At 43.5% G+C, this 55,138-nt stretch carries 52 protein-coding genes, 1 other RNA gene and 4 pseudogenes; 42 read left to right on the top strand and 15 right to left on the bottom strand.

Going from position 1 to position 55,138, the window contains the following annotated elements:
* Nucleotides 1-439: phage tail fiber protein (locus FE392_RS17850; protein ID WP_500692698.1), on the top strand; the 439-nt coding region annotated here is incomplete at its 5' end.
* 66 nt (nucleotides 440-505) lie between these two features.
* Nucleotides 506-1,057, top strand: coding sequence for a hypothetical protein (locus FE392_RS17845; RefSeq protein WP_319931510.1), 552 nt, complete (start codon nucleotides 506-508; stop codon nucleotides 1,055-1,057).
* Nucleotides 1,058-1,669: 612 nt separating this feature from the next.
* Here the strand turns inward: FE392_RS17845 and ssrA are convergent.
* Together ssrA and smpB are read right to left on the bottom strand one after the other, a co-directional pair.
* Nucleotides 1,670-2,033: a transfer-messenger RNA gene (ssrA, locus tag FE392_RS17840) on the bottom strand.
* 49 nt (nucleotides 2,034-2,082) lie between these two features.
* Nucleotides 2,083-2,565, bottom strand: coding sequence for an SsrA-binding protein SmpB (gene smpB, locus FE392_RS17835; RefSeq protein ID WP_319931509.1), 483 nt, complete (start codon nucleotides 2,563-2,565; stop codon nucleotides 2,083-2,085).
* A 157-nt stretch (nucleotides 2,566-2,722) separates the two neighbouring features.
* On the opposite strand from smpB, the gene FE392_RS17830 reads away from it, so the two are divergent.
* Entirely contained in the window at nucleotides 2,723-3,157 is a 435-nt protein-coding gene (locus tag FE392_RS17830; protein WP_319931508.1) for a type II toxin-antitoxin system RatA family toxin, read from the top strand.
* Nucleotides 3,150-3,443 carry an RnfH family protein gene (locus tag FE392_RS17825; RefSeq protein WP_319931507.1) on the top strand — a complete coding sequence of 98 codons (294 nt, stop codon included), beginning with the start codon at nucleotides 3,150-3,152 and terminating at the stop codon, nucleotides 3,441-3,443. Before FE392_RS17830 ends, FE392_RS17825 begins: the two co-directional genes overlap by 8 nt.
* 51 nt (nucleotides 3,444-3,494) lie before the next feature.
* Here the strand turns inward: FE392_RS17825 and bamE are convergent, their stop codons facing one another.
* The 3 genes from bamE to nadK form a co-directional block, all read right to left on the bottom strand.
* Entirely contained in the window at nucleotides 3,495-3,839 is a 345-nt protein-coding gene (gene bamE / locus FE392_RS17820; RefSeq protein WP_319931506.1) for an outer membrane protein assembly factor BamE, read from the bottom strand.
* Nucleotides 3,840-4,145: 306 nt separating this feature from the next.
* Nucleotides 4,146-5,819, bottom strand: coding sequence for a DNA repair protein RecN (gene recN, locus FE392_RS17815; protein WP_319931505.1), 1,674 nt, complete (start codon nucleotides 5,817-5,819; stop codon nucleotides 4,146-4,148).
* 191 nt (nucleotides 5,820-6,010) lie between these two features.
* On the bottom strand, nucleotides 6,011-6,889 hold the full coding sequence (gene nadK / locus FE392_RS17810; RefSeq protein WP_319931504.1) for an NAD(+) kinase: 879 nt from the start codon (nucleotides 6,887-6,889) through the stop codon (nucleotides 6,011-6,013).
* A gap of 124 nt (nucleotides 6,890-7,013) precedes the next feature.
* Here nadK and grpE point away from each other — a divergent pair, with 124 nt between their 5' ends.
* Nucleotides 7,014-7,595 (top strand): nucleotide exchange factor GrpE, encoded by a 582-nt coding sequence (gene grpE, locus FE392_RS17805; protein WP_319931503.1) that lies wholly within the window; start codon nucleotides 7,014-7,016, stop codon nucleotides 7,593-7,595.
* Nucleotides 7,596-7,660: 65 nt separating this feature from the next.
* Here grpE and ung read toward each other — a convergent pair whose 3' ends face one another.
* Nucleotides 7,661-8,341 (bottom strand): uracil-DNA glycosylase, encoded by a 681-nt coding sequence (gene ung, locus FE392_RS17800; RefSeq protein ID WP_319931502.1) that lies wholly within the window; start codon nucleotides 8,339-8,341, stop codon nucleotides 7,661-7,663.
* A 634-nt stretch (nucleotides 8,342-8,975) separates the two neighbouring features.
* On the opposite strand from ung, the gene grcA reads away from it, so the two are divergent.
* Together grcA and FE392_RS17790 are read left to right on the top strand one after the other, a co-directional pair.
* On the top strand, nucleotides 8,976-9,359 hold the full coding sequence (gene grcA / locus FE392_RS17795; RefSeq protein ID WP_319931501.1) for an autonomous glycyl radical cofactor GrcA: 384 nt from the start codon (nucleotides 8,976-8,978) through the stop codon (nucleotides 9,357-9,359).
* A gap of 204 nt (nucleotides 9,360-9,563) precedes the next feature.
* A complete protein-coding gene (locus tag FE392_RS17790; protein WP_319931500.1) occupies nucleotides 9,564-10,733 on the top strand; it encodes a Tle-like phospholipase domain-containing protein in 1,170 nt (389 codons plus the stop codon).
* A 259-nt stretch (nucleotides 10,734-10,992) separates the two neighbouring features.
* On the opposite strand, the gene srmB is transcribed toward FE392_RS17790, so the two are convergent.
* Nucleotides 10,993-12,333 (bottom strand): ATP-dependent RNA helicase SrmB, encoded by a 1,341-nt coding sequence (gene srmB, locus FE392_RS17785; RefSeq protein WP_319931514.1) that lies wholly within the window; start codon nucleotides 12,331-12,333, stop codon nucleotides 10,993-10,995.
* Nucleotides 12,334-12,474: 141 nt separating this feature from the next.
* On the opposite strand from srmB, the gene trmN reads away from it, so the two are divergent.
* From trmN to acpS, 12 genes are all read left to right on the top strand, one after another.
* Nucleotides 12,475-13,260, top strand: coding sequence for a tRNA(1)(Val) (adenine(37)-N(6))-methyltransferase TrmN (trmN, locus tag FE392_RS17780; protein WP_319931499.1), 786 nt, complete (start codon nucleotides 12,475-12,477; stop codon nucleotides 13,258-13,260).
* 506 nt (nucleotides 13,261-13,766) lie between these two features.
* On the top strand, nucleotides 13,767-14,342 hold the full coding sequence (gene rpoE / locus FE392_RS17775; RefSeq protein ID WP_319931498.1) for an RNA polymerase sigma factor RpoE: 576 nt from the start codon (nucleotides 13,767-13,769) through the stop codon (nucleotides 14,340-14,342).
* A 32-nt stretch (nucleotides 14,343-14,374) separates the two neighbouring features.
* Nucleotides 14,375-15,010 (top strand): anti-sigma-E factor RseA, encoded by a 636-nt coding sequence (gene rseA / locus FE392_RS17770; protein WP_319931497.1) that lies wholly within the window; start codon nucleotides 14,375-14,377, stop codon nucleotides 15,008-15,010.
* The gene (gene rseB / locus FE392_RS17765) at nucleotides 15,010-15,969 is read left to right on the top strand and encodes a sigma-E factor regulatory protein RseB (protein WP_319931496.1); all 960 of its coding nucleotides are present in this window, start codon (nucleotides 15,010-15,012) and stop codon (nucleotides 15,967-15,969) included. The genes rseA and rseB overlap by 1 nt, the downstream gene beginning before the upstream one ends.
* Nucleotides 15,969-16,433: a SoxR-reducing system protein RseC gene (rseC, locus tag FE392_RS17760; RefSeq protein ID WP_319931495.1), complete on the top strand. Its 465-nt coding sequence runs from the start codon at nucleotides 15,969-15,971 to the stop codon at nucleotides 16,431-16,433. Before rseB ends, rseC begins: the two co-directional genes overlap by 1 nt.
* 210 nt (nucleotides 16,434-16,643) lie before the next feature.
* Nucleotides 16,644-18,440, top strand: a complete 1,797-nt coding sequence (gene lepA, locus FE392_RS17755) for a translation elongation factor 4 (RefSeq protein ID WP_319931494.1) — start codon at nucleotides 16,644-16,646, stop codon at nucleotides 18,438-18,440.
* A 20-nt stretch (nucleotides 18,441-18,460) separates the two neighbouring features.
* The gene (gene lepB, locus FE392_RS17750) at nucleotides 18,461-19,432 is read left to right on the top strand and encodes a signal peptidase I (protein WP_319931493.1); all 972 of its coding nucleotides are present in this window, start codon (nucleotides 18,461-18,463) and stop codon (nucleotides 19,430-19,432) included.
* Between the two features lie 209 nt (nucleotides 19,433-19,641).
* Nucleotides 19,642-20,322, top strand: a complete 681-nt coding sequence (gene rnc / locus FE392_RS17745; RefSeq protein ID WP_319931492.1) for a ribonuclease III — start codon at nucleotides 19,642-19,644, stop codon at nucleotides 20,320-20,322.
* Nucleotides 20,319-21,224 (top strand): GTPase Era, encoded by a 906-nt coding sequence (era, locus tag FE392_RS17740; RefSeq protein WP_319931491.1) that lies wholly within the window; start codon nucleotides 20,319-20,321, stop codon nucleotides 21,222-21,224. Before rnc ends, era begins: the two co-directional genes overlap by 4 nt.
* A 9-nt stretch (nucleotides 21,225-21,233) precedes the next feature.
* Complete coding sequence (gene recO, locus FE392_RS17735) at nucleotides 21,234-21,971, top strand: DNA repair protein RecO (protein ID WP_319931490.1); 738 nt, start codon at nucleotides 21,234-21,236, stop codon at nucleotides 21,969-21,971.
* 68 nt (nucleotides 21,972-22,039) lie between these two features.
* Nucleotides 22,040-22,771, top strand: coding sequence for a pyridoxine 5'-phosphate synthase (gene pdxJ / locus FE392_RS17730; protein ID WP_092507803.1), 732 nt, complete (start codon nucleotides 22,040-22,042; stop codon nucleotides 22,769-22,771).
* A complete protein-coding gene (gene acpS / locus FE392_RS17725) occupies nucleotides 22,771-23,151 on the top strand; it encodes a holo-ACP synthase (protein WP_319931489.1) in 381 nt (126 codons plus the stop codon). Before pdxJ ends, acpS begins: the two co-directional genes overlap by 1 nt.
* A 2-nt stretch (nucleotides 23,152-23,153) precedes the next feature.
* Here the strand turns inward: acpS and FE392_RS17720 are convergent, their stop codons facing one another.
* On the bottom strand, nucleotides 23,154-23,414 hold the full coding sequence (locus FE392_RS17720) for a YfhL family 4Fe-4S dicluster ferredoxin (protein ID WP_319931488.1): 261 nt from the start codon (nucleotides 23,412-23,414) through the stop codon (nucleotides 23,154-23,156).
* A 395-nt stretch (nucleotides 23,415-23,809) separates the two neighbouring features.
* On the opposite strand from FE392_RS17720, the gene FE392_RS17715 reads away from it, so the two are divergent.
* The 3 genes from FE392_RS17715 to FE392_RS17705 all read left to right on the top strand — a co-directional run bounded on the left by FE392_RS17715 (nucleotide 23,810) and on the right by FE392_RS17705 (nucleotide 26,355).
* On the top strand, nucleotides 23,810-24,640 hold the full coding sequence (locus FE392_RS17715) for a sulfurtransferase (protein ID WP_319931487.1): 831 nt from the start codon (nucleotides 23,810-23,812) through the stop codon (nucleotides 24,638-24,640).
* Nucleotides 24,641-24,729: 89 nt separating this feature from the next.
* Nucleotides 24,730-25,377 (top strand): hypothetical protein, encoded by a 648-nt coding sequence (locus FE392_RS17710; RefSeq protein WP_319931486.1) that lies wholly within the window; start codon nucleotides 24,730-24,732, stop codon nucleotides 25,375-25,377.
* A 75-nt stretch (nucleotides 25,378-25,452) separates the two neighbouring features.
* On the top strand, nucleotides 25,453-26,355 hold the full coding sequence (locus FE392_RS17705; protein WP_319931485.1) for a DNA-3-methyladenine glycosylase 2: 903 nt from the start codon (nucleotides 25,453-25,455) through the stop codon (nucleotides 26,353-26,355).
* On the opposite strand, the gene fos is transcribed toward FE392_RS17705, so the two are convergent.
* Nucleotides 26,352-26,750 (bottom strand): fosfomycin resistance glutathione transferase, encoded by a 399-nt coding sequence (fos, locus tag FE392_RS17700; protein ID WP_319931484.1) that lies wholly within the window; start codon nucleotides 26,748-26,750, stop codon nucleotides 26,352-26,354. The two genes, FE392_RS17705 and fos, sit on opposite strands and share 4 nt — an antisense overlap.
* A gap of 64 nt (nucleotides 26,751-26,814) precedes the next feature.
* Here fos and FE392_RS17695 point away from each other — a divergent pair, with 64 nt between their 5' ends.
* Both FE392_RS17695 and tadA read left to right on the top strand, forming a co-directional pair.
* Complete coding sequence (locus tag FE392_RS17695) at nucleotides 26,815-27,474, top strand: HD domain-containing protein (protein WP_319931483.1); 660 nt, start codon at nucleotides 26,815-26,817, stop codon at nucleotides 27,472-27,474.
* 138 nt (nucleotides 27,475-27,612) lie between these two features.
* Complete coding sequence (gene tadA, locus FE392_RS17690; protein WP_319931482.1) at nucleotides 27,613-28,140, top strand: tRNA adenosine(34) deaminase TadA; 528 nt, start codon at nucleotides 27,613-27,615, stop codon at nucleotides 28,138-28,140.
* A gap of 121 nt (nucleotides 28,141-28,261) precedes the next feature.
* Here the strand turns inward: tadA and mltF are convergent, their stop codons facing one another.
* Nucleotides 28,262-29,731, bottom strand: coding sequence for a membrane-bound lytic murein transglycosylase MltF (mltF, locus tag FE392_RS17685; RefSeq protein ID WP_319931481.1), 1,470 nt, complete (start codon nucleotides 29,729-29,731; stop codon nucleotides 28,262-28,264).
* A 266-nt stretch (nucleotides 29,732-29,997) separates the two neighbouring features.
* Here mltF and purL point away from each other — a divergent pair, with 266 nt between their 5' ends.
* Nucleotides 29,998-33,885 (top strand): phosphoribosylformylglycinamidine synthase, encoded by a 3,888-nt coding sequence (gene purL, locus FE392_RS17680; protein WP_319931480.1) that lies wholly within the window; start codon nucleotides 29,998-30,000, stop codon nucleotides 33,883-33,885.
* A 177-nt stretch (nucleotides 33,886-34,062) separates the two neighbouring features.
* Nucleotides 34,063-34,224 carry a hypothetical protein gene (locus tag FE392_RS17675; RefSeq protein WP_319931479.1) on the top strand — a complete coding sequence of 54 codons (162 nt, stop codon included), beginning with the start codon at nucleotides 34,063-34,065 and terminating at the stop codon, nucleotides 34,222-34,224.
* A 1,073-nt stretch (nucleotides 34,225-35,297) separates the two neighbouring features.
* On the opposite strand, the pseudogene FE392_RS17670 reads toward FE392_RS17675, so the two are convergent.
* Together FE392_RS17670 and FE392_RS17665 are read right to left on the bottom strand one after the other, a co-directional pair.
* Nucleotides 35,298-35,894: pseudogene (locus tag FE392_RS17670) on the bottom strand (pesticin C-terminus-like muramidase); the annotation flags it as partial.
* Nucleotides 35,895-36,068: 174 nt separating this feature from the next.
* Nucleotides 36,069-36,698 (bottom strand): annotated as a pseudogene (locus tag FE392_RS17665) (phage baseplate assembly protein V); the annotation flags it as partial.
* Nucleotides 36,699-37,073: 375 nt separating this feature from the next.
* Between FE392_RS17665 and FE392_RS22170 the strand changes: the two are divergent.
* The 8 genes and pseudogenes from FE392_RS22170 to glnB form a co-directional block, all read left to right on the top strand.
* Nucleotides 37,074-37,166, top strand: a pseudogene (locus FE392_RS22170) (IS1 family transposase); the annotation flags it as partial.
* Nucleotides 37,135-37,283: pseudogene (gene nadS, locus FE392_RS17660) on the top strand (NadS family protein); the annotation flags it as partial. The pseudogenes FE392_RS22170 and nadS, both read left to right, overlap by 32 nt.
* A 301-nt stretch (nucleotides 37,284-37,584) precedes the next feature.
* Nucleotides 37,585-38,358 (top strand): aminoglycoside adenylyltransferase family protein, encoded by a 774-nt coding sequence (locus FE392_RS17655; protein ID WP_319931478.1) that lies wholly within the window; start codon nucleotides 37,585-37,587, stop codon nucleotides 38,356-38,358.
* 784 nt (nucleotides 38,359-39,142) lie between these two features.
* The gene (locus FE392_RS17650) at nucleotides 39,143-40,582 is read left to right on the top strand and encodes a sensor histidine kinase (RefSeq protein ID WP_319931477.1); all 1,440 of its coding nucleotides are present in this window, start codon (nucleotides 39,143-39,145) and stop codon (nucleotides 40,580-40,582) included.
* A gap of 32 nt (nucleotides 40,583-40,614) precedes the next feature.
* On the top strand, nucleotides 40,615-41,460 hold the full coding sequence (gene qseG, locus FE392_RS17645; protein ID WP_319931476.1) for a two-component system QseEF-associated lipoprotein QseG: 846 nt from the start codon (nucleotides 40,615-40,617) through the stop codon (nucleotides 41,458-41,460).
* Entirely contained in the window at nucleotides 41,460-42,797 is a 1,338-nt protein-coding gene (glrR, locus tag FE392_RS17640; protein ID WP_319931475.1) for a two-component system response regulator GlrR, read from the top strand. The genes qseG and glrR overlap by 1 nt, the downstream gene beginning before the upstream one ends.
* 177 nt (nucleotides 42,798-42,974) lie before the next feature.
* Nucleotides 42,975-44,597 (top strand): NAD+ synthase, encoded by a 1,623-nt coding sequence (locus FE392_RS17635; RefSeq protein ID WP_319931474.1) that lies wholly within the window; start codon nucleotides 42,975-42,977, stop codon nucleotides 44,595-44,597.
* Between the two features lie 15 nt (nucleotides 44,598-44,612).
* The gene (glnB, locus tag FE392_RS17630; protein ID WP_086113167.1) at nucleotides 44,613-44,951 is read left to right on the top strand and encodes a nitrogen regulatory protein P-II; all 339 of its coding nucleotides are present in this window, start codon (nucleotides 44,613-44,615) and stop codon (nucleotides 44,949-44,951) included.
* On the opposite strand, the gene FE392_RS17625 is transcribed toward glnB, so the two are convergent.
* Both FE392_RS17625 and hmpA read right to left on the bottom strand, forming a co-directional pair.
* Nucleotides 44,948-45,091: a hypothetical protein gene (locus FE392_RS17625; protein ID WP_319931473.1), complete on the bottom strand. Its 144-nt coding sequence runs from the start codon at nucleotides 45,089-45,091 to the stop codon at nucleotides 44,948-44,950. The genes glnB and FE392_RS17625 overlap by 4 nt on opposite strands.
* Nucleotides 45,092-45,103: 12 nt before the next feature.
* Nucleotides 45,104-46,294 carry an NO-inducible flavohemoprotein gene (hmpA, locus tag FE392_RS17620; RefSeq protein WP_319931472.1) on the bottom strand — a complete coding sequence of 397 codons (1,191 nt, stop codon included), beginning with the start codon at nucleotides 46,292-46,294 and terminating at the stop codon, nucleotides 45,104-45,106.
* A 359-nt stretch (nucleotides 46,295-46,653) separates the two neighbouring features.
* On the opposite strand from hmpA, the gene glyA reads away from it, so the two are divergent.
* On the top strand, nucleotides 46,654-47,907 hold the full coding sequence (gene glyA / locus FE392_RS17615) for a serine hydroxymethyltransferase (RefSeq protein ID WP_319931471.1): 1,254 nt from the start codon (nucleotides 46,654-46,656) through the stop codon (nucleotides 47,905-47,907).
* Between the two features lie 106 nt (nucleotides 47,908-48,013).
* Nucleotides 48,014-49,249, top strand: coding sequence for a 3-phenylpropionate MFS transporter (locus tag FE392_RS17610; protein WP_319931470.1), 1,236 nt, complete (start codon nucleotides 48,014-48,016; stop codon nucleotides 49,247-49,249).
* Between the two features lie 492 nt (nucleotides 49,250-49,741).
* On the opposite strand, the gene suhB is transcribed toward FE392_RS17610, so the two are convergent.
* Nucleotides 49,742-50,545, bottom strand: a complete 804-nt coding sequence (gene suhB / locus FE392_RS17605; RefSeq protein WP_319931512.1) for an inositol-1-monophosphatase — start codon at nucleotides 50,543-50,545, stop codon at nucleotides 49,742-49,744.
* Between the two features lie 378 nt (nucleotides 50,546-50,923).
* On the opposite strand from suhB, the gene trmJ reads away from it, so the two are divergent.
* The 6 genes from trmJ to hscB all read left to right on the top strand — a co-directional run bounded on the left by trmJ (nucleotide 50,924) and on the right by hscB (nucleotide 55,110).
* Entirely contained in the window at nucleotides 50,924-51,679 is a 756-nt protein-coding gene (gene trmJ, locus FE392_RS17600) for a tRNA (cytosine(32)/uridine(32)-2'-O)-methyltransferase TrmJ (RefSeq protein ID WP_319931511.1), read from the top strand.
* A gap of 215 nt (nucleotides 51,680-51,894) precedes the next feature.
* On the top strand, nucleotides 51,895-52,389 hold the full coding sequence (gene iscR / locus FE392_RS17595) for a Fe-S cluster assembly transcriptional regulator IscR (RefSeq protein WP_092507764.1): 495 nt from the start codon (nucleotides 51,895-51,897) through the stop codon (nucleotides 52,387-52,389).
* A gap of 79 nt (nucleotides 52,390-52,468) precedes the next feature.
* Nucleotides 52,469-53,683: an IscS subfamily cysteine desulfurase gene (locus tag FE392_RS17590; RefSeq protein WP_319931469.1), complete on the top strand. Its 1,215-nt coding sequence runs from the start codon at nucleotides 52,469-52,471 to the stop codon at nucleotides 53,681-53,683.
* A gap of 24 nt (nucleotides 53,684-53,707) precedes the next feature.
* On the top strand, nucleotides 53,708-54,094 hold the full coding sequence (iscU, locus tag FE392_RS17585) for a Fe-S cluster assembly scaffold IscU (RefSeq protein ID WP_319931468.1): 387 nt from the start codon (nucleotides 53,708-53,710) through the stop codon (nucleotides 54,092-54,094).
* Nucleotides 54,095-54,221: 127 nt separating this feature from the next.
* Nucleotides 54,222-54,545: an iron-sulfur cluster assembly protein IscA gene (iscA, locus tag FE392_RS17580; protein WP_319931467.1), complete on the top strand. Its 324-nt coding sequence runs from the start codon at nucleotides 54,222-54,224 to the stop codon at nucleotides 54,543-54,545.
* Nucleotides 54,546-54,588: 43 nt separating this feature from the next.
* Entirely contained in the window at nucleotides 54,589-55,110 is a 522-nt protein-coding gene (hscB, locus tag FE392_RS17575; protein ID WP_319931466.1) for a co-chaperone HscB, read from the top strand.
* Nucleotides 55,111-55,138 lie beyond the last annotated feature (28 nt).

The following is a 55,138-nucleotide window of genomic DNA, read 5'->3' as shown; positions in this document are numbered from 1 at the left end:
AAAATCCTCCCCCATCATTCAAATCTTCCCTGATGGCACCTTTACCACCAACGACGAGTCGGAAGGGGCTACAGTCACTAAACTCGGCACAGGTCATTATCAGATAGGCGGTATTCTTGGCTACAACGCCGACGGTGCATGGGGTGTACACGGCGGTATCTCCTCCCCGAAGAACAACAACGGACTTGAACTTATCTACATTGATGACCGGGTGGAAAAGGACGGCAGCATCACGATTGAGACATGCCACTATCAGCACAGTCATTTGCCTCAACGGTTTCAAAACAAACGGATAAAAGCCATCGTGGACGGTGAAAAGGTCTACTACGCTGATGGTGAACCCTGTGATATTCCCGAAGGGTGTCGCCTGGATGTTCGTGTGCAGATGCCAGAGAATTCGGTGTGGAATTTGAAAGAGAAAGCGCAAGATTCGGGTTAGTTTCAAGTTTACATAGTCACGCAAGGGGAGTAGGTTGATTGTATACCTAAAAGGGAGGATAACGATATGACACTTGAACTAATAGTCGCATATCCAGATGCCTATGCATTTGTAGAGCCAGACCCAAAAGAACAAAATAAAAAACGATTAACTATCTCGGGTCATGGCGATAAAAAGGGTGTAATGATAGGTGGAATTCATTATGAAGAACCAGAGATTGCTCGATTTATTCGCACTTGGACTGTAGGAATCGCTAATTTGCATAGTGTCCGGATTGTTTGCTGTAACTCCGCAGATCCTGATATGAAGGTAAGCTCATTAGCCATGCAATTATCTAAACGTTTTCCAACTATTTTAATTGAGGGGTATGTGCATAAAGTTACTGCAAGTTGTGGTTTTTCAGATGTGTATAATATTTTTCGTACACATGGAAGTCGCGCTGCTGAATATGGGTTGAATCGCTACTTTTCCATATTCAAGGACGATCCTTTGTATCATTTTCACAGCGTCGTCTTTTTAAACGGGGCTCAGGTAGATCAAGCTCAAACTATAAACGGGTATGATTTCGTAACCTTGGGATATGATGGTAAGACTCAGCCTTGTAACGTGTTTAAATAAAGTGAGATCCAATCTCTTAACCTCCTACATTTCCGATAGAGAATCCTGTTCAGTGACAGAAATAAGTAAAATCAATAAATTACGTTAAATAGGAGGATTATCCTCTTTAGCCCATTAATAATCTCGCCATCCTCTAATGGAGGACGGGTTATAACTGCATAGGTAGATATGGGGGTTATCCCGGATGTAAAAGGGCAAATTTCTGCCAAAATTACACTTAATCGCCAAATTCCATCAAAAAATTTGAATATTCAAAACTACTGTTTATATGAACAGAAAGAGAATGGTTAGGAGATGAATTTTAGCTGCGGAATTTTTAGGCTTTATTATGATGAACGTTCTTCAGTATGAGTTATAAAAAAAGATAATTTAAAAGAGTTATAGACTCAAAACGGGTAAAAAGAATGCGCATTTTGTTACACTTTTTTACAAATGGAAATGTATTCGTTATAAATAAAAACACCTCAGAGGGGGATCTGAGGTGTTTTAAGGAAAAGAGCCGCGTATCTTTTGCGTATCTTTTTAAGTCCTTTTACTGTCATGACAGTGTCCAATCAACTTTGCTAACTTCATGTTTTTCAAGTTGTTGTCCTGATACTGTCCAACCAAATTTGGTGGAGCTGGCGGGAGTTGAACCCGCGTCCGAAATTCCTACATCCTCGGTACTACATGCTTAGTCTAGTCTTTACATTCGCTTGCCAGCTGCGGACAGACACGCCACTAACAAACTAGCCTGATTGGATTTAACGCTTCAACCCCAGGCAAGGCATCCACGCGATCTCTTTTGGGTTTGACCTCTCTTGATCCCCGTCCTAAGAGCGGAGGCTAGGGAGAGAGGGCTCTGCGCAGGTTATTAAGCTGCCAGTGCGTAGTTTTCGTCGTTTGCGACTATTTTTTTGCGGCTTTTAACGAGGCCAACCGCCCCTCGGCATGCACCTTGGGTTTCGCGAATCCCGTCGAATCCAGAATCAGCCCCAAGTATGTAAACGCAAGTATATCAGAATATTGAGAGATAATGCCAGTGATTAACGCCCAGAATTCTTCATAATTCGCGCTTTGTCTAATTTCCATTCACGTTCTTTGATATCTGAACGTTTATCGTGCTCTTTTTTACCTTTCGCTACGCCAATTTTGAGTTTGCTCCAGGCATTTTTCCAATACATGGAAAGTGCAACTATGGTATAGCCTTCGCGATTAATTCGACCATACAGTGAATCCAATTCACGTTTGTTAAGAAGTAATTTGCGTGACCGCATCGGATCGCAAACTACATGTGAGGAAGCGACATTCAATGGCGTGATTGTGGCGCCAAAAAGATAAGCATCACCATTTTTGAGCAAAACGTAACTCTCACTGATGTTAGCCTTGCCAGCGCGCAGTGATTTGACTTCCCAACCTTGGAGGGATAAACCTGCCTCAAATTCTTCTTCGATGAAGTATTCGTGGCGGGCTCGTTTATTCATGGCAATTGTTGCCGAACCGGGTTTGTGTGCTTTTTTCTTTGTCATAATGCGTTGTATTATACTGTATGCGTTAGTGAAAGAAATCTCTTCTGAGTGATATTTAGCGACAAGTGCACATTTTTTGCTCTAAATGTCATCAGGTTTTTATTTAACCACTTTTAAGTGATACTATTCGGCGCTGTTACGTTTTACAGGAAATGATATGCCACAGATTAGTCGCTCTGCGCTAGTACCTTACAGCGTGGAACAAATGTATAAATTGGTCAATGATGTAATGTCTTATCCGGATTTTTTACCGGGGTGCGTCGGTAGCCGCGTAATAAGCAGCAGTGATAATGAAATGACGGCTTCTGTTGAGGTTTCAAAAGCTGGGATAAGTAAGACGTTTGTAACGCGAAATACATTATTTGATAATAAAAGAATAAATATGCAGCTTGTTGATGGCCCTTTCCGTAAGTTAATGGGCGGCTGGCATTTTACGCCGCTCAGTGAAGATGCCTGCAAGGTTGAGTTGCATCTCGATTTTGAATTTACCAATAAGTTGATCGAATTGGCTTTCGGTAAGGTTTTTAAAGAATTAGCCGGTAATATGGTTCAGGCGTTTACTCAACGCGCCCGCGAGGTCTACAGTGTCTGAAATCAATATCGAAGTCGTTTATGCACTGCCAGAACGGCAATATCTGTTTAATGTAAAATTATCGCAGGGGGCAACTGTCGAGCAGGCGATTATTGCATCCGGCCTTTTAGCATTACGTAATGATATCGATTTGACGAAGAATAAAATTGGGATTTATAGCCGGCCAGCCAAACTGAGCGATATTCTGGAAGAGGGGGATCGAGTGGAGATTTATCGTCCCCTGATTGCAGATCCAAAAGAATTACGCCGTAAGCGAGCTGAACGCGCTAAAAATAATACGCAATGATATATATTTATTCGCCAGAATGTTTACTGGCGAATAAATAGAATTCATAGCTTACTTACTTTCTGACAGTGATTTCTCATTCTTGATATCAGTCAAAATACCATTGCTATCGAAGGAAAGCGTCAGCGTTTCCTGCGTGGCTTTTTCATGCCCTGGCTGTTGGCGGAATACGTAATACCAGGTTTGGCTTCCAAATGGATCGGTCAGCATAGGTGTTCCCAAAGTGTAAGCAACTTGCTGTTGGGTCATGCCCTTCTGGATTTTTGATACCGCAGCCGGTGTCAGGTAATTCCCTTGATTAATATCAGGACGATAAACAATTCGCTCAAACATGGAGCAACCCGCAGTCAGCATAACAAGTGATACAGTAGCGGCAGTCAACAATTTACAGCGCATAGTAATTACATTCCTTTAGGAGTCAGGCCGTCGATAATAATAAACATTGAAGAGATTGAAAACCTCTACGCATTTATATCCGTCGTCTTTCAAGTTGCCTCTTTGTTGGCTGCACTCATTCACCCCGGTCACATAGTTATCTATGCTCCCGAGGATGACCGAAAGGCTCCTGCCTTTTACCAGAGGCCAGTCTTTGGCTGGGCAAATTCGTTCCCGACGAATTTGTCATTCCCTTGCCGCCGCGATGCACCTTGAAATCCAATGGGTATACCTATGACTTCAATTATACAAAAAAGTTGTATTATTTTATGCCGCTAACAGCTCTTTTGCATTGGCAAGGGTATTTTTTGTCACTTCATTACCTGCCAGAAGTCTTGCCAGTTCTTGGAGACGTGCTTTTTTGTCCAATAGTTGCATGCGGGTTTCTGTCTCTTCACCGTCAGTTTGTTTACTGACATAAAAATGTTGATGACCGCACCCTGCAACTTGCGGTAAATGTGTGACGCACATAACTTGTGTCGATTCGCCCAATTCACGCAGTAAACGACCAACAATTGCTGCTGTCGGGCCACTGATACCGACATCCACTTCATCAAAAATGAGCGCAGGTGTTTCCATTTTTTTTGCGGTAATAACTTGAATTGCCAAAGCAATACGGGAAAGCTCACCGCCTGACGCAACTTTCGCGAGTGGCTGGTGGGGCTGGCCGGGGTTGGTCGTCACATTGAATTCAACTTTGCTGGCACCATCAATGTTCAAATGTTCGGGTTCAAAGGTAATATCAATGGTAAAACGGCCGTGCGGCATAGAAAGTTGATGCATGCTGGCTGTGATTAACTGGCTTAACTCCGCAGCATATTTCTGGCGAACATGGTGAAGTTTTTCTGCGACAGTCAGGGCTTGTTGATAATGTTGGCTGACAAGCTCACTAAGATGGGCACAATCATCTTCCTGCTGAGATAACTGATGTTGTTCTTCCAGCAATTGCTGATGTAAGGCTGGTAACTCTTCCGGTGTGACGTGATGCTTGCGCGCCATACTGATTTGCTGGGAAATTTTTTGTTCCAGTTCAAACAAGCGGTTAGGGTCTAATTCCAACTGATCGCTGTAATGACGCAATTCATCACTGACTTCGTTAATTTGGATGGTAGCTTCTTCCAGCATATTAAGCAGGCCATTGAGCTTATGATCCATGCTGGCAAGTTCTGTCAGTTCATTTCGTGCGTAGCTAAGCAGGCTGACAATATTTTGTTCATCGTTGTCACTGAGAGTTTGAAGAATATTCTGGCTGCCGGACAAGAACTGCCCACAGTTTGCCAGCCGTTTATATTCACTGTCTTGCTCTTGATAATCACCAAGTTGTGGCGACAATTCGTTCAGTTCTTTCAGATGATATTCCAGTAATTGCTGGCGTGAACGACGTTCAAGGGCTTGTTGCTGGAATTGTGAAAGAGCCTGGCAGCTTTGGCGCCATTGTTGATAAGCCTGTTTCATCTCATTTTGGAGATCATAATCGCCGGTGTAAATATCCAGTAAACGCCTTTGGTGGCGACTTTCTAGCAGTAATTGATGGGCATGTTGCCCATGAATTTGAATCAGGTGTGAGCCTAGTTCACGTAGCTGAGAAAGGGGGACTGCCGTGCCGTTGATAAAGCCGCGTGATCGCCCGTCGGCAGCAATTGTTCTACGCAGTAAGCATTCATTATCGTCATCAAAGTTGCCATCAAGCTGGTGATCTTCAAGCCATTTGCGGGCAGAAGGGGCATCAGCCAAAGAAAAGCGAGCACAAAGATCAGTGCGGGGAGCACCAGCGCGAACCACATTGGCTTCGCCACGATTACCAAGACATAAACCCAATGCATCTATGGCGATGGATTTACCGGCTCCGGTTTCCCCAGTTATTGCCGTCATTCCTGAGCGGAAATCGATTTCAAGTTCACGAACGATAGCAAAATTACTAATGATCAACTGAGTTAGCATCGTGCTCCTCCTGCTTTTCAATGTTATAAAAACACGTTGCTTTTATAAAAAACGTTACTGGTATAAAAAAACGTCGCTTATATGGAAACATGTCGCTTGCATAAACACACGAGACTGTGTATAAAAACATGTCTGTGCTTTCATACAGTATAAACTGGTTTTTTATACAGTAAAGTAGGTAACCCCCGTTTTTAGAACATTTTTTTTGACCAACCTAATTTTGTGCTCAATGTATTGAAGTAATTATAATCTTTCGGATGAATCAAATGCAGGTTGTATTCACTGCGCTTAATGATGACTTCTTCACCATCTTGGATCGGCAGAACGATTTGGCTGTCACAACTGACTTCGTAATCGCTGCTGTTTTGCGAAAATTTCAATCGAATGCTACTTTCACTGCTGATCACCAACGGGCGTGCTGAGAGTGTATGTGGGAACATGGGCACCAGCACGATGGCGTTCAGATTGGGTGTCAATATTGGCCCCCCTGCTGAGAGAGAATAAGCCGTTGATCCCGTAGGCGTGGCGATTATCAGGCCATCAGAGCGCTGAGAAAAAGCGAAGCGTTCATCAATATAAACTTCGAACTCGATCATATGGGCAACTTTGCCCGGATGGAGCACCACTTCGTTCAGCGCGGTGCTGCGCCGAGGCTTGTGCCCTTTTTTAGTGACCTGAGCTTCGAGCAGAAAGCGTTTCTCGCTCCGGTATTCCCCGGCCAATACTTCGGACAGTTGTTGCAGGGCGTTATCGGGATCTAAATCAGTCAGAAAACCTAAATTGCCTCGGTTGATACCAATGACTTTGATGTCATAGCGCGATAATACTCTGGCAGCTCCAAGCATATTGCCATCACCACCGACGACAATAATAAGATCGGCCATTTTACCGATTTCTGTCAGCCCTCCGGTTTGGGCGTCTTTTAAGTTAATATCTTTCGCAACTTGTCTGTCCACAATGACGCAATAGCCCTTAGAGACCAGCCAATGGTAAAGCATTTCATGGGTAGCTAAAGCTTCGGGATGACGTGGACGACCGACAATACCGATGCATTTGAATTCATTATTCATTGCTGTTATTTCCTTCAGCATATGGTTTTGCCCTCACAATATGATGTGTTCCCTTGAATCCCGCGTTTTCATCCCCATAATAAGCGAGAATGGCGAAGATAATACAAAATACGCGGAGATATTCATGAGTAGTAAAGACCAAAAAGTACCTGACGAGCAAGTCTCAGAAAATACAGAAAATGTATTAGACCAACAAATGAATACAGAACAAGCAGATACACCAGAGGCTGAAAACATTGTTGACCCGCGTGTTGCTGAGCTGGAAGAACAGCTGAAACAGGCTCAGGTTAACGAGCGTGATGCAATGTTACGTGCCCGTGCCGAGGTGGAAAATATCCGTCGTCGCACTGAACAGGATGTGGAAAAAGCCCATAAGTTTGCATTGGAAAAATTTGCCAATGAACTTCTGCCGGTTATCGACAATCTGGAACGTGCATTGGATGCTGCTGATCGCACTAATGAAACATTGCTGCCAATGGTTGAAGGTATTGAACTGACTCTGAAGTCTTTTATTGATGCTGTAGGTAAATTCGGCATTGAAGTTGTGGGTGATATCAATGTGCCTTTCAATCCTGAAGTGCATCAGGCAATGACCATGATGGATTCTGATCAACATGAACCAAACCATGTCATGTTGGTAATGCAGAAAGGCTATATTTTAAATGGTCGTTTATTGCGTCCTGCGATGGTAGCTGTTTCTAAATAAAGTTACGGTATCCGTGATTGTAATGCCGCCCTTTAGATGGCGGCATTTTTGTAGATAAAATTTGGTTATTGAGGTAACTGAGGTGCCCAATCTATTGGAGCCAGACCTTGGTTCTCCAACAATGCATTGGCTTGTGAAAAATGTTTGCAGCCTAAGAAACCACGATGGGCTGAGAGCGGAGAAGGGTGCGGTGCTTTCAAGACATGATGGCGTTGAGTATCAATAAAACGGCCTTTTTTCTGGGCATGGGATCCCCAAAGCAAGAAAATCACTCCGCTGCGATGTTCATTGATGGCTTCTATCACTTTATCGGTGAAGGTTTCCCAACCTAAATTGGCATGGGAATGTGCGTTTCCGCGCTCAACGGTCAGCACGGTATTGAGCAACAATACCCCTTGTTTTGCCCAACTGACCAAATAGCCGTGGTTGGGGCGGGTGAATCCTGCAATATCTGATTCCAGCTCTTTGTACATATTGACGAGAGAAGGAGGCGCAGGGATCCCGGGTTGTACCGAAAAAGCCAACCCGTGAGCTTGATTCGGGCCGTGGTAAGGGTCTTGTCCCAGGATCACCACTTTTACATCAGCCAACTCGGTATAGCGGAATGCGTTGAAAACATCCTGCTGTGGCGGATAAATGGTTTTGCCGGCTTGACGTTCGTTGGCAACATAAGCCAATGTATCAACGAAATAAGGCTCTTTTTTTTCATTGCCGATGACATCGTGCCATGTAATAGGTGCGGACATAGCCTAACCTTTTCTAGATGATTATCAGATGGGTTTAAGCTTACCGATTTCTTGTCCACAGGGAAACTATTTAATTGCCTGTGTTTTTATTTCTGTGCCACTACTTTGCACCTGATGTTTTATATATTTCATCTTAAATGAAGTTTTATTTTTTTAATAAATTGAGGCTGAATGTAATTAATAAGCCATTTTTTATAAAAATAACTGAAAAAATAAAAATGATTTAAGAGGGTTCATTGTTGAGAAAATAAAGTTTTACAGTCAATCTATCAAATAATTATTTCGGGGATTTCTGATAAAACCCTGAATGGATAATTCAAAGAAAGAGATGTTTGATTTTAATCTGGAAACACTATGTTTATCATATTAATTAACAAGTTGCGCTGATGGATTTCAGAGTGGTGAAATAGAAAAACATCATGATTTCTATGTAATAACAATTTGTTATGTAATATAGTTATTGCAGCATTGTTATCGTAAATTAAATTGTTATTTATTATAATAACAACGGGTAATTAATTGACTTCAATCAAAGAATCTTCTCATTTGCGCTGGTATACAAGGAATCAAGAACGGTGTTTTGATTAAATAATGATTTGGCTAACTAACCAAGATGATGAAGCTGGAGGTATAAATGATTACTGGGATTCAAATTACCCAATCTGACAATGCAGCACTGATGAACTCTTTCTGGCTGTTGGATGATGAAAATAATGAAGCACGTTGCATCTGCGCTAAAGCAGAGTATGCGGAAGGCCAGATTGTTGCTAAAGATGAGCTGGGGCAGTTTGAATATCGCGAAATTCCGCTGGAAGTCAAACCTGCTGTGCGTGTGGAAGGCGGTCAACATCTGAACGTGAATGTCCTGCGCCGTGAAACTTTGGAAGATGCGGTAAAACATCCTGAAAAATATCCTCAGTTGACTATTCGTGTCTCTGGTTATGCGGTGCGCTTTAATTCCTTAACACCAGAACAACAACGTGATGTTATCGCTCGTACATTTACAGAAAGTCTATAATTTCCACATAGTTAAAAGCGTTGAAAGGGGGGGAGACTCCCTTTTTTATTTGGGTTATCGTGGGATTTTCAATTCCGTATATAATTTATGGAATTGAAAATTGTTAACTAAAAACCAAAATTGTTGTAATGATGTTAAAAATTCTGCCGATAGAGAATTTAGGTTTCCGTTATACCTAACCTGAATAATCTGTAGGAGAATTTTATGTCTATATCATTAAATGCCAGTTTTTTCAGCGAATTAGGATTGTCTTCTTTAAAAGGAAATTTTCTGCAGCCGGAATCTGACTCTCCAGTTGTGGCATCATCAGATAAAATTGAACAAGTCTCTTCTTCAAACATTTCATTTTCGGAAAATACCAGACAAGCGAATGCGTTTTACCAATCTCTGATTAATAATCTCAATGCCAGCACGATGGCATTACCACAATTGACTCCCAATGATATTGCAGGAAAACAGTCTCAACGAATCGACTATGATCTCACCTTGATAACGCGTGATGTTTATCGAGGGCAAAGTTTAGGGCTCCCCGGTTTTGAACGCTTATCAGATGAAGAATTGGCAAAAGTCGGTATCGATCCCGATGGATTGAATGATTATTCAACCGGATTTCAAGCCGGAGTATATAAACATAATGGGTTATATATTGTTTCTTTCACTGGTTCGAATGAATTGAAAGATTTTATGGCAAGTATTCGTCAGGGGCTTGGTTACAACGAAGAACAATATAATCAAGCCGTGGAATTGGCCAATAAAGCATTAAAGGCATTTGGCGAGAATATTATGTTCACTGGTCACTCATTGGGGGGCGGGTTAGCGAGTGTTGCTTCGTTGGCAACGGGGAAACCTGCGGTTATCTATAATTCGGCGGGAGTTTCAGACTCTACCCTGAAAAAAATGGGATTATCGCCTGAAGTTGCCCGAGAATTGGCGGCAAGTGGCTTGATTCGGCATTATTCTGTTCAGCACGATTGGTTAGGCGGCTTACAAAAAACGTTGCCTCTTCCTCAAGTCATGGGAAATACGATAGAACTTAAATATGAGTATGAATGGGGCAGTATTCTGGATGCTTTGCCTCATCGATATGGATTGCATGCATTTAAGGCGCATTTCTTGGAGGCTGTTTTGGAGTTAATGACAGAGCAGAAACCTTGGTTGAATAGAGGCGGTACGATGTTAGCGTCATTATCTTCTATGGAAAGTGCTAATGATGATTTTATGGAAAGCACGATTGATGGCGCAAGCGCAGATGCCCACGTTTTGTCTATGCAAGCCTTGTCCATGATTGCAGATAAACCCGAAATGAGCAGTCAATTTGAGGAAATTTATCAGCAAATCCTATCGCAGCGAAGCGAGGAACATTACTCGGTGTAGTATCTTAACTAGGTATCGTATTTTTATTCAGATTCGTATTTGAGCGATGTGAGTCAAGGGCTAAGTTACTAATAACTTCGCCCTTGAATTTCGGTTGTGGGGAAATATTGAACACAGTCTGGCTGCATTAAACTAAATGCTGGAGTTTTTGCGTAGTTATGATGGTTAAAGAAAGGATCTGAACCCGTTTTAATCTGGCAGTTACCTGTATGAAAAAGCGGTAGCTGCCAGATTGGATCTGACCTAAAACATCTGACAATTAATCATTGTTGGTTTCAGCCAGCTCTGGTTTCCCTTTACCAGAAGGAGTGCGTCGCTTACCGATATTTTTACTATCGCGATGACGAACTTTAGTCCGCTTTTTCTTTTCGCTTTCGGTTTTTTTCTTCTCTTTACGCTTTTCCAATACTTTCTTGGAAGGCTTGTAGCTCGTTTTCTCGCTTGGCGCTTTGGTTTGCGGGCGCAGTTCATCGATGACCCGCATTTTCAAAGGCTCGTTGAGATAACGGCTGATTTTTCCCAACAGAGGATGGTCATGTGCTTCAATCAGCGCGATGGCAATTCCTTTGCGGCCTGCGCGAGCTGTTCGGCCTATCCGATGCAGATAAACGTCCGCAGTGCGGGGCAGATCGAAGTTAAAGACATGGCTGACATTTTCAATATCCAATCCACGGGAAGCAACGTCGGTTGCGACCAATACTTTAACTCTGCCGTCATTCAGGCGCTTCACGGCATCTGTACGTTTGGCCTGTACCATTTCTCCTTCAAGGAAACTGGCTTGAATGCCGGCTTGACTTAACCATTCAACCAATTCACGCACACGTTCGCGTTTACGCACGAAAACAATGGATTTTGTTACATCAGGTTGCTGAAGCAAGTTGCACAGTAAGGCGGTTTTATGCTCCAGTGTATCGGCGCGGTAGTAAAACTGTTGGATTTTCTTGCGTTCACGGCGAGAAGGCTCTGCATCTATCTCAACAGGATCGGTCAGCAGTCGTTCGGCAAAATCACGAATCGCTTCACCTTCCATCGTAGCTGAAAATAACATCGTCTGTTTGCGCCAGCGAGTTTCTCCCGCAATGGTTTCGACGTCGTTGGCAAATCCCATGTCCAGCATGCGATCGGCTTCATCAAGAATTAATGTTTCCACCGCGCGGCAGTCGAAGTTTTCTTCTTTAATGTATTGCAGCAAACGCCCGGTCGTTGCGACAACAATATCTTGATTCTCACTGAATACTTCAGCGTGATTCATATAGGCGACACCACCTGTGATGGTGGCAACATCCAGATGTGTGTGAGCGGCAAATTCTTTTGCTTGCTCCGCGACTTGCATTGCCAATTCGCGGGTTGGCGTCAAAATCAGGATACGTGGCGGCCCCGATTTTTTGCGGGGAAAGTCCAATAAATGCTGTATTACCGGCAGCAAATAGGCAGCAGTTTTACCTGTACCTGTTGGCGCGGAGCCGAGGACATCACGTCCATCCATAGCAGCAGGAATAGCAGCCTCTTGAATTGCGGTCGGGCGTTCGTAGCCTTTGTCGTTCAACGCTTCAAGCAGGGATTCATCAAGTTCGAATTCGGAAAAGTTTGTCGCAGTCATCATATACCTCTGTTTGGGGCGCCGATTATAAACAGGTTGGGCACATTCTTCATCCTATAAAACACCAATGTGCAGGTTGCTTTTATCTGTGGGCCATAAGACTTATGCTATGGCAAATTGTAATTTCAGCAGATATGACTCATGGCATCGATACATAAACCCGTTTTTCGCCGCGGTGGCTTTACATTTAAACAGTTCTTTGTTGGGCATGATAAATGCGCAATGAAAGTCGGGACGGATGGTGTGTTATTGGGAGCCTGGGCACCAGTATATAACAGGAAAAGATGTCTGGATATTGGGTGCGGCAGTGGTTTGATTTCATTGATGATAGCTCAACGGACAAAAGAAAATACGGTTATTGATGCCGTGGAACTGGATGAACTGGCAGCAATGCAGGCTGTTGATAATGTCAAACAATCGCCGTGGCCTTCCCGCATCAAGGTTTATCAGCAGGATATCCATGACTTTACACAACAGATTGGGCAACCGCATGTGAATCGGGAGGACGCGCAGGAAAAAAATCATGCCCGCTATGATTTAATTGTCAGTAATCCCCCTTATTTTGCGCCTGCGGTTGCATGCCGGGATGAAGCTCGTAATCAGGCCCGCTATACGGAATCATTGACCCATCAAGGATTATTGGAATGTGTTCAAAAGTTAATTACACCATCCGGGTTATTTTGTGTCGTATTGCCCTATGACATCGGGGAATTCTTTGAAAAAATGGCATTGAACCTGGGATGGTTTACCCATTATCGAGTGAATATTCGTGACAGAAAGGATAAGCCATTGCACCGGCTGTTATTGGGGTTATCTCGGCAAGATCAGCAGGACCCCCAGATACATGAGCTGGCACTCCGCGCAGTGGATGGCTCATATTCAGATGAATTTCGTCAGTTAGTGACAGATTTTTACTTTCATTATTGATAATGTTGGGGTCACTCGGTTAACGGGAATTACGCGTAACGGAGATCGTACGGATGAAATGGGTTTTGTTTTGCAATGACTATTTTGCAATTAATGAAATCCGCAATTAATGAAGCAAAACTTCCGTTTTCTCGGATTAAAATCGAGTGTCCCGTGAAATAGAAGCTATGATTTGTACTAGGCTCATGCAGTGAATTTCACACAATGAATTTTTAAATTGTGGTGCGACGATTAAGAGAATACCTCTCCGAAGGCATGAATGGTTAAAGTCTTAACATGGTGTTCGGGGAAATGAGCAGCACTGGTCAAGCAATTTAAAAGACAAATGTATAGTCATCAAAGATGTGTGATACAAAAAAACAGGCGGCAGTAATATAAAATTACAGTCAAAGTTGAACTTCACAGTAAATTGATGCTCAAAGTCATGCTTGCTCAGAAAAGCAGGGTTTCATATTAGGATCAGTAAGCATGAATGTGGAGTTTTACCTCAGGAGAGTGAACCTCGGATGAGCGAGCAGTTAACGGATCAAATGCTGATCGAAAAGGTCCAACAAGGCGACCAAAAAGCATTTAATTTGCTGGTAACAAGATACCAGCATAAAGTAGCGAGCTTGCTTGCTCGCTATGTGCCTCAAAGTGATGTCCCGGATGTTGCTCAAGAGGTTTTTATTAAGACTTATCGTGCGCTTTCATCTTTCCGTGGAGATAGCGCTTTTTATACATGGTTATATCGTATCGCTGTTAATACTGCGAAGAACTATTTGGTTGCTCAGGGGCGGCGTCCACCATCCAATGATCTGGATGCCAATGATGCAGAAACTTACGATACGTCAAGTTCTTTAAAAGAAATTTCGAACCCTGAGAACTTAATGTTGTCTGAAGAGTTAAAGGAAGTAGTTTTCCGTACGATTGAATCGCTTCCGGAAGATTTACGGGTAGCGATTACACTGAGGGAATTGGATGGGTTGAGCTATGAAGAAATAGCTGACATCATGGAATGTCCTGTCGGTACAGTACGGTCACGAATTTTCCGGGCAAGGGAAGCCATTGATAATAAAGTTCAGCCGCTAATCCAGCAGTAGTGGGACAAAACAATATTTAAGGGTACTTTGGCATGCAAAGAGAAAAACTTTCCGCATTGATGGATGGAGAAGCTCTTGATAATGAAGTCATTCATTCGGTCTCTGAAAATGCAGATATGCAAAAGCAGTGGGAAAGATACCACCTTGTTCGTGATGTAATGCGCGGTGATGTAGGGAAAGTGTTGCATCTTGATATTGCGAGTCAAGTAGCATTGGCACTGGAAAAAGAGCCTATTCACATCAATCCAGCGGCCGTTTTAGAGTCCCAACCAAAGCCTGAAACGTGGGCCAAGCTACCTTTTTGGTCGAAAATCCGCCCTTGGGCAAGCCAGATTTCACAAGTCGGCATGGCTGCATGTGTATCTTTGGCAGTGATCATTGGTGTCCAGCAGTACAATAGTGGTGATAATGGTACTGAAACGGATACTCAATTTGATACCCCTGTTTTCAATACATTGCCAGTGATAGGAGCTGCTTCTCCTGTAGGCTTGACCGCCCCGGATGATGATGCTTTCGGCGGTGATTTAAATATGCGGGTCAGGGAAAGTAATAAGCGCATCGATGCAATGTTACAGCAGTATGAACTTGACCGACGCATTCACGCTGAAAATAATCAGAAAGCGGCACAAGTTGCTCAGCCATCTGGAGTGCAGGCACAACAACAGTAATGAAACGTGTTTGGTTTTTCATTCTATTATTGGCGGGTAGCCTATTTAATCCCCTCAAAGCTTCGGCACAGGAAAACAATGCCGAAGCTTTGTTGCAGGAAATGAACCGTTCTGTACAAACATTGAACTATGAATTGGGGTTCATTAACTTATCGCAGCAATTTCTCATTCCTTTGCGTTATCGCCACGCCATTATCGGCGGCCAACCCATTGCTCAAATCATACAGATGGATGGTTCACGTCGCGAAATTGTCCAGCGCGGCAACCAAATCAGCTATTATGAACCGGGGCTGGATTCATTCAGCTTACAGGGCAATCATATTGTTGATTATTTCCCGCCGATCATTTTTGCCAATGTTGCACAATTGCAGAAATACTATCGCTTTATTGATGCGGGTAGTTCGCATGTTGGTGATCATCCAGCGCACTTTGTCCGCATCATTTCGAAAGATGATTACCGCTATAACTATAACCTTCTGATTGATGAAAAAAATCATCTCCCTTTGCTCATTGAATTGTTGGACAGAGATAATATTACTGTCATTGAGCAATTTCGTGTTGTTTCATCAACGGTGAGTGACTACATCAAAAATGAGCTGAATGCGATTACTTATTTGAAGTTACCACCGATGTTACTGATCCCGCCTTCTGAAAAATTGAAATTCAATTGGCGGGTTGGAACACTACCCGAAGGATTCAAAGAAATTTCCCGTAGCAGCCGTAAACTGTCAGAGACTGAATGGTTAGAATCCATCATGTATAGCGATGGGTTATTTAATTTTTCTGTTAATGTTGTGAATTCCGGCCAAAAGGTTGTAGATGAACAACCATTTCGGCAAGGCAGACGAACGGTTTATACTTTATCCAGAGATAAAAATCATATTTCAGTTATTGGTGAACTGCCGTTCGCAACCGCCAAGAGAATTGCTGAAAATGTAGTGTTTACGGGAGAAAACTGATGGTTAAAGAATGGGCAACAGTTGTTCATTGGCAACAAGGTCGCGCATTGCTACGTTATGGTTCATCTTCCGGCTGTGGGAGTTGTCAGGCTAAAGCGGCCTGTGGTTCTTATCTGCTGGAAAAAATAGGGCCAGAAAACATCCATCAATTGGAATTGGAAATTTCTCAACCTCTTCAGCCCGGCCAGAAAGTGGAAGTGGGTATTCCTGAAAGTAGTTTGCTGCGTTCAGCAATGCTAGTCTATTTAACACCGCTATTGGGATTATTTCTGGGAGCTGCTTTTTTCCAGGTCTGGACATCTGAACAATTATGGATATGTCTGGGTGGAATCGGTGGTGGTTTTGCTGGTTTTTTCATCGCTCGCAAAATTGCTACGTATTGGGATAAGCTGCAAGCCTACCAGCCAGTTGTATTACAAATTGGTTTGCCTCCTGATACGATTAAGGTTCTACAGCAAGAATAATCTGTTTTACCATACGAGTTTCAATTTTATTTGTCATACTGAAAACCGCAGGTCATACCGAAAACAGCAGGCATGACTAGGTTTTCATAGGTTTGGCATGTAGAATACGGCTCCTCAGGCCAGTGGCCGAACTATAAACTGTCGCTTTATGTCCATCAGTGTGTCCATAGGCGAATGATTCAGAAATACTAAGGCAAAAAAGATTTAATAATGAAGCAAATACGAAATTTCTCCATTATCGCCCACATCGACCACGGTAAGTCCACATTATCTGACCGAATTATTCAAATTTGTGGGGGACTGTCAGATCGCGAAATGGCAGCTCAAGTACTGGATTCAATGGATCTTGAACGTGAACGTGGCATCACTATCAAGGCACAAAGCGTTACCCTTGATTACAAGGCAAATGATGGTCAAGTTTATCAATTAAATTTCATTGATACGCCGGGGCATGTTGACTTCTCTTACGAAGTTTCCCGTTCTTTGGCAGCCTGTGAAGGTGCCTTGTTGGTTGTTGATGCAGGGCAAGGGGTGGAAGCCCAGACTCTGGCTAACTGTTATACCGCTATCGAAATGGATCTGGAAGTTGTTCCGGTTCTGAACAAGATTGACCTTCCAGCCGCGGAACCAGAGCGCGTTGCAGAAGAAATCGAAGATATTGTTGGTATCGATGCTACAGATGCTGTTCGTTGCTCGGCCAAAACAGGCGTTGGCGTGCAGGATGTCATCGAGCGTCTGGTAAAAGAAATTCCAGCACCAGAAGGAGATCCTGAAGCGCCATTGCAAGCTCTGATCATCGATTCATGGTTTGACAATTACCTTGGCGTAGTTTCACTGGTTCGTATTAAAAACGGGACACTGCGCAAAGGCGATAAAGTTAAGGTCATGAGCACAGGGCAGGTGTATAACGCTGACCGTCTGGGTATTTTCACGCCTAAGCGTATCGATCGTGATGTGCTGAATTGTGGTGAAGTAGGTTGGTTGGTTTGTGCTATCAAAGATATTTTGGGCGCTCCGGTTGGTGATACATTGACAACCGCACGTCATCCTGCTGAAAAAGCCCTGCCTGGCTTCAAGAAAGTTAAACCTCAGGTTTATGCCGGATTGTTCCCGATAAGCTCTGATGATTATGAAGCGTTCCGCGATGCATTGGGTAAACTGAGCCTGAATGATGCCTCATTATTCTATGAGCCAGAAAGCTCTACCGCATTGGGCTTCGGCTTCCGCTGTGGTTTCCTTGGTCTGCTGCACATGGAAATCATTCAGGAACGTCTGGAACGTGAGTATGATCTCGATTTAATTACAACGGCCCCAACGGTTGTTTATGAAGTTGAGACCACGGGTGGTGATATTATTTACGTTGACAGTCCATCCAAGTTACCGGCATTGAACAGTATTAACGAATTGCGTGAACCGATTGCAGAATGTCACATGTTGTTGCCGAAAGAATACCTTGGCAACGTCATTACGCTCTGCGTGGAAAAACGCGGTGTGCAAACTAATATGGTTTATCACGGTAATCAGGTTGCACTGACTTACGAAATTCCGATGGCTGAAGTTGTTCTGGATTTCTTTGACCGATTGAAATCAACATCTCGTGGTTATGCGTCGCTGGATTATAATTTTGTCCGCTTCCAGAACTCAGACATGGTGCGTGTGGATGTACTGATTAACGGCGAGCGTGTTGATGCGCTGGCGTTGATTACTCACCGTGACAACTCACAATACCGTGGTCGTGAGCTGGTGGAAAAAATGAAAGAGCTTATTCCACGTCAGCAATTTGATATTGCTATTCAGGCAGCCATTGGGACACACGTTATTGCGCGGTCTACAGTGAAGCAATTACGTAAAAACGTACTTGCTAAATGCTATGGCGGTGACGTTAGCCGTAAGAAAAAGCTATTGCAGAAACAGAAAGAAGGTAAGAAGCGCATGAAGCAGGTCGGAAACGTCGAACTGCCACAAGAAGCCTTCTTAGCGATTCTGCATGTTGGAAAAGATAACTAACAAGGTCGTAAGGAGTTTAAATGGCTAACACTTTTGCCTTGATCTTAACGTTAGCAACGTTAATTACCGGAATTTTCTGGTGTATCGAGCGATTTAAACTTGCTCCTGCCCGCAAGAAGAAGCTGGCTAGCCTTCAGGAACAAGTAGCAGGCGCGGAAGCTCAGGAAGCTTTGGCTAAGGATCTTAATAAACCATCATGGTTTGATACAATTGCATCTGTCTTTCCGGTGTTAGCCATTGTTTTGGTTTTGCGTTCTTTTGTCTACGAGCCTTTTCAGATCCCTTCCGGCTCAATGATGCCGACATTGTTGATTGGGGATTTTATTCTGGTTGAAAAATTCGCCTATGGCTTGAAAGACCCGATTACGCAAACAACCTTGATTAAAACGGGTGAACCGAAACGTGGAGATGTCGCTGTCTTCAAATTTCCAAAAGATCCGAGTATCGATTTTGTTAAACGGATTGTTGGCTTGCCGGGAGACAAAGTTGTTTACGATTATGTCAAAAAAGAGCTACAAATTTACCCGGGTTGCGGTTGGCAGGCCGAATGTAAAGGTGATTTGCCTGTTGTCTATCGTGATGATTTTCCGAGCGAATGGACGATTAGAGACGATATAACTCCAGAAGGGCTCCGCTTGAGAGGTGTTTATCAAATTCCTCTTGATGAACCATTGGGTGCATATTCTCTTCGTCAAACGGAACGGATTGAGAGCTTAGGGAACGTGTCTCATCATGTTCTGATGATCCCTCCTGTTTCATCGGTGCCACACTTCCGTCAAGACGGCTTGCCGGTAGGGACATGGGTAGTTCCTGAAGGCCACTATTTTGCGATGGGTGATAACCGCGATAATAGTGCAGATAGCCGCGAATGGGGATTCGTACCAGAGAAGAACCTGGTAGGCCGCGCGACCGCTATCTGGATGAGTTTTGAAAAGCAGGAAGGTGAGTGGCCTACAGGTGTACGCTTAGGCAGAATTGGTGGAATTCACTAATATTTATATATATTAGCGCAGCATTAATTCATCTCACAGTGTAGAATATTCTTTCAAACATGAAGACTGGCTCCTTAAGGTAAGGCCTACATTAGGGAGCCAGTGCAAACGCAACAGTTTTGTAAGGCTATATATTATAAGAAATATATAGCTTCACAGGTCTGTTGCGTGTGCTTTTATTTGATGAATTCTAACTGAATTGGTAGCACATGAACGCCATAATAACGAATCGGTTACAACGTAAGCTAGGATATACCTTCACACAGCAGGATTTATTGCTTCAAGCTTTGACTCACCGTAGTGCCAGCAGTAAGCATAATGAACGTCTGGAATTTCTTGGTGACTCTATTCTAAGTTTTGTCATTGCCAATGCACTCTATCATCGTTTTCCCCGGGTGGATGAAGGGGACATGAGCCGTATGCGGGCAACTTTGGTGCGTGGCAATACATTGGCAGAGTTGGCCAGAGAGTTTGAATTAGGCGAATGCCTGCGTTTGGGGCCGGGCGAGCTAAAAAGCGGGGGGCATCGTCGGGAATCCATTTTAGCGGACAGTATCGAAGCCTTAATCGGCGCGATCTTTCTTGATAGCGATATTAAGATGATTGAAAAAATTATCTTGAATTGGTATGAAACCCGCTTGAATGAAATCAGCCCAGGCGATAAACAAAAAGATCCAAAAACCCGTTTACAAGAATATTTGCAAGGGCGTCATTTGCCGTTGCCAACATATCTGGTTGTTCAAGTTCGTGGGGAAGCACACGATCAGGAATTTACAATTCACTGTCAGGTCAGTGGATTTGAACAGCCTGTCAGAGGAATAGGTTCCAGTCGCCGCAAGGCAGAACAGGCGGCTGCGGAACAAGCATTAAAACAACTGGAGCTTGAATGAGCGAAGAAAAAAACTATTGCGGATTTGTTGCAATAGTCGGTCGGCCTAACGTCGGTAAATCAACTTTGTTGAACCAATTATTGGGCCAAAAAGTATCTATCACCTCCCGTAAACCCCAAACGACTCGCCATCGTATTATGGGAATTCATACGGAAGGTGCATATCAAACAATTTATGTTGATACACCGGGCCTTCATATTGAAGAAAAACGTGCAATCAACCGATTAATGAACCGTGCGGCGAGCAGTTCTATTGGTGATGTTGAACTGGTTATTTTTGTCGTGGAAGGCACGAACTGGACACCTGATGATGAAATGGTGGTGAATAAACTGCGCCACTTGCGTTGCCCGGTTCTGCTTGCCATCAACAAAGTGGACAATGTAACCGATAAAACAATTCTACTGCCGCACATTGGCTTCCTTAGCCAGCAAATGAATTTCATTGATGTGGTGCCGATCAGCGCAGAAAAAGGCATGAATGTTGATACCATTGCCAAACTTGTGCGTGATCACATTCCACAGGCAGATCATCATTTTCCGGAAGATTATATCACTGACCGCTCACAGCGTTTCATGGCGTCAGAAATTATCCGTGAAAAACTGATGCGCTTTCTGGGTGATGAATTACCGTATTCAGTGACCGTGGAAATTGAGCAGTTTGTTGTCAATGAGCGTGGTGGTTATACCATCCACGGTTTGATTCTGGTGGAGCGGGATGGCCAGAAGAAAATGGTAATTGGCAATAAAGGCAGCAAAATCAAAACGATTGGTACAGAAGCCCGCCAGGATATGGAAAGACTGTTTGATGTCAAAGTCCATTTGGAATTATGGGTAAAAGTGAAAGCAGGTTGGGCTGATGATGAACGAGCGCTGAGAAGCCTCGGTTACATCGACGATTTATAAGGCTGACTTGTGGACGGCTGGCAGAGAGCCTTTGTACTCCACGGGCGCCCTTACAGTGAAACGAGTTTGTTGCTGGATTTTTTCACTGAAAATGAAGGGCGGGTGCGCGTTTTAGCGAAAGGTGCACGCAGCCGTCGTTCTCATCTAAAAGGTTGTTTACAGCCTTTCACCCCGTTACTTATCCGCTGGAGCGGGCGGGGTGAAATCAAAACCCTCCGGGATGCAGAACCTATCTCATTAGCGCTTCCTCTAACGGGAAGCGTGCTTTACAGTGGCTTGTATGTTAACGAGCTTCTATCCCGAGTTCTTGAACAAGGGACGGCATACCCCACACTTTTCTTCGATTATCTCCAATGCTTACAAGTGCTTGCGGCAAGCGATTCCACGCCGGAATATGCCTTGCGCCGTTTTGAATTAGCGCTGTTGACCAATATGGGATACGGTGTAGATTATTTGCACTGTGCAGGTAGTGGAGAGCCTGTATCAGATACTATGACGTATCGCTATCGTGAAGAAAAAGGATTTATCGCGAGTTTGGTTATTGATCACTATAGCTTTACTGGTCACGAATTAAAGTCATTGGCAACCGGTGAATTCCCTGATCATGCAAGCTTAAGGGCGGCTAAGCGTTTCACGCGCATTGCATTAAAACCCTACTTGGGGGGGAAACCTCTGAAGAGTCGCGAACTATTTCGTCAATTTGTACGTAAGAAAACGGATCTTCCCAATAAGAAAAATGAAAATTAAAGTAAGGCACACAAGTATCATGAAAAGTGTAGACTTATCTGAATCTTATATTCTTTCAGGAGTTAAAAATGGCTGAGATATTGTTAGGTATCAACATTGATCATATTGCGACCTTGCGTAATGCCCGCGGGACGAAATACCCTGATCCGGTTCAGGCTGCATTTATTGCAGAGCAGGCAGGGGCTGATGGTATAACGATTCACTTGCGTGAAGATCGCCGCCATATTACCGATAGAGATGTTCAATTATTAGAAAAAACAATTCAAACCCGTATGAACCTCGAAATGGCCGTAACAGATGAGATGGTTGGCATTGCCGTTCAAACCAAACCTGCTTTCTGTTGTCTGGTTCCTGAAAAACGTGAGGAAGTTACAACGGAAGGCGGATTGGATGTTGCCGGGCAGAAAGCACACATTGCCAAGGCTGTAAAAACTTTATCAGAAGCGGGGATTCAAGTTTCTTTATTTATCGATGCGGATCACCAGCAAATTGACGCTGCGGCTGAAGTTGGGGCACCATTTATTGAAATTCATACAGGTGCATATGCTGATGCTGAAAATGAAATCCAGCAGGAAAAAGAGTTTCAGCGCATTAAAGAAGCCGTCACTTACGCCGCAGGGAAAGGCCTTACAGTCAATGCGGGTCATGGATTAACCTATCACAATGTTCAACGCATCGCCGCCCTGCCTGAAATTTACGAATTGAATATTGGTCACGCTATCATTGGCCGCGCGGTATTCAGTGGATTATCCGCTGCTGTGGCAGACATGAAAGCGTTGTTGCGGGAAGCCCGCAGTTAATGGCCATTATTGGGTTAGGCACTGATATTGTCGAAATATCCCGCATTGAGGAAATTGTCGGGCGTTCAGGAGAACGCTTGGCAAAGCGGATTCTGAGTGACGGGGAATGGTTGCAATATCAACAACATAATCAACCTATCCGCTTCCTTGCAAAACGGTTTGCTGTCAAAGAAGCGGCTGCCAAAGCATTTGGGACAGGGATCCGCAATGGATTGGCGTTTAATCAGTTTGAAGTGATCAACGATCCACTGGGAAAACCGACCTTAAAGCTTCATGGAGAGGCGAGTTTATTGGCAAATACACTGAATGTGAAATCAATGCACGTTACACTGGCAGATGAACGGCGCTATGCCTGTGCGACAGTGATATTGGAAAGCTAAACTCAGATCTTATCAGCATGGTGCAGGAGCACAAATTTATCCCACAATTGCTCCTCGGTTTCCTGATGGTCAGGATCAAGGATGATGGTATTGGTGATAGGGCAGACAGACTGGCAAGTTGGCTTTTCGTAATGCCCTATACACTCAGTACAGCGTTCGGGTTCTATTTCGTATATTTCTTCACCCATCGTGATGGCCTGATTAGGGCATTCGGGTTCACACATATCGCAATTAATACAGCGTTTAGTAATTAATAGTGCCACTTCAACCTCTTGCAAAATTCTTATATCTATATCAGTCAATGACGTGAAATTTCCATCTACTATTTTCACTTTTTTGCTGGCTTTTTGTACAGTCTGAATTACTTTAACAAACCCTATTCTGTAACGCAAAACAGCAATGCAAAGCTATTTTAGGCGCCTAAAATAATGCAGTGTGTGACACTAATCAATTAACGTTTTGATATACCGGGATTTACAGTGAAAAAATACGGTAACATAAACGAATAAAAATCCAGAGTAGCAATATTTCTCCATACTGTTTGTAAATCAAATATAAAATAAATGTTGGAAATGCTGTTTGTTTCGTCTTATAAATAGGGCGATAACTTAAACAATCATCTGGAATGAAGATTATTTTTAATGAATGGTGGTATAAAATGGAAGGCAATTTAGTATCAACCGATTGGCTGTCTAAGCATATTGATGATCCCAATATTATTATCTTAGATGCCACATCAGATAGTGTGCATGACAATAACACCAAAACTAATAACAAAGCTTATATTCCCGGTTCATTATTTTTTGATTTGAAAGGTAAATTTTCTGATCCTGATTCCGCATTGGTACACACAGCGCCCACTTATGATCATTTCAGAGAGAATGTTCGTAAGATGGGAATTTCTTCTGATGATATTGTTATTATTTACGATGCGAAGGGAATACATTTCTCACCCAGGGCGTGGTGGCTATTTAAATTGATGGGACATGAAAAAGTTTTTGTATTAGATGGCGGGTTAAAAAAATGGCTGGCTGAGGGGCGTCATGTTGATATTGCACCTAAAATGCCAAAAAATAATTCTTTCTGGGAAGGGGCATATAATAAAGCGCTCATCGCCTCTAAAGAAGAAATACTTGTAAAATGTTACTCTGATTCCGATACCATTATTGATGTCAGATCTCATGAGCGATTTAGAGGTGCTGTGGCTGAACCTCGTGAAGGGTTGAGATCAGGGCATATACCCAATTCAATTAACCTGCCGTTTGAACAATTATTGGATGGCTGCTGTTATAAACCATCCGATGAATTAAAAAGCATTTTTACAGAAAAGAAAATCGATTTAGAGAGTGTGCTTTATTTTTATTGTGGTTCGGGGGTTACGGCATGTATTGCTTTACTGGCAGCTTATCAGTGTGGGTATAAAAAAGTGTGTCTCTATGATGGCTCTTGGGCCGAATGGGGAGCTATTGAACATTTACCCATTGAATAAAGAGAAATATGGCTATCGTTAAGAAAGTGCTCACAGGTATTCATCATGGTATATACTTAAGTATGTTTTACATTCTTTAGAGCAAAAACATGATTGATTACATTGTAAAATATGGTAACGATATCGTGAAAGTTTTGGGTTCTATCGGGACTTTTGTGGGCATCATTTTGTCCATACTAAAGAAGCTTTATGCGGATGTGAGTGTTTTTAGAGAAAGAAAAGCAAATAAATATATTAAATATTTAAATCAGTATGATAACTATTTGGATGATTTAAGTAAAAAATACATTAAATATGAAATATCGTCTGAAATAATGTTTGAAATTACAAAAATAAAATCCGATAAATTCAGGGGGATATTTATCAGATTGAAAGAAAATGGCTTAAGTTCTGAGTACTTAGATGTTCTGAAAAAATTAAGGGCCTATACTGTTTTGGACTCCGGTGTCGTTCAGGTTAAGACTAAATCTTTTTATTATATTATCTATTGTTTTGAAAAGTTATTCTCAGCCTATTTCTTTATTCTGGCATTTGTTGTACTGATTGTTTTTTTATTTAAGGGAGATGAGATCAGTAATATCATTGGCAGTGCGTTGAATTTATTTTTAGTTGTTTTAAGTATGGGGTTACTTATGGGGTTTGGCATATATCTATTAACATTAAGTCCATCAAAATATCAAATTAAAGAATTAAATGAAGAACTGAGTAAATATAAAATAGATGGTGAAAATTTGTAGTTTATTTATGTTGTTTTTAAGCTTGGTGTCTGTTAGAACATTAGCTTAATTTTATATGACTGTGGAGCTATTTTAATGCAAGCAAGTTGTGTAACGGAAATAAAACTACCCAGTAATTATCATACGAATGACTTACTGGCATTTCATCAGCGGGATGAAATGGGGGTGTCTGAAGTCGTGCAGCAAAACCAAATTAAAAAAGGCGTTATTTGGCACGGAACTCCCGCCCTTTTGACTATTGCAATTGAAAATAATACCGCTCAAGTACAACTTGATATTGATGGTGATAACACTCTTTCATCACATAATGCATTATCAATTCTGGCTTCACATATGTTGGGGCTGAACCAGCCCATAGAGAAATTTGAATCCCTATATCAAGGGCATCCTGTCATTGGAGAGCTAGTTACTAGACAGGCAGGGCTAAGAATTTATCAATCAGCAACCCCTTTTGAAGCATTAAGTTGGGCAATCATAGGCCAGCAAATTAGCGTAAGTGCAGCAATTTCTATTCGGCGTCGTTTTATTCAGGCAATCGGCACTCAACACTCGTCAGGGTTATTGTGTCATCCAGATTATCAGCAGGTAATGCGGTGTTCGGAGCAAGAATTGCGCCAATGTGGTTTTTCTGTCGGGAAAGCCAATGCATTACTGAATGCCAGTCGGCTTATTGATTCTGGTGCAATCGAATTAGTTATCCCAGAAAGGGAAAATGGGGCTCAACAATTAACGGATAATTTACTTGCCATTAAGGGAGTGGGTATGTGGACAGTAAATTATACTTTGCTGAGAGGGTTTAATTATCTGAATGGTTCATTGCATGGCGATGTTGCCGTCAGGCGCAATCTTCAATATCTGCTCAGGCAAGAAGAAAAAGTCAGCGCTGAGCAGGCAGAAGAATGGTTGGCGGATTTCACTCCTTGGAAAGCATTGGTTGGTGCCCATTTATGGCGGCAGCAATCCAGCAGTGGATATTAATACCACACCAATCCCTGGTAAGGGTTGGTTCGGAGTGAATCAAGGCGGCTGGCAAGCGAACCGACATGGATTTCAAGCTGATGCCCATCAGGGTCAAGCAGGTAAATTGATTCCCCTTCGCTGCGGTTTTCTTTCCATTGCGGTATACCCGCAGCCAATAATTTTTTCTTGAAAGCAGAAAAATCGCCAACTGAAATAGTAAAGGCAATGTGGGTATAATCTTGTGCTGGTTTAGTTTCATCGCAAGAAAGGCAAAGCCATAACTCCCCGAGGCTCAGATAAGCGCCATTCTGCCAACGTACATGCGGCCTGAATCCAAGCTGATTAATATAGAAATCCAAACTATGTTCCAGGTTTGAAGTAGTCAGAGTTATGTGGTTAAGGCCGGTCAGCATGGTTGTTAATCCTTCTGTTTTTATCTATGTCGATATTATATACATAAAAAGAGGCTCTTCGATTATGTTATCTTTTTCACCTTTTACAGATTTAGCGCAACAACTTTTACCAATGGCGATAGAAGGTGATGATGGTGCCCATGATATTGCCCACCTTCATCGTGTATGGCTGAATGCCAAGCAAATTTGCGAAGCTGAATCTGGCAATTTGCAGTTAGTTTTTGTGGCTGTGCTATTGCATGATTGTGTGAGTGTTGAAAAAAACTCACCAAACAGGCCCTTTGCTTCACGCATGGCGGCAGAAAAAGCTGAATTGATATTGAAAAATCTGGGGTGGAATGAGAAGGATATTGCGGATATTTGTCACGCTATCGAAGCCCATAGTTTTTCAGCCAATATAACCCCCAGAACGTTGGAAGCCAAAATTGTACAAGATGCGGATCGGTTGGACTCCTTGGGTATGATTGGTATCGGGCGCTGCTTTTATACTGCCGGCCGCATGGGGTCTTCGTTGTATGATGTTAGTGACCCGCTGGCAACACAGCGTGAATATGATGATAAGGCTTATGTTATCGATCACTTTTATACCAAATTATTCAAGTTAGAGTCTGGTTTTCAGACTCTATCGGGCAGGAAATTAGCCCGCGAGAGAGTAGAACGTATGAAGCAATTCCTTGATGCTTTTCTTGATGAAGTTCAGGTCGAGCCTGAATTAATTAATTGAAATGAATAAAGAGCAATAAATAATATACGCAATGGATTTCAAGTTGCTTTGCAGTCAACAAAGAAGCAGCTTGAAAGACGAAATGTATAGTGACAATGACCTGCTATCCCCGGTTTTTTAAAAGTAAGAGAATGCGTAGTGACAGAAATACATGCAGTAACTGAAATATATAGCGATGAGTATTGGATGCGTCGGGCAATGGATTTGGCAATACAAGCACAAGAGCGAGGTGAGATCCCCGTTGGGGCTGTATTGGTTGCCGATAATAAAGTTATTGCTGAAGGGTTTAATCACCCGATAACCGAACATGATCCAACTGCACATGCAGAAATCATAGCCCTGCGCCGTGGTGGCAGCCAATTACAGAATTATCGCCTGTTGAATACGACACTGTATGTCACTTTGGAACCTTGCATAATGTGTGCGGGAGCAATGGTACACAGCCGGATACAGCGTTTAGTTTATGGTGCCAGCGATATGAAAACGGGTGCAGCAGGATCATTGGTTGATATTTTGCGCCATCCGGGTATGAACCATAAGGTCGAAATTACAAGCGGTGTTTTGGCTGAGGAGTGTTCTGCGATGTTGAGTGCTTTTTTTAAACAAAGAAGGGAGCAGCACAAGGCATTGAAGAAATTAAAGAATCAGCAACAAGAGCTATCATAGCGGCAGGGCTTAATTTATCGAAATGTACTGGCTCAGATAATGGGCTAGTACAGGTAAAATGCCTGAACCAGCGATTCCATTTATCTAATACATAATAATAACCGAATGAAAATCAAAGAGATTATTTATCCTTGTTCTTATCATTTTGACTGGCCTCAGGTTCAGGTTCGCTGATTGAGGTGATCTCAGTTTTATTTTCCTCCGTGTTCTCACGATTATTTTTTGCCCGCAAATATCCTTCCAGACTCAAATAATAACGCCGAATATTTTCAACGTAGCGGTAAGCCTCATAGCCGCGTGCATAGCCATACGTTGTATTGGTGTAGTATTTTTTCTTGCTTAATTGGGGCAGGCGAGTTTTAACATCGAGCCAGCTATCAGGATTGCCTTTTTGTGCAGCAGTTAATTTTCTGGCATCAAGGATATGCCCATATCCCATATTATAAGCGGCGAGGGCGAACCAGATGCGCTCATCTTCAGGGATGGTTTTTGGCAGGCGCTCCATTAAATAATGCAGATAAGCCATGCCGCCTTTTACACTCTCTTCTGGATCCAAGCGGTCACGTATTCCTGCCCATTCTGCTGTCGGGCGGGTGAGCATCATCAGGCCACGAACACCTGTGGGGGATGTAGCCAACGGATCCCAATGTGATTCTTGCCATGCAATTGCAGCGACTAATTGCCAGTCAAGTGAACCTGCATACTTTTCAAAAAGTGTCTGGTATGTGGGCAATAACTTATTGATTGCGCGAATAAATGAAATAGTATCGAAATAATCGAATGAGCCAACATGGCTAAAATACTTTTCTTGTAGCCGAGACATAATGCCGTTTTCAGCCAGCATACTGAAAAAATCAAGCATGGCGGAGTTGAGGCTATAGTCATCATTGCGTTTTAAATACCAAGTCAGTGGACGCTCTTCGCTAACGTCAAAAGCAACGGCTAGATTGGGATGAATACGCTGTTGCAGTGCCAGGCTGATTGAATCGCTGATTGTATAATCTATTTTTCCATCAGAAAGTTGCTCAAGTAATTGCTGAGTGTTCTCGTGCGAGGTTTCATCCCAACTCAAATCAGGGAAAGATTCCTCTTTCCATTTTTTCAGCTCACTGGCATGGGCAGAGCCAGCGGTGACGATGAGCTTGCCGTTTAAATCAGCAAATGAACGTGGGCGTGCTGTCCCTTTGCGATAGACCAGTTGCTGTAAGACTAAAGAATAAGCAGGGCCGGTGCGTGTTTGGGATAGCCTTTCTTTATTGTAGATAAGACCTGCCGCTAAAAAATCGGCTTTATCATTCTTTAAATCGTCAAAAAGCTGGTTAATGTTGGTTCTAAACTTAATAACGAGTTTAACCCCAAGATAATCAGCAAACCGTTTGGTTAATTCATAGTCAAAACCTGTTGGCTCATTTTTGTTGTTAAGGGTAATTAGAGGTGAACGGATAGTACTAACCCGAAGTTCTCCTCGTGCCAAAATTTTGTTTATCTGCTCCTGCTGTTGATTGGGCCAATTGATGTTCAGACCAATGATTGCTGCGGAGAGGAGCGCGATAATAACGATAACAAAATAATTTATCTTTATATTACTCAAATAGTTATCTCTCACCAGTGCAGTTTGGGCTCAATATGAAACGCCAGATGATAGCATGGTTAAATTTCCAGTAATCGAGAATTTTGCTGAACAAAATAGGGTTGTGCAACCTTATTAAATCAATTTTGGAATCTTACTAAATGTATCATTAGTCTAATAAATAACCACGCAAACGGTTTCGTCGGGTGAAACATTCCTCTATAATGGGCAAAGTTCCCCTGAGGCATCAGTCAGGCTTTGCTTCTAAGATGAGAGAATCTATTACTATGGAAATTCTGCGTGGCTCTCCCGCTTTATCAGCGTTTCGTATTACTAAGCTCCTTTCCCAATGTCAAGACAAGAGCCTTCCTGTTACAGAGCTCTATGCGGAATATGTGCATTTTGCAGAGACTAATGCTCCGATCACGGGCGATGAACGAGAGAAATTAAACCGACTGTTAAAATATGGCCCTTCTTTGGCTGAACATGAACCCAAAGGTCAACTACTGTTGGTTACTCCTCGCCCGGGAACAATATCCCCTTGGTCATCCAAAGCGACAGAAATTGTTCACAATTGTGGATTGAACAAAATTGTCCGTTTGGAAAGGGGGATTGCTTATTATATTCAGAGTAATGAAATGAGCGATACACAGCGGCAAATCTTGTCTGGGTTGCTGCATGATCGCATGATGGAGAGTGTATTTACCCAGTTCGAACAGGCTGAAATACTGTTTTCCCACCAACAACCTGCCCCGATGAAGCAAATTGATATCTTACAGTCAGGCCGGGCAGCGCTGGAATCTGCCAACCTTGAATTGGGGCTGGCTCTGGCTGCAGATGAAATTGATTATTTGGTGCGGGCTTTTCAGTCCATGGAGCGCAATCCGACTGATGTAGAGCTTTACATGTTTGCTCAGGCAAACTCTGAACACTGCCGCCACAAAATTTTCAATGCGGATTGGGTGATTAATGGCCAGGCGCAGGCTAAGTCGCTGTTCAAGATGATCAAGAATACATTTGAGCAGACACCGGATTATGTTCTTTCCGCTTATAAAGACAATGCCGCCGTGATGGAAGGCTCTCGTGTCGGTCGTTTTTTCCCTGATCCTGCAAGCGGTACCTATGATTATCATCAAGAACCCGCGCATATTCTGATGAAAGTTGAGACGCATAATCATCCAACGGCAATTTCACCGTGGCCCGGCGCAGCGACAGGCTCAGGGGGAGAGATCCGTGATGAAGGAGCAACAGGGCGGGGAGCCAAACCCAAAGCTGGATTGGTGGGCTTTTCTGTCTCTAACTTGAGAATTCCCGGCTTTGAGCAGCCGTGGGAAGAAGATTTTGGCAAGCCTGAACGAATCGTCAGTGCCTTGGATATCATGCTGGAAGGCCCTCTGGGTGGCGCTGCCTTTAACAATGAATTCGGGCGTCCGGCATTGCTGGGATATTTCAGGACATATGAAGAGAAGGTTTATTCCCATAACGGCACCGAACTGCGTGGTTACCACAAACCCATTATGCTGGCCGGGGGGATTGGCAATATTCGCGAGGAACACGTTCAAAAAGGAGAAATCCCGGTCGGGGCAAAATTAATTGTACTTGGTGGGCCAAGTATGAATATCGGCTTGGGAGGAGGAGCGGCATCGTCAATGACATCAGGTCAGTCTGATGCCGATTTGGATTTCGCTTCTGTGCAGCGTGACAATGCAGAGATGGAACGCCGCTGTCAGGAGGTTATTGATAGATGCTGGCAATTGGGTGACAGAAATCCCATTTTGTTTATCCATGATGTCGGGGCGGGTGGATTGTCGAATGCCATGCCTGAATTGGTCAATGATGGTGGCCGGGGTGGGCGCTTTGAATTGCGCAATATTCTCAATGATGAACCGGGAATGAGCCCATTACAGGTATGGTGCAACGAATCTCAGGAGCGCTATGTGCTGGCTGTGGCACCGGAGCAGCTTTCACTGTTTGAAGAAATGTGCCGCCGTGAGCGCGCTCCTTATGCAGTGATTGGGGAAGCAACGCAAGAGCGTCATTTGTTGCTGAATGACAGCCATTTCGATAATCAACCCATCGATATGCCGTTGGATGTCTTGCTCGGCAAAACGCCCAAAATGTTGAAGAATGTCCAGATCTTGACAGCATCAGGGCAGCAATTGGAACGCAAACATATCTCTCTTGAAGAAGCGGTAAAACGTGTTCTGCATTTGCCGGCGGTTGCGGAAAAAACGTTCCTGATAACAATAGGTGACCGTTCCATCACCGGGATGGTTGCCCGCGATCAAATGGTTGGCCCGTGGCAAATCCCTGTGGCCGATTGTGCCGTTACGACCGCCAGTCTGGACAGCTATTATGGCGAAGCCATGTCTATGGGAGAGCGTGCGCCGATCGCATTGCTGGATTTTGCTGCTTCCTCCCGCATGGCTGTCGGTGAGGCATTGACTAACATTGCTTCTGCTTATGTGCAGGATTTAAACCGGGTAAAATTATCGGCTAACTGGATGTCAGCATCCGGTCATGCCGGTGAAGACGCCGGTTTGTATGCTGCGGTGAAAGCCGTGGGTGAAGAATTATGTCCGGCGCTGGGATTGACTATCCCGGTAGGCAAAGACTCAATGTCAATGAAAACCCGCTGGAACCAAGATGGGGAAGAGCGTGAAATGACTTCTCCGCTTTCATTGGTTATCAGTGCGTTTGCCCGAGTAGAAGATGTGCGTTATACCGTGACGCCGGAGTTATCAACCGAAGATGACAATGCTTTGCTTCTGATAGACCTTGGAAAAGGGCACAATGCGCTGGGCGGGACTGCATTGGCTCAAGTTTATCGCCAATTGGGAGATAAAACCGCAGATGTCCGAGATGTTGGGCAACTTGCAGGCTTCTTCAAGGCAATTCAGCAACTGATCTCAGAACAGAAATTGCTGGCATACCATGACCGCTCGGATGGTGGTTTGCTGGTAACGCTGGTTGAAATGGCTTTTGCCGGGCATTGTGGCCTGAAGGTGGATATCAGCGCATTTGATGAAGATATTTTGGCTGCACTATTTAACGAAGAATTGGGTGCAGTGATTCAAGTGCGTGAAACTGACAGGGAACCGGTTGAGAAACTGCTGGCAGATTATGGCTTGAGCGAATGCGTGCACTATTTGGGTAAAGCGCGGGTTGGCGATGATTTCGTTATCTCCAGCCATAATATGGAAGTTTACCGTCAAAATCGCAGTGTATTGCGTTTGTGGTGGGCGGAAACAACTTGGCAAATGCAGCGCCTGCGTGACAATCCTGAGTGTGCTGATCAAGAACATCTGGCAAAACAGGATGTGGAAGATCCGGGCCTGAATGTGAAACTATCTTTCAATCCTGCGGAAGATATTGCTGCTTGCTACATTGCAAAACAAGTACGCCCGCGAGTGGCTGTGTTGCGTGAACAGGGTGTCAATTCCCATGTTGAAATGGCTGCCGCATTCCATCGTGCAGGTTTTGAAGCTGTTGATGTGCATATGAGTGACTTGTTGAGCGGCCGTATTTCACTGGCTGAATTTCAGACATTAGTGGCTTGCGGCGGTTTTTCATATGGAGACGTACTCGGTGCGGGGGAAGGCTGGGCGAAATCCATCTTGTTTAATTCACGGGTACGCGATGATTTTGCGAGCTTCTTCGCAAGACCGGATACATTGGCACTTGGGGTATGCAACGGTTGCCAGATGATGTCTAACTTGCATGAGCTGATCCCCGGTACAGAACATTGGCCCCGCTTTGTCCGTAACCGCTCAGAACGCTATGAAGCGCGTTTCAGCTTAGTGGAGGTGGCAGACAGCCCGTCGCTGTTCTTGAAAGATATGGCCGGTTCCCGCTTGCCGGTTGCTGTGGCTCATGGTGAAGGCCAGGTGGAATTCAGAAACAGCCAAAGTTTATCTGAACTTGAAAAACATCAGCAGGTGGCTTTGCGTTTCGTGAATAACTACGGCATGGTGACAGAAAACTATCCGGCAAACCCAAATGGTTCAGTGAACGGGATTACATCGGTGACCAGCCTTGACGGGCGAGTTACAGTGATGATGCCGCATCCTGAAAGGGTATTCCGGACTGTCAGCAACTCTTGGCATCCTAAAGAATGGGGAGAAGATAGTCCGTGGATGCGTATTTTCCGTAATGCACGCAAGCAGCTAGGTTAATTCATCTCATAGCTGCATTCTTATTTTAAAAAGCCCTGAGAATAAATTTTCAGGGCTTTTCTTAAGAAGGATAGGGAGCTAATTATATTATTTATATCTATTTTCATTAATGGGAAAATTGAAAGGCTCGGTGATAACTTATAGAATTCAGCCGGGTTTTTACAAAAGGAGATGAGGATGATTTCAACTATTTTTTCTGCGGTTATTTTTATTCCACTGTTTATGATATTTAGTTATTTTTTTCTTTTAGAGAAAAATTTAAAGAAAACATTAATATCATCATTGCTGGCAGTGACTATTTTCCTATCTATTACATTTGCACCATTTTTACTGCTTTGATTTTCATTAACGCGTTTCTAATGAAAATGTTTTATTGAGTTGAGTTAATGTATTTGTTGCCGTTTTTCATGAATCTTCATTTTTTCATTTAACTTCATGTTGTCAGGTTAAATGTAATTTTGTTGATTTTAAAACAAAAAAGAATAATTTTTTGATATAAGGACATGGGGATGATATTCCTGGCATTAAGGGTAGTTAGAATTATTATTTTTCTTCCATTGTTTATGATAGTCAGCTACTTTTTTATTTCAGACAGAAGCATGAAAAAATCACTGCTATTATCGTTATCTGCTGCGACTATTTTCTTTTTAGTCGATATCTTTATTCCAGTATTAATTCTCTACCCCTCACGTGTATTGGGGCTTTTGGGATTTGGCTAATGCTTCGGTAATATCTTGAATGTTTCATCTATTTCTTTTAGATTTAAAATCGATAATTATGGTTTCACAGAATAAGTTAGGTTATAATGTGTTAATTTTAAAACGAATATTATCATGATCATTAAAGTTAAAATCTTTTATTTATCTTATAAAGTATGGTGAATTTGTGAAAAAGAATAATTAATGTAATATATAATGAGTGTAACCATACCCATTATACTTGAAAATACATCTATTATATCCCCGTGCAACGGGAATATAATAGATAGTAAAATAAGCTAGTGTTAATTTATTATGGGTGTTATTCTATAAATTACCATGGTGATATAAATATTTTAACTAAAAATATATTATCCAAGCATATATTCAACGTAATATTCCTTTACTTTATATTCATTGGCAAGACAGGTATTTGTTGTGACAATTTGAGCCTCTGTACCGAACGATTCAATTGAATCAAAAGCACACTTTTTAGAAATCATATTATCCCATGCGATCTCAAGAGCAATAACCACTTCATTTTTCTCTGGGCTTGATTCTAGTTGTCTTTTAACTGCTTTGACTTTTCTATCAATTTGATTGTTCAGTTTAACTTAGCTATTATGATTAATCACTCCCAATTGTAGGCTTTCATCTTCATTACCATATGCGTAACTCAAATGTGGAATACATAAGGAAATAATAATAAATAGTTTAATTGGATTCATAATAATCTATCCTTCTTGTGAATCTATCCATTGGGAGATTTGGCGGCCAGTTGCTTTTATTCTTTAAAATAATACCAAAGTTATCTATATCGCCAGAATATGCGTAGCGTTGCATTAGTTTTCGAGATGCGGGAGTATAATCTCCTCTATATCTAAGATCTATTAATATCACTTTTATTTTTTGAGGTATCTCATCCCAAGCCTGCTCTGGATCTATATTTGGGTTGCTATGGTATGCTAAAAGAGTATCTTTCTTTTGGCAAATGCGTTTAACGTCTTTTTCTAATCTATCATATGCCATATTGAATAGGTCATACTGTTGTTTTCTGGAAATGATAAAGTTTCTGATATTATCTGGCGCTGATGTATATTTTTCTTTAGCTTTTTCCCCGGTTATTCCCTGACATTCAAGTAACCAACTCTTCAATGGTTCAGATATATTTGCCTGTGTTAATTCATCATTTGCTTTGGCTTGTTGTCCTAAATCATAGCCACGGGCAATTGTTATCCCTGATGCACCACCGGGCCAATGTATTTTACGGGTAAAGTATATACTACTTTCCTTATCATTCCCTTCAGCATCAAAAGTTAACTGTCTTTTAGGTAGTACTTTGAGCCATTTCTGATCCATTTCATCATCTTTATCTTGATCTGGTTTATCTTGATCTGGTTTATCTTGATCCGGGTTTTTATTTTCTTTTTTATCTTCTTTTGGTTTTTTTGGTTCTTCCGGAGCTACCGGTGCTGCCGAAGGCACAGGGCCGCCTGATGTATCATTGCCAGCTCTGACACCCGTGTGTGTATGCGAATCCACGACCACGCCATTGGAACTTAAGATGCCTCCGGTATGTGCAATATTGCCCGTCATTTTGCCACCCTCGCGCACGATTAAATTGCCGGTGCTCAGTAGTTGTGTACAGAGGACTTCCGGTGTATCCAGTGTAATTCGTGTGCTGGCGACACAGGTGATTTCCGGTGCGGTAATATGGACAGATTCTGATGCAGTGACTGTGGCGGTTTTGATTCCAGTTACCGTCAATGCACCGGATTGCGGCTCATACTCCATCACGGCGCCATCAGGAAATACGGTATGCGTCGCTTCGGGTGATGTTGAAGGAGCCGGAAATTCATTGGAGAAAATCGCCGGCAATACAAAGGATGTGGTCAGTTCACCACCGATGGAAAGCAATAAAACCTGCTCACCGACACTGGGTGCCCACCATGTGCGGGAATTACCCGCTCTGGCGGTCAACCAGTGCAGCCAGTCGGTTTCAAGATTGCCTGTTGCGACCCGACACATGCCGTTTGTGGTATCGACTTGAGTAATAACCCCTGTTCGGATTAGATTTCTTAATAATCTTGTTAATTCAGTTAGTTGTGTATTCATAAAGTAGGGATGCTGAGTTGAGTATTCATGGCGTAAAGAATGTCATGAAACATCAGGTCAGACATTAACCCAGACTTGTATGAATACACAGACAAGTTGAAGACCTAACATCGTATTGAGCAAACTACTCTAGTGCTACTTTGCAGAGCTTACTGGCTTGTTTCATCATTCCTTCAAATATGGAATCACTGATATGTGAAGGGAAGATATCAGGTAGTTGGGTGGCGACATTTTGGATAACGTCAGGTGCTTGTTGTCCCATCTCCGTTACGAATATATTAAAAGTGATTCAGGTTCAATAAATACACTGAAATCTTTGGTCATGTATTAAATGGTTAGTTGCTGTGTAGACTTCCGGCTTTTTAAGGATGAACCATGGCCAAAGTCGACGTCTATTACCGCTATTGTCACAAATCAGAATCGGTAAAAGGAGATGGAAAAGGAAATGGCGAAGACTTTAGGTACCAGCCTTGACACTATGAAAGTTGGGAGCAAAAGCGTCGAAACCCCACCGGGTTGGCGGTAAAAGTGTTAGCTATTATCCAAGAAAATTCTAATTTCTATAAGACTCTTATGGCGCATTGATCAATGCGCTACATGATGATCTCAAAGGAATAACCAAAAAAAGGCATATCAACGTCTGATTTGCCAAATACCTTTACGACTCCTGAATAACCCATTGAGATATGCAATCGGATAATTGTGATTGTATAACGCCAGGAAGCATCAAGATAAGATAGTGCTGAAAACTTATTTGATGTTCTTTGTAAAGGATTTGAATATGATTATTCACTTTACTAACAAATTTGACAGCCTAATCTCAATTATTTGGTAATCCCTCAAAAACACCATCGTGTTTCTCTATTTAATTAAGGTAAAAAGTCGAGTGACAATTCCTCCAGAAGCGGATAAAGCATCGTGTGTTGTCCAGAAGCGGTTAGCGGAATCGTTGATTGCTGTCTATCTTCATGGTTCGACGGTGGCTGGTGGTCTTCGCCCCCGCAGTGACGTCGATTTGCTCGTAGTCATTGATCGGCCGATGACGGCAGGAGAAAGAGAATGCCTTGCTGCTGACTTAATGACGATATCGGGTCGCTACCCTTTTGATCCTAAAGGTCGTCGGCCTCTTGAGTTGATCGTTTTCTTGCGTGCCGATTTGGCGACATCACTTTATCCAGCCCGAAGTGAATTTATGTACGGCGAATGGCTGCGTCATGCCTATGAGGCAGAAAGCATTCCCGATTCTGTTTGTGATCCTGAAATTACTTTGGTGCTGGCTCAGTCACGGCAGGAAGCAATATCTCTGATCGGCCCGAATGCAAGCACTCTTCTACCCGCCATCCCAACCCCGGATATCCACAGGGCGATTAAAGATGTCTTGCCGGGTTTAATTCAGTCACTCAAGGGAGATGAGCGCAATGTTCTGCTAACGCTGGCGCGTATGTGGCGAACATTAGTGACGGGCGAGTTTGTCTCCAAAGATGTTGCTGCTGATTGGGCAGCAGCTCGTTTTTCGCCTGTACAGGCCGCAGTGTTAGCTGATGCGCGGGAAGCCTATTTATATGGGAGAGAAGAAGATTGGCAAAATCGCCAGCAAGAACTCCAGCTCACAATAAATTCACTGCACGAACATGTGTTAATGAATTTGCGTTTAATGTGATTCTTACGTTAAGTCTTGACCTTTTTAGCAACACAGATATACCAAATGAAACTTGTTCACAACATAAGCAGTGTAAAAAGAGAATGAAAAATATCTTGCCGCCAATGTGATGTTATTTATGAAACTCAGCAACGTGTCTCTATATAGCGACAATGCTATTTCTTGATGTCTCCAATAGGAGACATTTAATTGTTTGATATTAATGTGTAAATATTTACACGTGGCGAAGTGTCATAAATTGGCGACAAAAATAGGTGTTTAGTGTCAGAAAATATTAATTAAAAAATAAAATGTATTTTTGATTTTTTTAAATTATTAATAAAATCAAATGGATGAAAAATATTTTGCAACTTGGCACGTAATGTGCATAATACAGCGCAGTTGCTCATTCAACTTTTTATGTCGGCCCGCAAATAGGCGGAAACATGCCACATAAGCCCGGAATGATGCCGAAGTAAGGTGCCTACCGTCCAACTCAATGATACTCGCCTTCGGGCCTTATCAAACACAGGGCGACACGTGGAGTGAGGCACCACCTATATGCTCATCAAGCAGCATGGGGTATCCTCACTGGCGGGATAGTAAAAAAGTTACTATCCCGCCGTCATTATAGCGGGTTAAGCCTGCCCATCGCGCGTATGTACCATCTTCGTAATTTCTAGTAGTCTCCTGTTTTCGACCATTTCCAACATAAGAAAAGAAAGCGTTATTTCAGGGCTCATTATCTGGCAAATTGTTTCGCCATTTTATGTCGGTCAGCATCAATGTAATTACAGGTTATAAGATGATTTCTTTGAAAAAATGGCGTTTATTTCCCCGCTCACTGCGCCAATTGGTCGTTATGGCTTTTTGGCTCGTATTATTGCCATTATTGGTATTGGCTTATCAGGCTTATCAAAGCCTTGACCAGCTCAGTACCCAAGCCGCAGAAATTAATCGCTCAACTCTGGCTGATGCCCGTCGCAGTGAAGCGATGATAGGTGTTGCCCTTGAGATGGAGCGTAGTTACCGCCAATACTGTGTATTGGGGGATGCCAGGCTGGAGCAACTTTATCAACGCCAATACCAGAAATACGTGAATATGCTGGATAACCAGATAATGTTGCTGGCGAATACAGAGTACACAAAAAAGTTTAACGACCTATTGGCTGGCCTCACCAAAATTTCCTGTAGCAACGGCGTTCCTGAGCCCGAGACCTCCAAGCGGCTTGAAGAATTCTCTACCGCCAATAATCTCTTGGTACAAGAAACTCGAAACATCATTTTCAGCCGGGGTGAACAACTGCAAAAAGCGATTGCGGATAAAGGGCAGTTTTTCGGTTGGCAGAGTCTTATTCTGTTTCTGTTAAGTGCGTTCTTAATTGCCTTATTTACGCGTATGATTATCGGGCCAGTGAAGCGCATCGAACGGATGATCAACCGATTGGGCGAAGGGCATTCATTAGAAAACCAGATTGAGTTTTTTAAAGGGCCACGGGAGTTGCGATCGCTGGCACAGCGCATTATTTGGTTGAGTGAGCGTCTATCTTGGCTGGAATCCCAGCGCCATGAATTCTTGCGCCATATTTCCCATGAATTGAAAACCCCGTTGGCAAGTATGCGTGAAGGAACGGAATTGTTGGCGGATGAAATTGCAGGGCCGCTGACGATAGAGCAAAAAGAAGTTGTAGGTATTTTGGACAGCAGCAGTAAGCATTTACAACGACTTATTGAACAATTGCTCGAATATAACCGGAAACTGGCTGATGGTGCTGCGGAACACCAAATTGTACCCTTGAAAGAAATTGTAGATGGCGTGGTGCTGTCACACCAATTGCCGGCTCGCACAAAAAATATTCATACAAAAATTCAATTGGATATGGAAATTTGTTGGGCTGAACCTAATTTATTAACTAAAGTGATTGATAATCTCTACTCCAATGCAGTGCACTATGGCGCTGAATCCGGTAACATTTGGATTTCTAGTCGGCAAATGGGGAAAAATCTTCAAATTGACATCGCCAACACTGGAACACCGATTCCTGAAGTAGAACAGACCATGATTTTTGAGCCATTTTACCAAGGGAAACTTCAGCGCAAAGGTGCAGTGAAGGGAAGTGGGCTTGGCTTGAGCATTGCACAAGATTGTATTAAACAGATGGGGGGAGAACTTCATTTGATAAAATCCGAGTTTGCTGACGTATGTTTTCGAATTGAACTGCCATTTACCGCAGAGAATAACTGAATAATATGTATAACAGGTTTATTAATCACTTTATGACGAAAACGGAACAACAAAAGATTGAGATTCGGCCAGTAAACAAAATGGCTGTCATGCAGCCACTTCGGGCATGTGCTTCAATTTTGCGTTTCCGTGCTGTGTTGTTATTGCTTGTTCCCTCTTTATTGATCGGGTGTGCTAAAACTGGCGGAGCAGATAATTTAACAGCAATTGCACAAGCTATCCTGCCGGAGCAGACTGTCACGGATTATCGTCTTAAGGATTGTGACTTAATCTGGGATATATCAAAACCTGCGGCAATGGAAAATGGGCTGTATTGGCTGAGGTTTACAGATTGTACGGATAGGCTGCCTGTGGCGGATGCGCGCGAGATGGCAAAATATTTTGCTTTGGCTACCTGGTCGCAGGTATTTAAGCAGAGTATTCTGATTAATCGTGCTTCGCCGACATTGGCAGAACGCAAGAGAATTATCGAAAACATCAATCGGTATAGCGCTCAGTTCCCGGTGTCATTGCGGCCCTTGTTGCAATTATGGCGTGAACAGCAATACCTGAAAATCAATCTCGCCGAAGAACGTATTAAGTTTCAGCGATTCCAGCTCGACAGTGATAGCAAGATCGATCGCCTGAAAGACACTCGGGCACGCTTAGAATATGAACTTAGTTTAATATCACGCAAACTGGAAAATCTGACAGATATAGAACGTCAACTTTCCTCTCGCAAACAAGAGCAAAGCAATGTTGCCCACCCGGATGATGCAGGGCAGATAAACGATGCAGGTTCTTCATCCAGCCAACCAACACCGGAAGACAAACCAGCCATAAATGGGGAACATAAAGAAGAAACTCACTCCCCAGAAGAAACAGGAGTCAAACAATAATGACAGTGCGCAATCCCGCCCATCTTCTCTTAGTTGATGATGATCCCGGCTTGCTAAAATTATTGGGAATGCGTCTGACCAGTGAAGGCTTTCGTGTCACGACTGCAGAGAGTGGGCATGAAGCGTTACGCATATTGACGAAAGAAAAAGTCGATTTGGTGATAAGCGATTTGCGCATGGATGAAATGGATGGCATGGCGCTGTTCGCCGAAATCCAGAAACAGCATCCTGGCATGCCTGTCATTATCCTGACCGCGCATGGCTCTATCCCTGATGCAGTGGCAGCAACCCAGCAGGGCGTATTCAGTTTTCTGACAAAGCCGGTAGATCGCGATGCGCTTTATAAAGCGATAGATGATGCGTTGGAATTATCAACGCCTGCCATTGATGGGCAATGGAGCGAGCAAATTGTCACTCGCAGCCCTCTGATGTTGCGTTTATTGGAGCAGGCAAAGATGGTTGCCCAATCAGATGTCAGTGTTCTGATTAACGGCCAAAGCGGAACGGGTAAAGAAGTACTGGCCCAGGCCATTCATCGCGCAAGCCCCCGGGCCAAAAAACCGTTTATTGCGATTAACTGTGGTGCCTTACCTGAACAACTGCTTGAATCTGAATTATTTGGTCATGCCAAAGGGGCATTTACCGGTGCGGTCAGTAGCCGGGAAGGGTTGTTTCTGGCAGCTCAGGGCGGAACGTTATTCCTTGATGAAATAGGTGATATGCCTTTGGCTCTGCAAGTTAAGTTATTGAGAGTATTGCAGGAGCGTAAGGTTCGCCCACTGGGAAGCAACCGCGATGTCGATATTGATGTCAGGATTATTTCGGCTACCCACCGTGATTTGCCAAAAGCGATGCAGCGGAATGAATTCCGTGAAGATCTCTACTATCGATTGAATGTCGTTAATCTGAAAATTCCTGCATTGAATGAACGTGCAGAAGATATCCCGCTATTGGCTAACCACTTGTTACGCGTATCTGCCAAGCGCCATAAGCCTTTTGTCCGCAGTTTTTCCACTAATGCCATGAAATGCCTGATGGCAGCAAGTTGGCCGGGTAATGTCCGCCAATTAGTTAACGTTATTGAGCAATGTGTCGCGTTGACGACGGCGCCGGTCATTAGTGATGCTTTGGTGACACAGGCGCTGGAAGGGGAAAATACAGCGTTGCCAACATTTGTGGAGGCGCGTGGGCAATTTGAACTGAACTACCTGCGTAAATTACTGCAAATAACCAAAGGCAATGTAACGCATGCTGCCCGCATGGCAGGGCGAAACCGGACTGAATTTTATAAATTGTTGGCTCGCCATGAACTGGATGCCAGCGATTTTAAAGAGTAACTTTTCTTCTTGTTTCAGATATTCTTACACTGAATAAAAATTGTATACCCGCTGGATTTCGAGTCGCAGTTAATGAAGCTGTAATTTGGAAGATAAAGGGATGCAGCACTGCCTTGCTGGCTCGTTCAGGCTAAGCAAGACAGGTAGGTGAATTATGGCGTAGGAGAGCCGCATTCTATGAGTCGTACTCTTAATATTGGTCTTGCACAGTTAAATTGGCTGGTGGGAGACATTGAAGGCAACACTGAACGTATGTTGCAGACAGTACAGGATCAGCAAACTAAGGGGGCTGATCTGGTGATGTTTTCTGAACTGGCACTATCCGGTTATTTTCCAGAAGACTTATTGTTCCGTCTTGATTTTCATGAGCGCTGTCGTGAACAATTAATACGTTTGCAGAAAGCGAGTTCTCAGGTCGGTATTTTGGTTGGACACCCGTGGCAGCAGGATGGCAAAACCTACAATGCCCTGTCTCTGTTTTGGAAGGGGGAGATTGTCGCCCGTTATTTCAAGCAGTTATTGCCTAACTATGGCGTTTTTGATGAAGAACGTTATTTCGAAGCAGGTCAGCAAAACTGTGTTATACCTTTCAAAGGTTATAATTTGGGCTTACTGATTTGTGAAGATTTATGGTTTGATGCTCCGGTTGATGCCCTGAAAAAAGCTGGCGCTGAAATGATTCTCTCGATTAATGCCTCTCCTTATAATCGTGAAAAACCCAATATTCGCAGTACATTGATCAAAAACCATTGTCAGCGTACCCAGTTGCCAATCATTTACCTCAATCAGGTTGGCGGGCAAGACCAGCTTATCTTCGATGGTTGTTCCAAAGTGTTCGATGCCGATGGTGAAGTCACCCATCGCATGGCTGCGTTTGAAGAGCAGATTGAACAATGCCGCTTCAATGATATGAACATTGAACTGATGGCGGATCCCGTTCCTCAATTGCCACCGCTTGCACAAATTTATAAGGCACTCGTCCTTTCTGTGCGGGATTATGTCCAGAAAAACGGTTTTAAAGGGGCGCTGCTTGGCCTGTCTGGTGGAATTGATTCGGGGCTGACGCTGGCAATTGCCGTTGATGCATTGGGTAAAGACCACGTACAAGCAGTCATGATGCCATTCCGCTATACCTCAGAAATGAGTATCCACGATGCGAGAGAACAGGCGGAATTACTGGGGGTTGAATTTGACGTGGTATCCATCGAACCCATGTTTGATGCCTTTATGACACAGCTTGAGCCAATATTTGCCGGAACGGCAAAAGACACGACAGAAGAGAATTTGCAGGCGCGTTGCCGGGCGGTTATCTTAATGGCGATGTCAAACAAACGCCATCGCTTGGTGCTGACCACCAGTAACAAAAGTGAATCAGCGGTAGGTTATTCTACTCTGTATGGAGATATGGCCGGTGGTTTCAATGCGTTGAAAGACGTGCCTAAAACGATGGTATTTGCATTATCGAATTACCGTAATACAGTATCCCCGGCGATTCCTCAGCGTGTGATTGACCGTCCACCGTCAGCGGAATTGGCACCGGATCAGCTAGATCAAGACAGCTTGCCGCCGTATGACATATTGGATGCAATTCTTGAGGGATACGTTGAAAAAGACAAATCTGTTGCTGGCTTGGTGGCAGAGGGTTTTGATGAAGCCATTGTTCGTAAGGTGATCCGTCTGGTTGACATCAACGAATATAAACGCCGTCAGGCACCTATCGGGCCACGCATTTCACAACGTGACTTTGGGAAAGACAGGCGCTACCCGATTACTTCTGGTTTCGGGCGTAAGAACTGGTAATAACAGGAAAACTTCATGAAAAAGATTGATGCAATTATCAAACCTTTCAAGCTGGATGATGTGCGTGAAGCTCTGGCTGAAGTGGGTATCACTGGTATGACTGTGACAGAAGTAAAAGGGTTTGGTCGCCAGAAAGGGCATACCGAACTCTATCGCGGTGCTGAGTATATGGTGGATTTTCTGCCAAAGGTCAAAATAGAAATTGTTGTACCGGATGATCTTGTTGATACCTGTGTCGAGACAATCATGCAGATTGCACAAACGGGTAAAATCGGTGATGGCAAAATTTTTGTTTTCGATGTTGCCCGTGTTGTGCGCATTCGCACCGGTGAGCAGGACGAAGAAGCCATTTAGAGAAAAACAGTCATCAACTCTGCTCCTGTGGGGGCAACCGCAGTCACTCGATAAATAAACTCACTCCCCGTCCTTGTTGTGGCAATTTCTTTAGGGCGGGGAGATGTTTGATTTTTCTGCCTTACTTCACGAAACTTCATTAATAATGCAGGCTAAATCACTTTGTGTGGGCCAAAGCATTCATAGTGCATATGTTGTTCATCAACGCCCATTGCCAGAAGCTGTTTGGCGATATATTGCATGAAAGCGACAGGCCCGCAGAAATAATATTGCATCCCTTCTGCCATGAGTGAATCTTTTACAAAAGATAAATCCATGAATCCGGTGTGCTGATAGTCTGTGTTTGGTTGATCTATCTCTCTTGGCTCACGATACCAAACTTGTGAATATAGGTTGGGCATGGCATCGGAAATCTGATTAATTTTGTCTGAAAATGCGTGATAACCACCGTGCTCTGCTGCGTGGAACCAATTTACTGTGCCCGTATGGTTTTGATTGTATAAATGCTCGAGCATACTCATCATGGGCGTTAAACCAACGCCTGCGGAAATCAGTGTAACCGGGGTGTTCTTTTGCACATTAAGGAAAAAATCACCGCGCGGTGCCGCCAACATCACGATACTGCCTTCATGTACTTTATCGTGCATATGGTTTGAAACCTTGCCTTGTAACTCACGTTTAATGGCAATTTGATAGCTGGTGTTGTTTGGCGCTCCTGTCAGCGAATATTGGCGAATTTCACGGTTCTCAAATGCTGGATCATCCAGATAAATCCCGATGTATTGTCCGGGCTTGTAATCCATGATTTTGCCGCCATCAACAGGCACAAATTCAAAACTGGTAATAACATCGCTTTGCGGCCGTTTTTGCTTGACCCGGAATTGGCGCACGCCACGCCAACCGCCGGCCAAGGATTCTCCATCCTGATAAATTTCTTCTTCCCGATTGATAAAGACACCGGCTAACACATCATAGGCTTTTCCCCAAGCATTGAGAACTTCATCTCCGGGATGGAACATTTCATCGATCGTTGCCAGCAGGTGTGTTCCTACAATTTGGTAATGTTCAGGCTGAATATTCAGGCTTGCGTGTTTATGGGCGATTTTTTCCACAGCGGGCAGCAGAGCGGACAGGTTATCAATGTTGGAAGCGTAGGCACACAGTGCATTGAAAAGTGCTTCACGCTGGGCCCCATTCATTTGGTGGCTCATGTTGAAAATATCTTTTAATTCAGGGTTATGCTTGAACATGCGTTCATAAAAATGGGCCGTCAATTTCGGGCCGGTAGACACTATCAAAGGAATGGTGGATTTGACTGTGTTAATAACATGACTGTCTAGCATGGGGATCTCCCGAATTTTTCTCAGTGGGCATTCGAACTTATAAGTTGCATTTTAAATGCATCTTTTTGGGCTTGGGAATACACCAAATCAAAAAAAGAAGATCATCTTGATATAAATCAATAAATTGAAATTTTAATGCCGATAAACCTTGATTGAGATCACAAATATTCTTGATAAATTTGAAATCGCCAGTCCTGCTATTTGCAGTTTATCCTTCCATCCGCAGTTAATAGCCAATGCAAACGTTTGCGCAAAATCTTCTGTCAAGACTATCTCATTAGAGAAAAAGAGTTTACACTGTGTGGCATTCTGTCCCTCAGGGGTGATTTTTAGAGATGTAGCTGAGTCAGGAGAACCTAATGTTAAAGCGTGAAATGAATATTGCGAATTATGATCCCGAACTGTGGCAAGCGATGGAACAGGAGGTTTGTCGTCAAGAAGAACACATTGAATTGATTGCCTCTGAAAACTACACCAGCCCAAGAGTTATGCAGGCTCAAGGATCTCAGCTCACTAACAAGTATGCCGAAGGTTACCCAAATAAGCGTTACTACGGTGGTTGTGAGTATGTCGATGTGGTAGAACAGTTGGCAATTGATCGTGCAAAAGAACTGTTTGGTGCCGATTACGCCAACGTCCAGCCGCACTCTGGTTCTCAGGCAAATGCCGCAGTGTATATGGCGCTGTTGCAACCCGGTGATACTGTTTTAGGGATGAATCTGGCACACGGCGGTCATTTGACTCACGGTTCTCCAGTTAACTTCTCTGGCAAACTTTATAACATCGTGCCTTATGGTATTGATGACAGCGGTAAAATCGATTACGACGATATCCGAACCCAAGCGCAAACACATAAACCAAAAATGATCATCGGTGGCTTCTCTGCTTATTCCGGTGTGGTTGATTGGGCGAAGATGCGTGAAATTGCGGATGAAATTGGTGCTTACCTGTTTGTGGACATGGCTCATGTGGCTGGCTTGGTAGCCGCAGGCGTTTATCCAAACCCAGTTCCTCATGCCCACGTTGTAACGACAACAACGCATAAAACACTGGCAGGCCCACGTGGTGGTCTGATTCTGGCGAAAGGCGGTGATGAAGATCTCTACAAGAAATTGAATTCCTCGGTTTTCCCAGGCTCTCAAGGCGGCCCATTGATGCATGTGATTGCCGGTAAAGCCGTCGCCCTGAAAGAAGCTATGGAGCCGGAATTTAAGGTCTATCAGCAGCAAGTCGCCAAAAACGCCAAAGAGATGGTCAATGTATTCCTGCAACGCGGCTATAAAGTTGTTTCTGGGGAAACTGAAAACCATCTGTTCCTGCTGGATCTGGTGGATAAAAACATTACCGGTAAAGACGCTGATGCGGCTTTGGGGCGTGCCAATATCACTGTGAACAAAAACAGCGTGCCTAACGATCCTCGCAGCCCATTTGTGACTTCCGGCATTCGTATCGGTACTCCGGCAATTACTCGCCGTGGCTTCAAAGAAGCTGAAACCCGCGAACTGGCAGGTTGGATTTGTGACGTGTTAGAAAACATCAATGACGAATCCGTCATTGAAAGCGTGAAACAAAAAGTACTGGCAATCTGCGCAAAATACCCGGTTTACGCATAAATTAAAATAAAATATCAATAACACTACGGTGTTATTGATAATTAAAGCCCGACTCATAACCATAGTTTTGAGCGGGTTTTTTCATATAGAAAGTGGGGGCATTTGGATGGTTGTTCCATCAACATTTTGGCTGGGCTTAAGTTATTTCACCTATTTTTTCTCTTTCGGCATTTTCCTGCCATTTTGGTCTGTGTGGTTAAAAGGTGAAGGTATTGAGCCTTCAATGATAGGCATAATACTGGGGGCAGGGATGATCGCCCGTTTTCTCGGCAGCCTATTCATTTCTCCTATGGTAAAAGACCCGTCCAAATTAATTAACGCGTTGAGAACCCTTTCGTTATTGGCATTATTTTTTGCTATTGGGTTCTCAATGAATAGTTATTGGGTGTGGCTTTTCTTTGTCATAATTTGCTTCAACTTATTCTTCTCACCACTAATACCTTTATCAGATGCCTTAGCAGGCACATGGCAAAAACAATTTCCGTTTGATTATGGCAAAGTCAGGGTTTGGGGCTCAATTGCATTTGTTATCAGCTCTTCACTGACAGGCATATTAATGTCTTCCAACGGAATAGATTTATCCATCAGTAGCTTAAACTTAGGGTGGAATATCTCATTTGACCGCCTGAATAGTTGGGTTGGCAGTAACTTGTTTGGAACGCACCATATTATTTTGGCTTTTTTGATTTTCAGTGTCACTGCCATGTTATTGGGAATGATGTTGAAACCTTCAATTATGCCCGTAGGCAAAATGAAATCAGCAAATACCAATTCAGTCTCTTTTAAGGAGCTTCTGTCTGAAAAATCGGTATGGCAATTTCTAATATGCGTGACGTTATTACAGGCTGCACATGCGGGTTATTACAGCTTTGGCTCCATTTATTGGGAAAGCGCAGGTTATTCTTCATCAGCCATTGGTTATCTCTGGTCATTAGGGGTTGTGGCAGAAGTTATTGTTTTCACTTTCAGCAATAAACTATTCCGCCGTTGGAGCGCCCGTAACTTATTTTTGTTGTCTGCCGTGTGTGGGGTACTGCGCTGGGGGTTGATGGGGGCATCAACCGAATTGTATTCATTGATCATCATTCAAATTTTACATTGTGGTTCGTTTACCGTTTGTCATTTAGCCGCGATGCGTTTCATCGGTGCCAGAAAAGAAAACGAAATAATCCGGTTACAGGCAACGTATTCTGCCTTGGCAATGGGAGGCGGTATTGCAGTCATGAGCATCATTGCCGGTTTTATGTATGAAAGCATCGGCAGCGGCATATTTTGGATGATGGCGATCGTCGCAGCTCCAGCTTTATTTATAAGACCAAAAGTGGAAGCTCATGCCCACTGATTGAAAAATCAGGAACCAAAAAACAACAGAACGTTGTTTGTAGATAGTCAAAAACTCCGCTTAAATAGCGGAGTTTCAGATTATTGACAAAGTGCTGTTTTTTTATCCGGCACTTTGTTTTAATCAAATTCCGTTCACCCGACGGAGCTTGCCACCATGTTAAGAGTTCCTTCTCCCAGGCGTTGTTACTTGATGATCTCGTGCCTCAAATAAAACATCATCTGGCCCGCAAAGTCGATACCGCCATTGGTTTCGAATTTACCCATAAGCCATTCATGTTTCTTTAATTATCTTAATAATGGTCATCCCCATGATTGACTCGATCATATTGATAAAGAAAGTAGCAATAATCGTTTGGTAGGGCAGAAACAAAGCAACAAAAAGGGCAGGAAAAAACAAGAAAATGTGATGATAAAGACAACAAACCCCACTATTTTTCATGAGGCTTGCTTATGCACAAACCACCTCATTTAAGGTGGTTCTGCTGAAAAATTAACGCTTCAGAGCTTCCGTTAATTCTTCACGCATTTCAGACAGAATATCTTTAACAACACGTGGGCTACCTGCAACGATGTTGCCGGAAGTGAGGTAGTTATGGCCACCGACAAAATCGGTAACAATGCAGCCGGATTCACGTACCAGCAATTCACCACCCAAGAAATCCCACGGTTTTAAACCAATTTCAAAGAACCCATCGACACGTCCAGCCGCAACATAGGCCATATCCAATGCCGCAGAACCTGTGCGGCGGAAATCGGCACAACGGCCAAATAATTTACCCACTACATTAATATAAGGGATGCTGTGCTGCTTGGCTTTGAATGGGAAACCGGTTGCAAGAACAGTACCATCCAAATCACGGGCATTAGAGCCACGCAGGCGATAGCCGTTCAATTGAGCGCCCTGACCACGGGTCGCGGTGAACAACTCATTTCGCATTGGATCGTAAACCACTGCCACTTCAGTGCGGCCTTTCATGCGCACGGCAATGGAAACAGAAAAATGTGGGAGACGTTTGATAAAGTTAGTGGTGCCATCCAGTGGATCGATAACCCATTGAATATCGTTGTCTTCACCTAAGTGCTCACCGCTCTCTTCGGTAATAATGGTGTGTTTAGGGTAAGACTTACGAATAATGTCGATGATCAGCGTTTCAGCTTCACGGTCAACATTAGTCACGAAATCATTACTGCCTTTTTGGCTCGCCTCAATGGCGTTAGGGGTTTCGTAGCTTTTGGCAATATGGTTGCCGGCTTTACGCGCAGCGCGTATAGCGATGTTTAGCATCGGATGCATGGGTATCTTCCACAGGATGTTAAAGAACGGGAAACAAATCGGCGCGCAGTATAGCAGTAGTTTTTCAAAATAACTATACCCGTCGTCTTTCAAGTTGCCTCTTTGTTGGCTGCGCTCATTCACCCCGGTCACATAGTTATCTATGCTTCCGGGAATTATGAGAGGCTCCTGCCTCTCACAGGGGGCCAGCCTTTGGCTGTTCAAATTCGTTCCCGACGAATTTGTCATTCCGTTGCCACCGCGATGCACCTTGAAATCCATAGGGTATATACCTGTCGTCTTTCAAGTTGCCGCCAAATCGCCAACAAAGCTGTGAAAGACGGCAGGGATAATGTTGTGTTAAGATATTCGGCTCTTATACTGAACTTAAAAGCCGTCATGCTAGAGAATATCCGCATTATTCTGGTAGAAACATCCCATACAGGTAACATGGGATCCGCTGCCAGGGCCATGAAAACAATGGGGTTAACCAATCTGTATCTGGTAAATCCGCTTGTTCAACCTGACTCTCACGCGATTGCACTTTCAGCCGGTGCGAGTGATGTTATCGGCGCAGCCAAGATTGTGAATACATTGGATGAAGCCTTGGCCGGATGTGAACTGGTCATCGGAACCAGCGCCCGTTCCCGCACTTTGTCTTGGCCGATGGTTGAGCCGCGTGAATGTGGTGAACGTTGTGTCAAAACTGCCAGCCACTCTCCGGTTGCGATTGTATTTGGTCGTGAGCGTGTGGGTTTGACGAACGAAGAACTGCAAAAGTGTAATTACCATCTTTATATTCCAACCAATCCAGAATATGGCTCATTGAATCTGGCTATGGCCGTTCAATTGGTGAGTTATGAAATTCGTATGGCATTTCTGGCGGGGCAGGAACAACAGAAAAACGCAGAGGCTTCGCCCAATAAAAGAATTTCTCCAGATGATGAAGCAGAATATCCGACAATCGAGGATATGGAGCGTTTTTATCAACATTTGGAACGCGTATTGGACGCATCTGGCTTTATTCGCAAAGCACACCCGGGTCAGATAATGAACAGACTAAGACGGCTTTATACCCGCGCTCGGCCTGAAACTCAGGAACTGAATATTCTGCGTGGTATACTGACATCCATGGAAAAATGGGCCAAAAAATAACCTTGGCACAGACAGTAATAACGTATTAGCACAATATGGTAATCCATAAGGTATACGGCAAAAATCAGGTAATATACTGAAATTATACGGAAAGTAGGCGGTGAAAAGGTAAAAGGCAGCCAAATAATAGTTGACCAAATTACTAGGTTAAATAGTTGACTAAAATACTCAGGAATGCCACAATTTGAACCATATTTCACCATGGAGTTTTTGTTATGAGACTGACATCAAAAGGACGTTATGCGGTAACTGCCATGCTAGATGTGGCGTTGCATTCACAAGAAGGGCCGGTTCCATTAGCCGACATTTCTGAACGTCAGGGAATTTCACTTTCCTATCTTGAGCAGTTGTTCTCCCGCCTGCGTAAAAATGGTCTGGTTTCTAGCGTCCGTGGTCCAGGTGGCGGTTACTTACTGGGTAGGGAATCCAGCAAGATTTTCGTTGCCGAAGTTATTTCAGCTGTTGATGAATCAGTTGATGCCACACGTTGCCAGGGGAAAGAAGGTTGTCAAGGTGGCGATCGTTGCTTGACCCATGCATTGTGGCGTGACCTCAGTGATCGTATCACGAGTTTCCTGAGCAGCATCAGTTTAGAAGAATTAGTGAATAATCAAGAAGTGTTAGATGTTGCTGATCGCCAAGACAGCGATAAACGCCGTGCGCCTAACGGCAGACTTCAAGAGACGATTAACGTTAACCTACAGGCGTAACCTTACGGTAAATACTTGTTGTAGCAAATACTTATTGTAAAACAAAAGTATTAAAAGTGTCTTACGGAGCATGTGAGCAATGAAATTACCCATTTATTTGGACTATTCAGCAACAACACCAGTCGATCCACGTGTTGCTGAAAAGATGATGAACTATCTGACAATGGACGGGGTTTTTGGTAACCCAGCTTCCCGTTCACACCGTTTTGGCTGGCAGGCCGAAGAGGCGGTGGATATTGCGCGTAATCAAATTGCTGATTTAGTCGGAGCAGACCCGCGCGAAATCGTATTTACCTCAGGTGCAACTGAATCAGACAATCTTGCTATTAAAGGTGCTGCAAAATTTTATCAGAAAAAAGGCAAGCACATTATTACCAGCAAAACTGAGCATAAAGCGGTTTTAGATACTTGCCGTCAATTGGAGCGGGAAGGTTTTGAGATCTCCTACCTTGCGCCAATGAACAATGGCATGATTGATCTGAAAGAGCTGGAAGCCACCATGCGTGAAGACACCATTCTGGTTTCCATCATGCACGTCAATAACGAAATCGGAATCGTTCAGGATATCGTGACCATCGGCGAAATGTGCCGCAGCCGTGGCATTATTTTCCATGTTGATGCCACTCAAAGCGTGGGTAAATTGCCAATCGACCTCAGCAAACTGAAAGTCGATCTGATGTCTTTCTCTGCGCATAAACTTTATGGGCCGATGGGTATTGGTGCACTGTATGTTCGCCGCAAACCTCGTGTGCGCATTGAATCACAGCAGCACGGTGGTGGTCATGAGCGTGGTATGCGTTCAGGTACATTACCTGTTCATCAGATAGTAGGTATGGGTGAAGCATACCGTATCGCGAAAGAAGAACTGGAATCAGAATCAGAACGTCTGCATGCTTTACGCCTGCGTTTGTGGAACGGCATCAAAGATATCGAAGAAGTTTATCTGAACGGTGATTTAGAACTGGGTGCGCCGCATATTCTTAATGTCAGCTTCAACTATGTTGAAGGTGAATCACTGATGATGTCACTAAAAGATTTGGCTGTATCTTCGGGTTCAGCATGTACCTCCGCAAGTTTAGAGCCTTCTTATGTCCTGCGTGCACTTGGCATGAATGATGAACTGGCACACAGTTCTATTCGTTTCTCTTTGGGGCGTTTTACCACAGAAGAAGAAATAGACTATGCAATCAAGTTGATTCACAACGCGATTGGTCACTTGCGTGATCTTTCTCCATTGTGGGAAATGTTCAAGCAGGGTGTGGATATCAGCACCATCGAATGGTCTCATCATTAATCAGACGGTTTCAGGAGTAACGATATGGCTTACAGCGACAAAGTAATTGATCACTACGAAAATCCACGCAATGTTGGTTCATTCGACAGTGAAGACCCTTCAGTTGGTAGTGGCATGGTAGGTGCACCTGCTTGTGGTGACGTCATGCGACTGCAAATCAAGGTTAACGATGAAGGTATCATTGAAGATGCCCGTTTTAAAACCTATGGCTGCGGCTCGGCGATTGCATCCAGCTCTTTGGTAACAGAGTGGATGAAAGGAAAATCGCTGGATCAGGCTGAAGCTATTAAAAATACGCAAATCGCAGATGAATTAGAGCTGCCACCAGTGAAAATTCACTGTTCTATTCTGGCAGAAGATGCGATTAAAGCAGCCATTGCTGACTACAAGAACAAGCATCAGGCGAAGTAGCCTTCTTTCATAGAATACCTTCTTTTGTAGACGCATGTTTTTCACGAAACGGTTCACAAGAAGAAAATAATTTTGGTGGATATTGGTTCAATATCCACCTTTGCTGGTTTTAATAGTGAGGTGTTGTATGTCAATTTCCCTGACAGAAAGTGCAGCCCAGCGTATTTTGACCTTCCTTGACAATCGAGGAAAAGGTGTCGGGTTGCGTTTGGGAGTGAGAACATCCGGCTGCTCTGGCATGGCATATGTACTTGAATTCGTTGACATGATTAACGAAGAAGATCAAGTTTTTGAAGATAAGGGTGTAAAAGTTATCGTTGATGGTAAAAGCATCCTTTACCTTGATGGTACTGAGTTGGATTTTGTGAAAGAAGGCCTGAATGAAGGTTTTAAATTCAACAACCCCAATGTTTCCAGCGAGTGCGGCTGTGGGGAAAGTTTCAACGTTTAATCCCATTTTTTGACTCCGCACTTTGCGAAATCAAGAGTAACTTATGGACTATTTTACTTTATTTGGGCTGCCTGCGCGTTATGCGATTGACCGTGAACTGTTGGCAACCCGTTATCAGGAATTGCAACGACAGTTTCATCCTGACCGTTTTGCCAATCAGCCAGAACGTGAAAAAACGCTGGCACTTCAACAAGCAGCTACCATCAATGCTGGCTACCAAACGCTGAAACATCCCCTGAAACGTGCGGAATATATGCTGTCTCAGCAAGGGTATAATCTGTCCAGCGAACAGCACACCATGCAGGATACTGATTTCTTGATGCAACAGTTGGAATTGCGTGAAGAACTCGATGCTATTGAACGCAGTTCAGATCCAGAAACAGCACTGTCTGGTTTCTCATCTCGCTTGAATAAAATGATTAAAACGCGCAGTGAGCAGATGGAACAACAACTAGACGTTGCTGAATGGTCAATTGCAGCCGATACCGTCCGTAAATTACGCTTTTTGGATAAATTGCAACAGCAGGTTGAATTGCTGGAAGAACGGCTATTGGACGATTTTTAGCTCATTAGCTATACCCAATGGATTTCAA

The organism is Xenorhabdus santafensis (assembly GCF_033949405.1).
GTDB lineage: Bacteria > Pseudomonadota > Gammaproteobacteria > Enterobacterales > Enterobacteriaceae > Xenorhabdus > Xenorhabdus santafensis.
This window is presented reverse-complemented; position numbering and strand designations above follow the sequence as displayed.

Bases quoted from the DNA above. Each gene is read 5' to 3' on its own strand.
- srmB (WP_319931514.1), bottom strand. From the start codon at position 12,333: ATGACTGCGACAAACTTTTCCGAATTCGAACTTGATGAATCCCTGCTT.
- FE392_RS17625 (WP_319931473.1), bottom strand. From the start codon at position 45,091: ATGAAGTTTCGTGAAGTAAGGCAGAAAAATCAAACATCTCCCCGCCCT.
- FE392_RS17675 (WP_319931479.1), top strand. From the start codon at position 34,063: ATGATTTCAACTATTTTTTCTGCGGTTATTTTTATTCCACTGTTTATG.
- iscA (WP_319931467.1), top strand. From the start codon at position 54,222: ATGTCAATTTCCCTGACAGAAAGTGCAGCCCAGCGTATTTTGACCTTC.
- iscR (WP_092507764.1), top strand. From the start codon at position 51,895: ATGAGACTGACATCAAAAGGACGTTATGCGGTAACTGCCATGCTAGAT.
- iscU (WP_319931468.1), top strand. From the start codon at position 53,708: ATGGCTTACAGCGACAAAGTAATTGATCACTACGAAAATCCACGCAAT.
- FE392_RS17695 (WP_319931483.1), top strand. From the start codon at position 26,815: ATGTTATCTTTTTCACCTTTTACAGATTTAGCGCAACAACTTTTACCA.
- glyA (WP_319931471.1), top strand. From the start codon at position 46,654: ATGTTAAAGCGTGAAATGAATATTGCGAATTATGATCCCGAACTGTGG.
- qseG (WP_319931476.1), top strand. From the start codon at position 40,615: ATGACGAAAACGGAACAACAAAAGATTGAGATTCGGCCAGTAAACAAA.
- FE392_RS17715 (WP_319931487.1), top strand. From the start codon at position 23,810: ATGGAAGGCAATTTAGTATCAACCGATTGGCTGTCTAAGCATATTGAT.
- trmN (WP_319931499.1), top strand. From the start codon at position 12,475: ATGGCATCGATACATAAACCCGTTTTTCGCCGCGGTGGCTTTACATTT.
- lepA (WP_319931494.1), top strand. From the start codon at position 16,644: ATGAAGCAAATACGAAATTTCTCCATTATCGCCCACATCGACCACGGT.
- fos (WP_319931484.1), bottom strand. From the start codon at position 26,750: ATGCTGACCGGCCTTAACCACATAACTCTGACTACTTCAAACCTGGAA.
- rseA (WP_319931497.1), top strand. From the start codon at position 14,375: ATGCAAAGAGAAAAACTTTCCGCATTGATGGATGGAGAAGCTCTTGAT.
- glnB (WP_086113167.1), top strand. From the start codon at position 44,613: ATGAAAAAGATTGATGCAATTATCAAACCTTTCAAGCTGGATGATGTG.
- FE392_RS17790 (WP_319931500.1), top strand. From the start codon at position 9,564: ATGTCTATATCATTAAATGCCAGTTTTTTCAGCGAATTAGGATTGTCT.
- acpS (WP_319931489.1), top strand. From the start codon at position 22,771: ATGGCCATTATTGGGTTAGGCACTGATATTGTCGAAATATCCCGCATT.
- ung (WP_319931502.1), bottom strand. From the start codon at position 8,341: ATGTCCGCACCTATTACATGGCACGATGTCATCGGCAATGAAAAAAAA.
- recN (WP_319931505.1), bottom strand. From the start codon at position 5,819: ATGCTAACTCAGTTGATCATTAGTAATTTTGCTATCGTTCGTGAACTT.
- rseB (WP_319931496.1), top strand. From the start codon at position 15,010: ATGAAACGTGTTTGGTTTTTCATTCTATTATTGGCGGGTAGCCTATTT.
- FE392_RS17590 (WP_319931469.1), top strand. From the start codon at position 52,469: ATGAAATTACCCATTTATTTGGACTATTCAGCAACAACACCAGTCGAT.
- suhB (WP_319931512.1), bottom strand. From the start codon at position 50,545: ATGCATCCGATGCTAAACATCGCTATACGCGCTGCGCGTAAAGCCGGC.
- FE392_RS17635 (WP_319931474.1), top strand. From the start codon at position 42,975: ATGAGTCGTACTCTTAATATTGGTCTTGCACAGTTAAATTGGCTGGTG.
- rseC (WP_319931495.1), top strand. From the start codon at position 15,969: ATGGTTAAAGAATGGGCAACAGTTGTTCATTGGCAACAAGGTCGCGCA.
- FE392_RS17610 (WP_319931470.1), top strand. From the start codon at position 48,014: ATGGTTGTTCCATCAACATTTTGGCTGGGCTTAAGTTATTTCACCTAT.
- FE392_RS17650 (WP_319931477.1), top strand. From the start codon at position 39,143: ATGATTTCTTTGAAAAAATGGCGTTTATTTCCCCGCTCACTGCGCCAA.
- lepB (WP_319931493.1), top strand. From the start codon at position 18,461: ATGGCTAACACTTTTGCCTTGATCTTAACGTTAGCAACGTTAATTACC.
- glrR (WP_319931475.1), top strand. From the start codon at position 41,460: ATGACAGTGCGCAATCCCGCCCATCTTCTCTTAGTTGATGATGATCCC.
- grpE (WP_319931503.1), top strand. From the start codon at position 7,014: ATGAGTAGTAAAGACCAAAAAGTACCTGACGAGCAAGTCTCAGAAAAT.
- FE392_RS17705 (WP_319931485.1), top strand. From the start codon at position 25,453: ATGCAAGCAAGTTGTGTAACGGAAATAAAACTACCCAGTAATTATCAT.
- FE392_RS17830 (WP_319931508.1), top strand. From the start codon at position 2,723: ATGCCACAGATTAGTCGCTCTGCGCTAGTACCTTACAGCGTGGAACAA.
- grcA (WP_319931501.1), top strand. From the start codon at position 8,976: ATGATTACTGGGATTCAAATTACCCAATCTGACAATGCAGCACTGATG.
- hmpA (WP_319931472.1), bottom strand. From the start codon at position 46,294: ATGCTAGACAGTCATGTTATTAACACAGTCAAATCCACCATTCCTTTG.
- FE392_RS17845 (WP_319931510.1), top strand. From the start codon at position 506: ATGACACTTGAACTAATAGTCGCATATCCAGATGCCTATGCATTTGTA.
- hscB (WP_319931466.1), top strand. From the start codon at position 54,589: ATGGACTATTTTACTTTATTTGGGCTGCCTGCGCGTTATGCGATTGAC.
- rnc (WP_319931492.1), top strand. From the start codon at position 19,642: ATGAACGCCATAATAACGAATCGGTTACAACGTAAGCTAGGATATACC.
- rpoE (WP_319931498.1), top strand. From the start codon at position 13,767: ATGAGCGAGCAGTTAACGGATCAAATGCTGATCGAAAAGGTCCAACAA.
- nadK (WP_319931504.1), bottom strand. From the start codon at position 6,889: ATGAATAATGAATTCAAATGCATCGGTATTGTCGGTCGTCCACGTCAT.
- FE392_RS17710 (WP_319931486.1), top strand. From the start codon at position 24,730: ATGATTGATTACATTGTAAAATATGGTAACGATATCGTGAAAGTTTTG.
- smpB (WP_319931509.1), bottom strand. From the start codon at position 2,565: ATGACAAAGAAAAAAGCACACAAACCCGGTTCGGCAACAATTGCCATG.
- pdxJ (WP_092507803.1), top strand. From the start codon at position 22,040: ATGGCTGAGATATTGTTAGGTATCAACATTGATCATATTGCGACCTTG.
- era (WP_319931491.1), top strand. From the start codon at position 20,319: ATGAGCGAAGAAAAAAACTATTGCGGATTTGTTGCAATAGTCGGTCGG.
- bamE (WP_319931506.1), bottom strand. From the start codon at position 3,839: ATGCGCTGTAAATTGTTGACTGCCGCTACTGTATCACTTGTTATGCTG.
- trmJ (WP_319931511.1), top strand. From the start codon at position 50,924: ATGCTAGAGAATATCCGCATTATTCTGGTAGAAACATCCCATACAGGT.
- purL (WP_319931480.1), top strand. From the start codon at position 29,998: ATGGAAATTCTGCGTGGCTCTCCCGCTTTATCAGCGTTTCGTATTACT.